We start from the raw sequence: 57,671 nt of genomic DNA on the forward strand, positions 1-57,671 counted from the left end.
ACTATAACCAGGACTTCCCGCATCAGAGTCTAGGTTATCGAACTCCTTGTCAATATTATCAAGAATATGGTAAAAATAAAGAGCAAGTACTAACTTAAAATGTGTCCTCTTAATAGGGAGCATTACAACTTATTAAACTATGAAAACCATCTTTTTGAAGATGGTTTTCATAGTTTAATATCTTTGGATTAAATTCACCGTAGCTTTGCTACGATTGCATTTCATAGAATAAGTAGTCGTATACTAGCAAATACTAAGTTCAAACATAGAGAAAAAATAAGAAAAAAAGAAAAGCAAAAAGTAGCTAAGAAAAAGTTTAATTCCTTATAGAACTTCATAGAACCAACCATTATAAGGCTGCATTGTTTACTTGACAATAAACGTTAAATATTCTATAATTCATTTAAAATTAATTATAATAAATAATTAAGGTAATTAATAGAATATATAAATTAAAGTAACTAAGGTAAGTTTAATTTCATATTATACATTTTCTTATCTTAGTTTTAATTTTATGTAAAAGGTTAAGGTGCATAAAAATGAACGAACGGAAGTTTATGCTTACTGAGGAAGGCTTGGAAAAACTAAAAAAAGAATTATATGAATTAAAGACTGTGAAAAGAAGGGAAATTGCCGAAAAGATTAGTAGTGCTGTTGCTTTTGGTGAAATTGCTGAAAATGCTGAATATCGTTCAGCTAAGAATGAGCAGGCATTTATAGAAGGACGAATTCTAACTCTAGAAAAAATTATTGAAAATAGTGAAATTATAGATAGAAGTAAAAATGATAATAATTATATTTCTCCCGGTTCAGAAATAGTAGTGGAGGATCTCAAGAAAAAGGAAAAAATTAATTTTATCCTCGTTGATTATGTTGAATCTGATCCAAGTTCCGGGAAGATATCTATGACTTCTCCGATTGGAAAGGCAATATTAGGGAAAAAGGTCGGAGATAAAGTTAAAATTAGAGTTCCAGCTGGAAATTTACATTACAAAATTTTAGAGATAAAATAATTATTTATTATCAATTTGTTGATAGATAATATTTAAAAAAATAAATTTTAAGATATTAAAGGAGTATTCTTCCACTTAAAACTCCCTGAATTTGCTCTCAGTGTAATATTTATTAATCCAATTTAGACATCTTTGAATATATCATATTTAATATCCTTCCCATAAATTAAATCATATTTTTATTTTACTTTTAATGTGTTTCTATTATAAAATATATCAGTATAAATATTATTTTGAATTTTATTAAAAAAAGGCAATTTTTAATTTGCTGATTAAGCAAGGAGTGAAAATCATTGACTGAGCAAAATAAAGAGGGAAAAAATGTCTTATCGATAAGAGAAGAAAAAATGAAAGAAATTGAAGAGTTAAGAAGACAGGGGATCGATCCTTTTGGCCAGCGTTTTCCCGGAAAGGAACCAATAATAAAGGTTATTGAAAAATATAACCATATTGCTAATGATGAACCTTCCAATGAAAATATTGTGATTGCCGGGAGAATTAAGGCTCTCAGAAAACATGGTAAAGCAGTTTTCGCTGATTTGGAAGATCAGACTGGAAAGATACAGATTTATGTCAAATCAAATCTTATTGGTATTGATTCATTTGAGGTATTTAAAGATATTTCTGTGGGAGATATAGTTGGTATTACCGGTTCAGTATTTAAAACCAGAACCGGTGAGTTAACAGTAGTGGCAAGTAAATTTACTTTACTCTGTAAAACTTTACGAACTTTACCGGAGAAATGGCATGGATTAACTGATACCGAAATTAGATATCGAAAGCGTTATCTTGATTTAATAAGCAATCCTGAGACTAGAGAACTATTCATCGAAAGAAGTAAAATTATAAAATTTATTAGAAACTTTCTGGATAATAAGGGATATCTGGAAGTAGAAACCCCTGTGCTACAGCCCATTCCTGGGGGAGCTACTGCTACCCCATTTGTTACCCGCCATTTAAGTTTGCATCGGGACCTTTATTTAAAGATAGCCCCAGAACTTTATTTAAAGAGATTGTTAGTTGGGGGATTAGAGAAGGTCTATGAATTGAATCGTAATTTCCGTAATGAAGGAATTTCAACCAAACATAATCCAGAATTTACTATGTTAGAATTATATGAAGCCTATGCTGATTATCGGGTAATGATGGAGATAGCAGAAGAAATGATTTGTGATATTTTGAAAAAAATTAAAGGGACCTTGATCATTCAGTATCAAGGACAAGTGCTTGATTTTACTCCTCCCTGGAAAAGGTTATCCATGTATGAGGCAATTGAAACAGTTACCGGTATCAATCCTGATGAGGTGAAGCATGATGATTTAGGAGATTTGATTGATAAATATCAACTTGAATTGTCTAAGAATGCGTCAAAGGGTGAAGTTGTTAATGAACTATTTGAAAAAAATGTTGAGCATACTTTAATTCAGCCCACCTTTATTACTGATTATCCGGTAGAGGTTTCTCCTCTTTCTAAACAAAAGCCAGGTCATCTCCACCTGGTAGAACGTTTTGAACTTTTTATTAATTGTATGGAAATAGCCAATGCTTTTACCGAATTAAACGATCCTCTGGAACAAAAGGTGCGTTTCCTGCAACAAGCAGGGAATAAGAGCGAGGGAGAGATAAATCAAAATTTTGTAGACTATGACTATATTGAAGCATTAGAGTATGGAATGCCTCCTGCTGGAGGGATGGGTGTTGGCATTGATCGACTAGTAATGCTTTTTACCGATCGTGACTCGATCAGAGAAGTGATACTTTTCCCTCAATTAAAAAAGAAAGAATAAATATTTAGTATTATTGAAATTTTAAAAATGCGATACTCAAGGGGAATAATTCCCTGGAGTATATTTAAGGATTGAAATAAGAAACTGTTGAGAATAGATAAATTCTTAAAAAAAAGTAGAGTTATCAAAAGAAGAACCGAAGCAAAATATGCCTGTGATAATAATTGTGTAAAAATAAATGGCAAGATTGCTAAAGCCGGTGATACTATTAAGGTTTTTGATAAAATTGAGATTCAATTCAGACATAAAATATTAGAGATAGAGGTCTTGAAAATACCGAATGGTAATATTTCAGTTTTATCTGCCTCTCAGCTGTATCGGATTAGGAAAGAAGAAAAGATTAATCTCGAATAACGGTTAGTAATTTTCTATTATAATGTTCAGTAATTAATTTAACCATAAGAAATTACCTTTTGTGAAATGGCGGTGGTGCGCTAAAACTGTTTGACCCCAAGGTTTATGTTATGTAAAGGTATTATTTTTTAATTTAAATCCGAAGTAAGTGCCAATATACTTTGTAGATCAGGTGGAAAGGTAAAAAATAAAGATAAAAAGAGGATAAAGATAATAACTTATATAGAACATACCTTATTTCTCTTTTTTGAGTATTTTAAAAAATACTCCTGCGTGGGAGTATTATTTAATTTTATCTGCGGGTAAACATATGGAAGAAAGAATGATAGTTGAAAAAATCAAGCAACTTTTAAACGAACATAAAGTAGAGGAATTAAAAAACTTAATTGGCGATCTGCACCCCAATGATTTTAGCGAAATAGCTGAAGAGCTTTCCCCCGAACAGATTGTTGAAATATTCAAATTTATCAAAGACCAAGAAAAAGTAGCCGAATATATTTCTGAATTAAATACTGAATTACAGTCTGATTTACTCAACGCTATGGGCAAAAAACAGGCTTCTGAGATATTAAAGGGAATGGATACTGATGATGCAGTCGATTTGTTAGGAGAAATTGCTCCTGAAGAATCTAGAGAATTATTAGATTTATTGCCCAAAGAAGAAGCTGAAGAAATTGAAGAACTAATGAAATATGAGGAGAATACTGCCGGTAGTATCATGAACAATGAGTTTGTGACACTTCCGGAGTATTTGACTGTAGAACAAGCTATTCAGCATATCCGCGAAATGAGCCCCGAAGCAGAAATGATATATTATGTGTATATCCTAGATAACAGAGATAAATTAATCGGTGTTTTATCATTAAGGGATTTAATTGTAGCAGATTCTCATAAAAAGATATCCGAGATTATGGAAGAAGATGTTATTAGCGTCCTAGATACAGAAGATCGCGAAGTAGCTGCCAGAGTTATCTCTGATTATGATTTTCTAGCTATACCGGTTATTAATAAAAAAGGTATGATGGTTGGTATCATTACTGTTGATGATATTATTGATGTCTTAGAAGAAGAGGTAACCGAAGATATCCACAAGATGGTCGGTTCAGCTGAGGTTTATGAAGACAAATTAATCAAGACTGGTTCGGCAAAAAGAGCAAGAGCAAGATTGCCTTGGTTGTTGGTCTGTATGGTCGGGGAGCTTGTTTCCGGAACAGTGATTGAATTTCATTCTAATATTTTAGAGATGGTAGTTGCATTAGCTTTTTTTATTCCTATTATTATGGCTATGGGGGGAAATGTGGGAGCTCAATCTTCTACTATAACGGTAAGAGGACTGGCTACCGGTCAACTTCGGCTGGATGAGTTATGGAGGAATATCTGGGCAGAGACCAAGGTTGGTTTTCTCATTGGTACTACAGTGGGATTGCTTATTTTTTCAGTGGCTTATTTCTGGCAAGGAAGTTATACTATAGGTATTACTATTGGTTTGTCTTTATGTATCACTGTAATTCTTGCTGCTACCATGGGAACGCTATTACCTTTAGTTTTTAATTATTTAAGAATCGATCCAGCAATCGCTAGTGGACCTTTAATAACTACCATTGTTGATGTAGGTAGTTTAATAATATATTTTACCCTGGGAACCTTACTTTTTAAATATTTAGGAAAATAATTATTATTATATAGTAAGTAAATTTGATATTATAGTATTTTAATAGGTTTGTATCCTTATAAGGAGGTAATTGATGAGTAGTATAGTTGACATTTATGCCCGAGAAATTCTTGATTCAAGAGGAAATCCCACTATAGAGGTAGAAGCTCATTTGGAAAGTGGATTTATGGGAATAGCTCAAATTCCTTCAGGTGCCAGCACTGGTACCTATGAAGCTGTTGAGTTACGAGATGAAGAAAAGAGAAGGTATAACGGAAAGGGTGTTTTAAAAGCAGTAAATAATGTCAATGAAATAATTGCTCCTGAGATAATAGGAATAGATGCCTTGGAGCAATGTTATATTGACCAGCTTATGATTGATCTGGATGGATCTCCCAATAAAAGCAAATTAGGTGCTAATGCTATCCTGGGTGTTTCACTATCAGTAGCTAAGGCTGCGGCAGAATATCTGGGATTGTCTCTTTATCGTTATATTGGCGGTATCAATGCCAAGGAATTACCGGTACCATTAATGAATATTCTAAATGGAGGAAAACATGCCGATAGCGGTGTAGATATCCAGGAATTTATGATTGTGCCGGTCGGAGGGCTAAATTTTGCTGAAAATTACCGTATGGCTGCTGAAACATTTCAATCTTTAAAGAAGGTATTGAAAAATAAAGGTTATAATGTTTCAGTAGGTGATGAGGGAGGTTTTGCTCCGCAATTAAAGTCCAGCAAAGAGGCATTAGAAGTGATATTGGAAGCTATAGAATTAGCTGGCTTCCAGCCAGGAAAAGATATATATATTGCCCTCGATGCGGCAGCGTCTGAGTTTTATAAAGATGGAAAGTATGTACTAACTAGAGAGGGTGTGGAAAGAACCCCCGAAGAAATGATTGCTTACTATGAAGAGTTGGTAGAAAGATTTCCTATCATTTCCATTGAAGATGGATTGGCAGAAGACGATTGGGAAAACTGGGTTAAGCTCACAAAAAGGTTGGGAAATAAAATTCAGATTGTGGGAGATGACCTTTATGTAACTAATAAAGTTCGTTTAGAAAAGGGTATTCGGTTAGCCGCTTCTAACTCCATTCTTATTAAGCTTAATCAGATTGGTACTTTGACTGAAACACTGGATACTATTGAAATGGCAAAACGGGCTGGTTTTACCAGTATTATTTCTCACCGTTCCGGTGAAACAGAGGATACTACCATTGCGGATTTGGCAGTAGCAACCAATGTAGGACAGATAAAAACTGGTTCTCTTTGTCGAACTGATAGAATTGCTAAATATAATCAATTATTGAGGATTGAGGAAGAGTTAGTAGAGCAGGCAATTTATAGGGGGAAGGGAGTTTTTCCGAAATAATGTCTTATTTAAAATCTCTTTTGGAATCTAAAATAACCTGGGCTATAATTTTATTATTAATTTTTTATATTTCCTTTGTCTTTTCAGAGAAATATGCTCGTATTCTAGAGATAAAATCTTATATAACTGAATTGGAGCAAGAGGTTCATGAGCTTGAGGAAGATACCAAGTTACTATCTGAGAAGATAGATTTGTTGAATACCAATTCCTATGTTGAAAAAATTGCCCGGGAAGAGTTAGATTTAGTTAAACCAAATGAGATTTTATATAAATCAATAAAAAAATAACCAAGTACGATCTGATAAATTTATGAAATCTTTTAAGAATATTACAGAAGAGCTAAGAAAAAAAATATAAAGATTAATTTAAAGAAGTTCTATTGACGTCTATTATCTTTTATTTTATAATGATTTAAGTTTGCCGGAGTGGCGGAATAGGTAGACGCACAGGACTTAAAATCCTGGAAGCTGCAAAGCTTGTGCCGGTTCGATTCCGGCCTCCGGCACCTATCAAGATTGGAAAGTTGCGAATTTAATAAGCTAATAATTGACTTTGCAATTTAATGATGTTAAAATTAAAAAGCAATTTTTTAAGTATTATAGTAATATAAAAAATAATTATATAGCGGGGTGGAGCAGATAGGTAGCTCGTCAGGCTCATAACCTGAAGGTCGGCGGTTCGAATCCGTCCCCCGCAACCATTTTATATAGAATCAAACCTCTATAACATTATTATTAGAGGTTTTATTAATATTAATTAAGTAAATTGCTATCTTTTTATTAGTAATCTTCGCAAATTATCATATTGGCGGTGTAGCTCAGCTGGCTAGAGCATGCGGTTCATACCCGCAGTGTCCTGAGTTCGAATCTCAGCACCGCCACCATGTCCATGATAAATAAAGATCAAATTTTTAAAGTATTAAAATTCCCGGAATAGATTAAAGATTTTGATAATTTGGATAAATTAGTAACAAAAGTAATTAAAACAATTGAAAAGTATGAAATGATAGAAGAGGGAGATAAGGTTATTCTTGCTGTTTCAGGAGGTCCCGATTCTATATGTCTGCTCGATATCTTGAATCGGATTAAAAATCAATTCAAGATTTCTTTAGTTATCGCTCATGTCCATCATGGTATTAGAAAAAAGGAGGCAAATATTGAAGCACGTTTTGTTCGACTGAAATCTTTCCATTTAAATCTTCCTTTTCAACAGTTATCCGTATCTGTTCCTGAAATCGCCCGAGAAAAAGGTTTATCAATTGAACAAGCCGGTAGAGTTGTGCGCTATCAATTCTTTAAGGAACTACTGCATAACTGTCAAGCTCAAAAAATTGCCCTGGGTCATCATGCAGATGATCAGGTAGAGACTATGCTAATGAGACTTATTCGAGGTTGTGGTTTAAGAGGATTAAGAGGCATTCCTCCTAAGAGAAGTATCTTTATCAGACCTTTAATTGAATGTACTCGCTCAGAAATTGAAGCTTACTGCAAGAGAAGGGATATCGCTTATTGTCTCGATTCCTCCAACAGAGAACCCAGATATTTGCGTAATAAAATAAGACAGCAATTAATCCCTTTATTAAAGAAAGAGTATAATCCTGTAATAGATAAAAATTTGCTACAGTTGCAGAATATAGTTAATGATGAGCTGGATATTTGGGAAGAAATAACTGATCAGTATTATTTAAAAGCATTGAAAAAAGAAGGAGTTTCTATTACTATTCTGGACAATTATAGATTGAGAGAATGGCCTATTGCCATTCAACGCTCAGTTATCCGAAGGGTGTTAAGACATTTTAAGATTTTTTTAGAGGATATTCAATTTAATCATATTGAAGCGATTAGGCAGTTGAGCCTAAAGGATGAGGGTGAAAAATTTCTCGATTTACCTGGCAATATAAGAGTAAGAATAAGTTATCAGGAACTAATATTTGATTTTATTCATGACTTTAAAACTTCTCATAAAGAAAAAGTATTTGAACCATTAGAATATAGAATAGATCTTGGCAGAGAAACTAAAATTACCGATTTAAACTTGAAATTTATTGTTCAACAATATGACTATGACTCGTCAGATTATGAGAGAATAGTCAGTAACGTTAATAAAAATGAGACTTATTTGGATTACGATAAGATTAATCTACCACTAAAGGTTAGGAGTCGTAAACCGGGTGACCGGTTTCAACCGTTAAATAGCATTTTTTTAAAAAAAGTTAAATCTTACTTTATTGATCAGAAAATAGCCCGTTATGAGAGAGACAAAATAATGTTGGTTATTGATAATTCTAACCGTATTGTCTGGATTGCTGGCTTCCAAGTAGATGATCGGTTTAAAGTAACTAGAAAAACCAAAAAAGTATTATATATTAAACAGATTACAATCTAATTATCAATTTAAACTGATTGTGTGATAAAATAAAAATGAGTGGAAATTAAGAAGTATTTTATGATCAAAAATGAGGAATATTAAAAATGATAGAACAGGAAATGATAGAAGAGATTTTAATACCTGAAAATCAAATTCAAAAAAGAATTGAGCAATTAGGAAATCAGATTTCCCATGATTATAAGGGAAAGGAAATATTTTGTATCGGAGTACTCAGAGGTGCTATTATATTTCTGGCTGATTTGGCACGTTATATCAGAGTGCCTATGGTAATTGATTTTATATCTATTTCCAGCTATGGGGTATCTACTGAATCTTCCGGAGTAGTAAGGATTTTGAAAGATTTGGATGAGAATATTGAAAAGAAAGATGTATTGATTGTCGAAGATATTATAGATACCGGCCTTACCTTAGATTATTTGTTGAGAATGCTACAGTCACGAAAACCTGCCAGTTTGAAAGTATGTGCTCTGCTTAATAAAAAAGAGAGAAGAAAGATTGAAGTTCCCATTAATTATTGTGGTTTTGATATACCTGATAGATTTGTTGTGGGCTATGGTCTGGATTTTAATGGTTTATACCGTAATATTCCTTATATTTTGGTTCTTAAATCAGCTCATTAGTATTTATTATAGTATAATTAACAAATTAAAGAATCAATATCCAAGATTTAAATTAGTAGCAGTAGCTTTTTATTCTTTTATACTCGGCCAGGATATGTTTAGTTAGAAATGAGCATTTTCCTGGAAGGGAACAATGTTTTAATTAGAGATTGTATTCTAAATAATAAGATATTAAACTGAATATTTTTTAACTAGGAATCCTGGCAGGCATCAGTGTTACTTGGCAGGATTCGTAAAAAAGGTAGGTAAAAATCAGCGTGAAAAGAGAATAGTAATCTGTTTGTCTTTATTCTTGAAATGTGCTAAAATTACCTTGCATTTAAACTTGAAAAGCATTTTAAATAATTTATATATTAAGAGGAGAAATGAATAATTGGCGAAATTAGATCCTGATAATTTAAAGAACAGAAATTTCAAAAATGCCGGTTTATACTTGTTAATATTAATAGTGGTAATCTCTATTCTCAGTTCTTTATTCCAGCCAGTTTCTTCAATAAGAGAGATATCTTATTCTCAATTTTTAAATGAAGTTGAGAAAAATAATGTTAATAGTGTAACCATTTCTGGAAATACTATTACTGGTGTGCTCAATGACAATCAAAAATTTTCTACCTATTTACCGGATGATCCAGAATTAATGACTATTTTACGCAGTAAAAATATCAATATTGAAGCTAAGGCACCTGTAGAATTATCCTGGTGGATGCGCGTACTTTCTTCCCTTTTGCCTATGGCTTTAATAATTGGAATATGGATATTTATGATGAGACAGATGCAGGGTGGTGGAAATAAAGTAATGTCTTTTGGAAAAAGCCAGGCGAAGCTCTTGGGAAAGGAAAATCCAAAAGTTACCTTTGCTGATGTAGCTGGCGTTGACGAGGCTAAGGAAGAGTTACAGGAAGTGATTGATTTTTTAAGAAATCCGGCCAAGTTTAACCAGCTAGGAGCGAAAATACCTAAAGGAGTACTTCTCTATGGTCCCCCGGGTGCCGGGAAAACCTTATTGGCAAGGGCGGTTGCTGGAGAAGCAGAGGTTTCCTTTTTTAGCATTAGTGGTTCTGATTTTGTGGAGATGTTTGTAGGAGTAGGAGCTTCCAGGGTAAGAGATTTATTTAAGCAAGCCAAAGCAAATAAACCCTGCATAATCTTTATGGATGAAATTGATGCTGTTGGTCGTCACAGGGGTGCCGGTTTAGGTGGCGGACATGACGAAAGAGAACAGACTTTAAACCAGCTATTGGTTGAAATGGATGGTTTTGACCAAAATATAGGAGTCATTCTCATTGCAGCAACCAATAGGCCTGATATTCTTGATCCTGCTCTTCTGAGGCCTGGACGTTTTGATCGTCGGATAGTAGTAGATCGCCCTGATTTAATTGGACGTGAACAGATATTAAATGTTCATGCCAAAGGGAAGCCTCTGGCTAAAGATGTGGATTTGAAAGTTTTAGCTAGAAGAACACCTGGTTTTGTTGGTTCAGATTTAGCTAATTTAGTTAATGAGGCAGCATTATTAGCTTCCCGTAAGGGCAAAAAATATATCGATATGGAAGATTTTGAAGCTTCTATTGATAGAGTAATTGCGGGACCGGAAAAAAAGAGTAGAATTATGAATGAAAAAGAAAAAGAGATCGTAGCCTATCATGAATCTGGTCATGCCCTAGTTGCGAAGCTACTTCCTAATTGCGATCCGGTTCATAAGGTTTCCATTATCCCTCGAGGAAGTGCGGCTCTGGGATATACCTTACAATTACCTACTGAAGATCGCTATCTCATCAGTAAATCTGAATTGATGGAAAGATTAAGTGTCCTTTTAGCTGGTAGGGTTGCCGAAGAGCTTACTTTTAAAGATATTACTACTGGAGCTCAGAATGATTTAGAAAGAGCGACCAAGATTGCCCGACAGATGGTAACTGAATTTGGAATGAGCGAATCCCTTGGTCCTATGACTCTGGGACGAAAAGAACACCAAGTCTTTTTAGGCAGAGATATCTCTGAAGATAGAAACTATAGTGATGAAGTTGCCTTTCAAATTGATAAAGCAGTGGAAAAAATTATTGAAAATGCTTATAATAGAGCAAAAGATATACTAGTTAAAAATAAAAGAAAATTGAAGAAGATAGCGGAAAAACTATTAGAAAAAGAAACCCTGGAAGGAGAAGAGTTAGATAATTTATTAAAGGGTGCCAAACTTGCCTCCGGACAACCGGTTATTGTTTAAAATAATTAATAAAATATTCCTATTTTATTTAATATAATATATAATATTATGGGTGACCAATTAACTAAGCAAGTTAAAAATGATAAGCTAAAGTCTAATTGAATTTAAAATAGGAGAAAGCAAAAAGAGACAGGGAAAACAAAACAATTTAAATAGGGGGAGGTGAAAGATTAGGGGTAGTGCAATAAAATAATAAAGATTATTTATAAAAATATAAAATGGAAGGAGGAAAATGGATTGAATAAACAATTATTATCAATAATTTTAGCTATTTCATTAATAATGGGAATGGGAGCCATGGTTACTGCTCAGATCCCTAATCCCGATAGAATTGTTTATGCCTTGATTGGCGGGCCGGAAACTATGGATCCTCATTGGAGTTATGACACAGCAAGTGGTGAAGTTATTTTCCAGGTTTACGATAACCTGATTGCTTATGATGGAGAGAGTATTGAAAAATTTGTACCAATGCTCGCCTTACAAGTACCTTCAGCCGATAATGGATTAATCAAATATGGTGGTTTAGACTATATCTTCCCCATTAGATACGGTGTTCGTTTCCATAATGGGGAAATTATGACACCAGAGGATGTGGAATACAGTTTTGAAAGAGGTATGATCTTTGATCGTGCTGGGGGTCCCTGTTGGATGTTGTTAGAACCGCTTTTAGGGATCATTAGTATCGAAGAACTTGCTGTTGAACTAGCTGGTGTAGAAAATTATGCTGATATGTTTAATGAAGATGGTGAGCTATTACCTGAATATGAAGAGGCCATGATTAAAGTCTATACTGATTATGTGGATAGGGCAGTGGAGGTTCAAGGCAATAATGTTGTCTTTCATTTAGCCCAACCATATGCGCCGTTTTTGAATATCCTGGCTCATGGTGGTGGATGGTCGTCCATTATCAGTAAAAAATGGTCTATCGAACAGGGTGCTTGGGATCATCAAGCAGATACCTGGTGGAATTATCATGATCCACAAAATGAGGAGGATCCACTATATAGTATAGCAAACGGTACCGGTCCCTTTAAATTGGTAAGATGGGTTCCAGAAGAAACTATCATGCTGGAGAGATTTGATGATCATTGGAGAGGACCTGCTAAGTTAAAAGAGGTTGTCTATCAGTATATTAATGAGTGGACTACCCGGAAGCTAATGCTGCAGAGGGGTGATGCAGATATCTGCTATGTCCCGGTAACCAATATGAACGAAGTGGAAGCTATGGAAGAAACTGAACTGATCACTGGTTTACCTCAATTATCTAATGTTGTAACAAATATGCCCTGGCTGCTAAATGCTGAAGGTAATGCTAATTTAGGAAGTGGTAAATTAGATGGAGAGGGAATTCCGCCTGATTTCTTCTCGGATATTCATGTTCGAAGAGGATTTTCCTACTTGTTCCCCTATGATATTAATATCGAAAAATCAATGCAGGGACAGGCAAAACGTAATCCCGGACCATTTCCTGATCCATTGTATGGTTACACAGAAGATCCAGAATTATACTTTGAATTTGATATAGCAAAGGCAACAGAGGAATTCAAGTTAGCCTGGGGTGGAGAGCTCTGGGAAAAGGGTTGCAAATTCAATATCTTCTACAATGAAGGGAATGATGTCCGTAAAAATGTTTGTGATATGCTTTCTACCTATGCCAGAATGGTGAATCCCAAGTTCGAGCTTACCTCGGTCGGTGTGCAGTGGTCATCCTACCTGAAACAGTTCCTAGCCGAACAACTTCCCATGTACACCATCGGTTGGCTGGCGGATTATCCCCATCCTCACAACTGGGCACCCACTTACCTGGGGAGCAATGGGACATACAGTGCTTATTACGGAAAGACATATGTAGATTGGGCAAAAGAGAATATAGATCCGCTTATCGAGAAGGCACTGAAATCAGTTGATCCGGAAGAGCAGAAGAACATCTATGAAGAATTGACCAGAATGGCTCATGAACAGGCTGTGGCGCTCTATCTATACCAGCCTATCGGAATCCATGTCCAGAGAGACTGGGTTAAGGGGTGGTACTATAATCCGATAATATCTGGTATGCCGCAAGGTGCTGATTTCTACTATATTTACAAAGAGTAAGCAAGATGTTAATATTATTTTCCTGTGATTGCGACTGATGTTATGTAATTAATAAAATAAAAATGGAGTGGAAGTAATTATAATTTCCACTCCATTGTGTTTTTATTAATAATGAATAACCAATTAGATTTTATGATAAAATATAATTAATAAGATTTATGCCTTAAGTAAATTAGGATTTATTATATAAAGGTATTATCTTATAAAACAGGATATTCAAAGTAATATTAAATATTAATCTTGATCTTATTTTCAGGGAATCTTAAGGGCAAGGATTCTCCTTAAAATTTTATTCTTGGTAAATTTGTTATATTTAAATTGAAAAAAGATTTAAGTTTTCTATAAAGAGGAATGAAGAGAAAATGTTATCTTATATTATAAGACGTCTCTTGATGCTGCCTTTAATTCTATTAGGAGTAAGCTTCCTGATATTCTGTCTTTTTTCGCTGTTAAGTCCCATGGAGAGATTGGCAACCTATATTAACGATCCTAGTGTCCTGAAAAATCCACAGGCAGCTCAGCGGTTGATTGATAAGTATCATCTGGATGATCAATTTCCTGCTGGCTATATTTATTGGCTGAAGTCGTTAGTAAAGCTTGATTTTGGCTGGTCTCCCACTGCCAATCAACCGGTCTGGGAGGCTATTATGCAACGTTTTCCGGCAACTTTAGAATTAGTTTTCTATTCCATTATACCGGTTATTCTGGTGGGAATCTGGTTAGGTGTTATCTCTGCGGTCCATCATAATAATTTACTGGATCAGACTATCAGGGTAACGGCTATAATTGGCTGGTCCTTACCAACCTTTATCTTTGGCTTATTAGTATTATTTATCTTTTATGGCATATTGGGATGGTTGCCACCCGGAAGGTTAAGTACCTGGGCACAATATGTTGTATATAGCGGTGATAGTTTTAAGAATTACACCTATTTTATTACTATTGATGCTCTTTTAAATGGACGTCTCGATATTTTCTGGGATGCCATAAAGCATTTAATTGGACCAATTATTACCCTCTCTTATATTAACTGGGCTTATTTACTTAGAATTACCCGTTCTAGTATGCTGGAAACTCTGAGAAAAGATTATATCCGTACTGCTCGAGCTAAGGGAGTAGATGAAAAAAGTGTTATCCATCAGCACGCCCGAAAGAATGCTCTAATACCTGTAGTAACAGTAGCCGGAATGATGATTGTTCAAATGCTGGGGGGTGTGGTTATCACTGAGACAGTATTTACCTATCCTGGACTGGGTTTTTGGGCTGCTTCTTCTGCGCAGCAATTGGATTATGGATCAGTCATTGGATTTGCTCTATTATTTGCCTTTATGATGGTAATAGGCAATTTATTTGTAGATATTTCTTACGCTTTAATTGATCCCCGGGTTAGATTGGAGTGATAACAAAATGTATAGAATAATTAAGAAATTACTGAGTAACACAACTTCGCTGATAGGTTTATTACTTCTTCTAATATTTGTTCTTATCGCTATTTTTGCTCCCTATATTGCTCCTCCTTTATTTCCCGATCCTTATCAAATACCTCGTATGTCCTGGGATGTAGAACCACAGCCACCAGGATTTCCCATCTCTGATGATATGAGATATATCTATGAAAGTTTGGGACAACCTATTACCAGGGATAAAGCGATTTTTGGTACTGCCCAGGGTGGTTATGATATATTTTACGGATTAATCTGGGGAACCAGAACAGCGTTTCGTGTTGGGATTATCACTGTGACTTGTTCTATGTTAATTGGTCTTATTGGGGGTTCAATTGCCGCTTATTTTGGCGGTTGGATAGATGAATTGTTAATGCGTTTAACTGATATCTTTTTATCCATTCCCTTTTTAGTTGCGGCAATGGTTTTGACTACAATTTTAGGAAGAGGCTTGGACAAGGTAATGATAGCACTTATTGCCTTTGGCTGGATGGGATATAGCAGGGTCATAAGAGGAAGTATTTTGTGTACCAAAGAAGAGATATATGTTATGGCAGCCAAAGCTTTAGGAGTAAAAGATTTCCGTATCATTTTCTTTCATTTACTACCCAATACCATTTTCCCAGTGTTAGTTCAGGCAAGCATGAATATCGGTTCAATGGTAGTTACTGCTGCAGCTCTCAGCTTTTTAGGAGTTGGAGCTCCTTTAGGATATGCAGATTGGGGTCAAATGGTTAGTTTTGCTCGTAATTGGATTATTGGTTCACCAGGGAAGGCTGGAGAATATTGGTATGCGGTATTTTTTCCCGGGATATTTATAGTTTTATTTGTCCTTTCCTGGAATTTAGTAGGAGATACCCTGAGAGATATTTTTGATCCGCGTCTGAGGGGTGAATTATGATGAGAGATAATAATAAGCAGACAGTACTGCAGGTAAAAAATCTAAAGACCCACTTTTTTACAGAAAATGGAATTGTAAAAGCTGTTGATGGTGTTGATTTTGAAGTATATCAAGGGGAAACTCTGGGATTGGTTGGTGAATCAGGTTGCGGTAAAAGTGTTACTGCTTTTTCTATTGTTAGATTACTGGATTATCCCGGCAAGACAGTTGAAGGTCAAATTGTCTTTAAAGGGGATGATTTACTTAAAAAAAGCGATAACCAGATGCGAAAAATAAGGGGAAAAGAGATTGCCATGATTTTTCAGGAACCCATGACTTCTTTAAATCCTGTTTTTTCTATCGGTTATCAAATTTCTGAATCTTTAAAAATACATTATAAAATGAGTAATCAAGAAGCTAGAAATAAGGCAATTGATCTTTTAGAAAAGGTAGGAATACCTATTCCACAACAACGGGTAGATGAGTATCCCCATCAATTAAGTGGAGGAATGAGGCAGAGAGCTATGATTGCTATGGCTTTAGCTTGTGATCCGATTTTGCTTATTGCGGATGAGCCAACCACATCTTTAGATGTTACTATTCAAGCTCAGATATTAGATTTGATGAAAAACCTTTTACAGCAGTTTAACAGCTCATTAATTATGATTACACATGATTTAGGAGTAATAGCTGAGATTGCTGATCGTATCGCTGTTATGTATGCTGGTAAGATTGTGGAATATGCTGACACCCGTTCGATATTTTTTTCTCCTCTCCATCCTTATACCTTTGGCTTGCTTACTTCTATACCAAGATTAGATTTAGATTTAGAAAAGTTAGAATCAATACCTGGTATAGTGCCGGACCCGCTACATTTCCCTTTGGGATGCAAGTTTCATCCCCGTTGTATTTTTGCTACTGAGAAATGTAAGAAGGAAGAGCCATTGCTGGAAAGAATTGAAGATAATCATATGATTCGTTGCTGGTATGTGGATAGAGTAAAAGAAGAAGCGGAAAAGATTTCCTTTAGCAAGAGGTTAACAGCAGTTGAATAATCAATTAATATCGGTGAGAAATTTAATTAAATATTTTCCCATTAAAAAAGGTGTCTTTAGAAGAACGGTAGGCTGGATTAAAGCAGTTGATAATATTAACTTTGATATTTATAATGGGGAAACTCTGGGTCTGGTTGGTGAGTCAGGATGCGGTAAATCAACCACTGCTCTAACCATTCTCCGTTTAGAGGAACCTACCGCTGGAGAAATTATATTTCAGGGGAAAAACATTACCAGAGTAAATAAAAAGCAGATGAGAAGCTATAGAAAGGATTTACAGATTATATTTCAGGATCCCTATAGTTCTCTTGATCCCAGGATGAAGATAAAGAATATTATAGCTGAGGGATTAGTTACCCACAACCTGTTAGATAATAGAACAAGAACAAAAAGAGTCAGAGAGTTATTAGAAAGAGTAGGGATACCGCCTGATTATATGGATCGTTTTCCACATGAGTTTAGTGGTGGACAAAGGCAAAGAATAGGAATTGCCCGTGCTTTAGCCTTAAATCCCAAAATAATAATTTGCGATGAAGCTGTATCAGCACTGGATGTATCTATCCGATCGCAAATAATTAATTTATTTAAAGAATTACAAAAGGAATTTAATCTTACCTACCTATTTATTGCTCATGATTTAAGTGTTATCAAGTATATCAGTGATAGGGTTGCAGTGATGTATTTAGGTAAGATTGTAGAAATTGCACCTAAAAATATATTTTTTGATAATACTCTTCACCCTTATGCCCAGGCGCTGGTATCTGCAGTTCCGGTTCCCAATCCTGATTTCAAGAGAAAACGAATTTTATTAAAGGGTGATGTACCCAGTCCGGCTAATCCTCCAACAGGCTGCCGTTTTCATCCCAGATGCCAGAAAGTGATGGAAGTTTGCTCCAATGTGGAACCCCAGTTAAAAGAAATAGAGAAGGGACACTTTGTATCCTGCCACCATTATTAATTATTAAACAAATAATCTACTTAAACTAATGATATTGTAACTAAAATTAATTATTCTGTAATAATGTATTTGTTATCAAATTGTTAATCCATATTTTTTATGTTAAAATAATTGGCAAAAGAATTTTTGAAATTATATTTACTTGGTAAAATTTTTGATAAAATATCAGCAACACATTATTTTTATTATCAAGATGAACTGAAAACCAAAAACGCAATACAAACAACGCACTACTATATACTAATTAATTGAGGGGTTTCAGGGGATACTTCCCCTGACAATATCATGTTCGGTTTCGAGCGCCCGTAGCTCAATGGATAGAGCAGGGGCTTCCTAAGCCCCGTGTTGGAAGTTCGACTCTTCTCGGGCGCTCCATTATTATAGTAATACCCTCATTAAGTAACAAAATAAATTATAAAACAGAGGAGAGGGAGAATTATATTGCTTAATAAAACTAACGATGAAAGCTTAAAACAAATCATTAGAGAATCCGTTTTACAATACCTGAAAAAGAGTGAAATTGAGCTAAAAACCATTCCTGCAATTATTTTAACAACACCAAAAAATCCCACTCACGGACATCTTTCTGCTAATATTGCCTTACAATTATCTGGCATAATATCAGACAATGCCAAGAAAATAGCCCAGTTTATTGTACAGGAAGTTGAAAAGAATAACCGGGAGTTGTTCGATAGAATTGAAATAGCAGGACCAGGTTTTATAAATTTCTATTTTAAAAATGACATATTGTATAATGTGTTACATGAAATTATGACCAAAAAAAGTAGATTTGGCCATTCCAATATAGGACAGGGTGAAAAAGTATTAGTAGAATATGTCAGTGTTAATCCTACCGGTCCTTTACATGTTGGCCATGGAAAGTGTGCTGCAGTTGGAGACTCACTCTCTAGAATATTAAAGGCTGCTGGTTATGAGGTAGCAACAGAGTATTATATAAATGATCATGGCAAGCAAATGGATATTCTTGGGGAATCAGTTTTGGTACGCTATAGACAATTATTAGGGGAAGAGATTGAATTCCCGGAAAATGGATATAAGGGAGATTATATAGTCACTCTGGCTAAAGAAATTAAGGATAAATATAAAGCACAGTTTAAGGGGAAAAATGATCTGAATACAATTCGTTTTTTTAAAGCTTATACTCAACAGAGAATTTTACAAGATATAAAAGAGGATTTAACCATTTTTGGAGTAGAATTTGATAATTGGTTTAGTGAAGAATCTCTTTACACCCAAAATAAGGTACAAGTGGTCATTGAGAAATTAATACAAGAGGGATTTATTTATAGTGATAAAGGTGCCCTATGGTTTAAGTCAACTGATTTTGGAGATGAAAAAGACAGAGTCGTAACCAGAAATAATGGTGAGGCTACTTATTTTGCTTCTGATATTGCTTACCACAATGATAAATATAGCAGAGGTTTTAATACTCTGATTGACATATGGGGCTCTGATCATCATGGTTACATTAAGAGGATGAAGGCTGCTATTCAAGCATTGGGTTATGATAAAGAGTCTTTTCAAGTACTATTGGTGCAATTTGTTACTCTGGTTAGAGGCGGCAACACTATTGGAATGAGTACCCGGGGTGGACAATTTGTTACTTTAAAGGATTTATTAAAAGAGGTTGGCAAAGATGTTGCTAGATATTTTTTTCTGATGTATAGCCATGACAGTCATACCGAGTTTGATCTGGATATCGCCAAATCCCAATCCATGGAAAATCCTGTTTTTTATATCCAGTATGCTTATGCCCGTATATGCAGTATAATAGAAAAAGGGAGAATAAGGAATATTTTTTTAAATGATAAAAAGAAAGAACTAATTGACCTGAAGTTACTGGATAAAAAGGAAGAGCTGGAAATTATTAAGAAATTATCCTCTTTTATAAAGGTGGTGGAAAGAAGCTCACTCCAGTGTAAACCCTATTTGATTGCTGGGTATTTGCATGAGTTAGCCAGCCTATTTCATAAATATTATACTGAATTTAAAGTTATTGGTAGGGAGAGGAAACTTTCTGAAGCTCGGTTATACCTAGTTTGTGCCATTAAAGTTGTTTTAGAAAACGCTCTTTTCTTATTAGGGATACAAGCTCCGGAGAAAATGTAAAAACATTATTGAGGTTAGTATGAAAAGCTTTCGACTTGTTATTATCAGTGGATTATCTGGTGCTGGGAAAAGCGTTGCTATTAAGGTTTTTGAGGATATGAATTTCTTTTGTGTTGATAACATACCTCCTCAGTTAATTCCAAAATTTTCTGAGCTGTGTCTGAAGTCACAGGGGAAATTATCTAAGATAGCTTTTGTTATTGATATCAGGGGAGAGATATTTTTACGTGAACTGGAGCAATCGTTGAGAGAATTAGAAACCATGAATATTTTTCCGGAAATATTATTTCTAGAAGCCAGGGATGAAATTATTGTGAGAAGATTTGGGGAAACAAGAAGAAAGCACCCTCTTCAAATATCTCACAGCATTTTAGATAATATTCAAGAAGAAAGAAAAAAACTAAACGACCTGAAATCCAGAGCAAGTATAATAATAGATACCTCCAATTTAGATCCCAAGCAGCTCAATAGGGAGATTCGAAAATACTTTCAGAAAGAAGCAGTCGGTAAAATACAAATTAATTTAATATCTTTTGGTTATAAATACGGTCTGCCCATTGATGTTGATTTAGTGTTGGATGCCAGGTTTCTGCCTAATCCTTTTTATGATAGCAAACTTAGTGAACTATCTGGAAAAGACGAAAAAGTTAAGGAATATTTGCTACAATTTCCTATATCACTACAATCCATTCAGCAATTCTTTTCCTTAATTGATTTTCTCATACCATATTATATAAAAGAGGGTAAGAACTATCTATCTATTGCTATTGGTTGTACAGGAGGAAGGCATCGTTCAGTTTTCCTGGTGAATGAACTTATTCATCGGTTAAGATCGAAAGGTTATCCTGTTTTTGTAAGACATAGAGATATCAGAAAGGAAGAAAAAATATTTAAAGAGAAGTTTTAAGATATAAAATGATCAAAAGAAATTACCATTTAAAATCACTATTAAAGTGGTTTTATCCCGGAATGAGAGTAAAACGTTTTTTACTCATGGTCTTATCAGGCATAATTCTTATGGCAGTAGGTTTGATTTACCTTATTGATCTCACTAGATTTTTATGGATCAAGAATCAGATAAAAAATCTATTTATTTATTATCAAATAGCTCCACATCTTTCTGGTTTAATCTTAATTATTATCGGGTCTTTACTAATTATTTTGGGTATTTCCAATATAAATCGGTCAATTCTGAAAACTATTATACCCAAGCAGGTTGATCTGGTGCCTGAAATTATTTATGAACAGAGAAAATTAGGGAAAGGACCCCGGATAGTAGTAATTGGAGGTGGAACCGGTCTTTATACCTTATTAAGAGGTTTAAAAAAGTATACCAGTAATATTACTGCTGTGGTAACTGCCTTTGATAGCGGTGGTAGTTCCGGCAAATTAAGAGATGAATTGGGCGTTCTTCCACCTGGTGATATTAGAAATTGCCTGGTAGCTCTTTCTACTGAAGAATTATTAATGAAAAAATTATTCCAATATAGATTTACCAATGGTAGTTTGCAGGGGCACAGTTTTGGCAATCTATTTATTACAGCTATGTCAGAAGTAAGTGGTGATTTTTCTAAAGCTATTGAAAAGTCGAGCGAGATACTGGCAATTAGGGGAAGGGTCCTTCCTTCTTCAATTGAGAATGTCACCCTTTGTGCTCAATTAAAAAATAAACAGCTTATCAGAGGTGAAGATAAAATATCTCAGAGTAAAAATGGCATTGAAAGTATTTTTATACAACCCTCTTCAGTTTTGCCTTTATCGGAAACCATTCAAGCGATTCAAGAAGCTGATGCCATTATTCTTGGTCCGGGTAGTCTTTATACCAGTGTGATATGCAATCTGTTAGTGAAAAACATTCCAGAGACAATTTATCAATCTGAAGCGCTCAAAATTTATATCTGCAATGTTATGACCCAACCTGGAGAAACCGATAACTATACTGTTTCAATGCATGTAAAAGAAATCATAAAATACCTACCTAATAATTGCTTAGATTATGTCTTGCTTAATAGTCAGAAATTAAGTAAGCAGGTAGCAGCAAAATATAAAAAGGAGGGAGCCTTTATGGTTAAGGACGATTTACCTCCTGATTTTGATAAAAGGATAAAAGTATTGAGGCAGGAGTTGTTATCAGAATACAATTTTGCCCGGCATCATTCTGAAAGGTTAGCCAAACTGATAATAGACATTATTCATAAGGAGAAAAAATAATTGTATTTTTCACCACTGGTAAAACAAGAATTAGCTCGCATAATTCCGTCAAAAAATTATGAGCAAAAAAGTGAGCTATTAGCCTTTATAATAATGAATGGCAGAATTGATTCCTCCAGTAAGCTATTAATTATTCTTGATAATCCAGTTATGATTAAGGTAGTTTATTTTTTAGTGAAGAGAGCTTTTCGCTACGAAGCTAAAATAGACATAATAAAGAAAAACCATAAAAAGAAGATTTATAATATATCTGTTGCTAATACACAAAAAATAAAATTAATCTTAAAGCAATTTCAATTAACAAGAAATGTTAGGGGAGATTTAAGAAGAGTAGGAACAGTCAGAAACAAAGAAGAAATAATAAGAAATTTTTCTGAGCAAGACTTTTTGCGAGGAGCCTTTTTAGCAGGTGGTTTTGTTAATGACCCTGAGAGAATGTATCATCTGGAGATTGCCTGTCCTTCTAAGGAGGTGGCACAAATGATTGGGGATGTTTTACACCATTCCTCGTTTTTTACCAAAATAAGCTTCTGGCAAAAGAAGTGGACTGTTTATATTAAAAAGAGTGAACAAATCTTTGAATTTTTACGTTTTATCGGAGTACAGAGAGCATTGTTAAACCTTCAAGATATTATTGCACGAAAAGATATTTTAAATACCGTAAATCGATTAGTTAATTGTGAAACAGCCAATCTAGATAAAACAATATTTTCGGCTTCCCGACAATTATTTTATATCGACTTAGTACTAAAGAACGTTGGTCTGGAAAATTTATCTCCTAATCTTAGAGAGGTAATTAAAATCCGTCTAAACCATCCCTATGCCAGTATCCAGGAGCTTGCTGATACCCTGGGAGGGGGCATCACTAAGTCAGGGATATATCATCGCTTGAAAAAGATTAAACAACTGGCAGAATACAATTTGCCAGCAAACGAAATTTAACTGCCAAAGGAACAGAACCAAGAATTAATATTATTTTTTGAGGTTGTTTGAAAAAAATAAATAATTAGTGATAAAATATGATTGAGCTTATAATATAAATAAATTCTGGCTTAAAGTAAACCCATCTTAATCTATATTTAACTGGATAAGGATTTTTATTAACTTTATAAAAAAGAAGACATTAAAGGAATTAATAAATATTAAGCTCGTGATTGACTTAGGGGTTCTCAAGGGGAATTCTTCCCCTTGAATATCCTGTAGATAAGTTAGTCTCATTGAAATAATAACAAAATGTTTATTTATAATTAGTTAGAGGGTATTTTAATGGAACAAAATCTGTTTATAGAGCAGAAACAGACTTTGCAGCTCTCACCTCAAATGTACCAATCTATCAGAATATTACAGATGAATATAATTGAATTAAACCGGTGGCTGGAAAAGGAATCCCAGGAAAATCCGGTTTTGGAAGTAGATTTTAACCAAGTTTCTTATCCAGAGCAAGATGTAGCAACAAAAATCCATAACAATGATAATAATTGGCCAGATGACAGAGCTTTGTTAGATTACTTTTCCAGCTGGAAAGGTTCAAGAAATAATAACAATATGCCCACTATAGTGCAAGAGCAAGAAATAAAAGAGCAGAATGCGGTTTTAAATAAAATACCTTTAGCAGAGCATCTCTTACTGCATTTTAGAATAATGGCTAGAGATGAACTTGAATTTAAAATTGGTGAGTATCTAATTGGTAATATTAATTATAATGGTTACTTAGTGATTAGTTGTAAGGAAGCAGCGCAAGATTTAAATATACCAGACAAAAGGGTAAGGCAGGTTCTGGCTATAATTCAAAATTGTTCTATACCGGGATTGGGAGCTAGAAATTTGAAGGAATGTTTGCTACTTCAATTAAAGCATCTAAGATTACCCGAAAAAGAGCTTCTCAAGAAATTAATATTGTTTTATCTGGAAGATTTATCAAGGAAAGAATTTAAGGATATCTGTCGCAAAATGGACCTGTCATATTCTGAAATACAACATTTGTTAGATGTTTTAAGGAAGAATTTTGATCCAAAACCAGGTAGGGTTTTTTCTCGAGACAATGAAATATATTTTTTAATACCTGATATTATTATAAGAAAAATTAATAACCAATATGAAATTTTTGAGAATAAAAATATTTTTACAGATATAAGAATTAATTCTATTTATGAGAAGATGTTGTTAGAATATAAACAAGCTGAAAAAATTAAAAGAAAAGAACCATTTTCTCAGGAAAAATTGAGTGAATCTCAAAAAACTCTGGAATACTTAAGAAAGAAAATAAGCTCTGCGCGTTGGATTTTAAGATGTTTAGAACAAAAAAGAAATACTATTGATAATATAACCAGATTTATAATAAACTATCAGCAAGATTTTCTGGAAAAAGGAGTAACTCATCTGAAACCATTATCTTTAGAAAAGACTGCCGCAGCTCTGGGTTTAAATAAATCTACCGTTTCCAGAGCTATTAAGTCTAAAAAGATTCAGCTACCCAGGGGTATTTATGATATGAAATATTTCTTTTCTAAAGGTTTAGTTCAGGATAATGCAGAGAAAATCTCTAACGAAAAAATTAAAAATTTAATTAGAAGATATGTTGAAGAAGAAGATATTTTTCAGCCCTATTCTGATCAAAAACTAACTGAAGTATTACAAGAAAGAGAAAGGATAAAGGTGGCGCGAAGAACGGTAGCCAAGTATCGCAAATTAATGGATATACCTTCGGCAAAAATACGTAGAAGATATAGATAAAAATAGAAAAAAACAAAATATTTCACAAAAAAAGGAGGAAATATGGGTATTAAAGTAGGGATTAATGGATTTGGCAGAATTGGTAGAAATGTATTGCGAGCTGCACTTAAGGATCATGATATTGATTTTGTGGCAGTAAATGATATTACTGATGCCAAAACTCTGGCACATCTATTAAAATATGATTCGGTACATAGAATTTTAAAAGAAGATGTTGAAGTTAGTAATGATGTAATTACAGTTGCTGGAAGAGAAATAAAGGTGTTAAAGATAAAAGATCCATCAGATTTACCCTGGAAGGAATTGGGAGTAGAAGTTGTCATTGAGTCCACAGGATTATTCCGGGATAGGGATAGTGCCAGCAAGCATTTATCAGCAGGTGCCAGAAAAGTCATAATTACTGCTCCAGCCAAAGGAGAGGATATTACCATTGTTATGGGAGTAAATGAAAAAGATTATCTGTATGCAGAACATCATATTATATCCAATGCTTCCTGTACCACTAATTGCCTGGCGCCAGTAGTAAAGGTTCTACATGACACCTTCGGCATTGAAAAAGGGATTATGTCTACCATTCATTCTTATACTTCTGATCAAATGTTATTAGATGCTCCTCATAAAAGTGATTTGCGACGTGCCAGAGCAGCAGCGCTTTCTATGGTTCCAACTACTACAGGAGCAGCAAAAGCGGTTACATTGGTTATCCCTGAATTGAAGGGGAGATTAAACGGAATGGCTTTTAGAGTTCCTACTCCCAATGTATCGGTGGTAGATTTATCAGTATGGCTGAAAAAGGATGTAACTGTAGAACAGATTAACCAGGCACTGAAAGAAGCTGCTCAGGGTCATCTTAAAGGTATTCTGGATTATAATGAACTGCCCCTGGTTTCCAGTGACTACAATGGTAATTCTTATTCCTCTATTGTCGATGGCTTATCTACTATGGTTGTAGATGGAAATTTAGCCAAAGTAGTTTCCTGGTATGATAATGAATGGGGTTACTCCTGCAGAGTCATTGATTTGGCGAAATATATCATAAAATAATATTAAGTCATTAAGATTATATAGATAACCTAATATAACATAAAAATCACATGAAAAATAGAATGTGAATTCATAGCCTCACCTTAGAGGTGGGGCTATGAATAATTTGAGCAGGAGGATTTTAAATGCGCAAACCCTTGATTATTGGCAATTGGAAAATGAATAAGACAGTTACTGAAAGTATTGCCTTAATAAAAGAATTGATAGGTTTTGTAAAGGATTATCAGGAAGCAGAGGTGGTTATATGTCCACCATTTACTTCCTTATGGACTGCCAGAGAATTGATTCAGGATACCAATATTATTTTGGGAGCTCAGAATGTCTATTTTCAGAATGAAGGAGCCTATACCGGGGAGATATCTGCCAGAATGTTACAAAATATTGGCTGTAGCTATGTTATACTTGGTCATTCAGAAAGAAGGGAGTATTTTCAGGAAAGTTCACTGGAAGTTGCTAGAAAGGTTGAGCAAGTTCTTAATTTTGGAATTAAACCGATTATCTGTGTTGGAGAAAAATTGGCAGAGAGGGAAACAGGAAAAGCACAGGATGTAGTTAGAGAAGAAATAGAAGCCATCTTTGCTATATTGAAGTCAGAAGAGGCTATAAATATTGTATTTGCTTATGAACCTATTTGGGCTATTGGCACTGGTAAATCGGCAACTCCGCAGGATGCCAGTGAAATGATTCAATATATTCGTACATTATTGGATAATAAATATAGTAAAATAATTGCTCAACAAATCAGGATTTTATATGGAGGGAGTGTTAATCCGGAGAATATAAAACCACTGATGGCTGAATTCGAAATTGATGGTGCACTGGTTGGTGGAGCAAGCTTGCAGGCTCAAACATTTTCTAGGTTAGTAAAATATCAAGAGTGAAAGTTTAACCCATTCTTTTAAAATTAATTACCTAACCAACTTGATGCAATGGTGTAAATATGTTATTATTCATAAGCATATCAGTGATTTCATTTGTGAATTTATGATTTCAACAGATAAAATTACTTAGTAGTATAAAAAAAGGAGACAATTAACAATGCCTACATGGCTCATGTTGATTCAAATCATTATTAGTATAATACTTATTGGCGTAGTGTTATTCCAAACCAGAAAGGCAAGTTCGGGGGGTGGCATCTTTGGCGGAGGTACCTTTGCTGATCATAGAGGCAGAAAAGGGAAAGAACTACTTTTACTCAAATTAACAACAGCCATAGCAGTTTTGTTTATGATATCTTCTATCATGATTAGTATTTATAAATAAATTAGTTGGAAAAAGGAAATAGATGGTTGCAAATAAGAAAATGTATACCACTGACGAAATAAAGCATTATCAAGTTGAACCTGACCGAAGATTATTTTCTGCTAATCATGAAGAAATTGAAAGAGGATTAACTACTGATATTTATTTTATTAGAGCAATAGAGGTCCTTAATTTCTTGAAACTGGATGCTACAGAGGTTACTGCAGAAATATTTGCCAGGCGAGCAGGAATTTTTGCTGGTGTGCAGGAAGCATATAATTTGCTCAAAGATAAAAAGATCAAACTTTGGTCACTACAAGAAGGGAATTCATTTCAACCCAAAGAAACAGTAATGAGAATCCAGGGTCCCTATAATGAATTTGGAGTTTATGAAACAATAATATTAGGGATATTAGCCAGCAGTTCTGCCTGGGCAACTGCAGCACGGGAATGCTGTGAGGTCGCAAATGGTAAAAAAATTATCTGTTTTGGCTCGCGGCATATTCATCCAGCTGTTGCTCCTGTTATGGAAAGAGCAGCACTTATTGGAGGAGTGGATGGAGCAAGTTGTGTACTGGGAGCAAAATTGATGGGGCAAGAACCCCAAGGTACTATTCCACATACTGTAATAATAATTACCGGGGATACAGTGAAAGCAGCAAAAGCTTATCATGAGTGTTTTTCTCCGGATATACCCAGAGTAATTTTGATAGATACCTTCAAAGATGAGGCTGAAGAATCAATTAGGGTTGCTAATGCTTTGGGCAAGAGCCTTCTGGGTGTCCGTCTTGACACTCCAAGTGAAAGAGGAGGGGTATCCCCTGATTTGGTTAAAGAGGTACGAGCACGATTAGATCAGGCAGGATATGCTCATGTTAAGATTTTTGTTTCAGGAGGAGTAACACCAGAGAGAATTGTTTTATTAAGCAAGGAAGCTGTTGATGCCTTTGGAGTGGGTAGTTACATTAGCGATGCCTCACCCATTGATATGACTCTTGATATTAAGGAAGTTGAAGGGAAGCCTATTGCCAAAAGAGGGCGGATACCTGGTAAAATTGAAAACAAGAATTTAGTTCAATTAATTTAGATATAGTAGTAAGCGTTAGCAGTAATGTTATCAGTTTTTAGTTTTTTGTTTTTGTCTAAAACTTAAATTACCAAAATAGTTTTATATTTATTTTATTATATTTAAGAATAAATTAGTATTATTACAATTAATATTTGTTTTTAGATTAAACAATGAGTAAGTTGTTTAATTAATGCCAAGCCAATTTTTAATTAGAATAAATTCAATAAATATCTATTCAACTATTAACTAAAAACTGTAAACCAAAAAATTCTTTTATTGCCGGGATGGCGGAATAGGTAGACGCGCCAGCTTGAGGGGCTGGTAGGCATATTGCTTGTGGGGGTTCAAATCCCCCTCCCGGCACCATAGATTCTATTTTAAGAGAAATTAAAATTTTATTTATAATGATAGTTAGGAAGGGGACATTGGTGCCCTTTTTATTTTTTGTTTTACTATTTAAAGATTAAGATAGATAAGGTCAAAATTTTTACTGGAAGGAAGTAAGAAGAAAGAGAAAATAATGACTGAAGAGATGCGGTATAAGATAGACAGAAATCAAGAGAAAAAGAGAATAAAAAATTTTGCTAAAGAAATTGCATCATCCAGTAAAAATGTGCTATACTTTTGCCAGTGTTTTGTAAAATAGAAATGAATCTTAAATTTGTAAGAAAGATATATTTTGGTAAGTTCTTTAACAAATCTATTTTGGTAATAAAAAATAGCAAAACAACAATAAATCAAAGATTTTATTGATAAACCTTACCCATTATAGTCAATCAATAAATACAGACCTATAGCGAGGTGATGTAATGATAAGTTTTATTATCACTTTTATTTTGAGTTTTTTCGCTTATCTATTTTTAACTGCCAGTCAAGGAGAAGTTTTAGGATTATGGAGTCAAAATGAAATAATAGCCGCCCTAATTGTTGGTCTCATTGTAACTATTATCTCTGCCAGAGTATTATTTCAGAAAAAACGTTACCACCTTTTAAACCCATTAAAATGGGTTATTTTTTTGTTTTATCTGGTTGGCCCCTTTTTTTATGCTATGGCCAAAGCAAATATTGATGTTGCTTACCGCGTAATTACAGGTAAAATCAACCCGGGAATTGTAAAAATATCACCCAAATTAAAGAGCGATGCTGCCATAACCTTACTGGCAAACTCTATTACCCTTACTCCTGGAACACTAAGTGTGGATATAGATGAAAAGAATAATGATCTTTATATCCATTGGATTAATGTTACTAATTTGAAACCTTCTATTGAAGATATTTGTGGTACTTTTTCCGAATGGGCGAGGAGGATAGCAGAATGACTCAATTATTGAACTATTTTTTAATTACAGGAGTATTATTAACAGTATTTATTCTAATATCTCTGTTTCGTTTGATTTCCGGTCCCACTGTACCTGATCGTGTTGTAGCTATGGATACCATTAATACTTTAATTGTAGCAGGAATGATTCTCTTTGGTGCAGCCTTTGAAGAAATTATTTATATCGATGTGGCAATAGTATATGCCTTATTATCATATATTGCTACTCTGTATATTGCTAAATATCTTGAGAGGAGGGCAAAAGATAAGTGACCATTTTATCGATTATTTTATTTTTATTTTTATTAATAGGAATATTTTTCAATGGATTGGGATCCATTGGTTTAATGAGATTTCCTGATGTTTACACCAGATTGCATGCTGCTACAAAATGCACTACGTTTGGTTCTATATTCACATCATTGTCTGTTATCATTTTTGGTTTTTATTTTTGGAAAGCCAACGGTGATTCTAAATTCGGAGTTCTGGCATTGCATACCATCATAGCTTTGGTTTGTTTGATTATAACCAATCCTACTGGAGCTCATGCTATTGCTCGGGCAGCTTACCGCAGTGGAGTGATGCCTAAACAGGCAGTGATTGATCAATTAAAGGAGGCAAAGCTGAAATGAGCCCATTAGTAAGTATTGCTCATATTGCTGTACTGGTTGTTATGATTATTGCATCAATTTTAGCTGTAGTACTAAGGGATTTATTACCTTCAGTTATTGCCCTGGCTGCAGCCAGTTTACTTTTGTCCTTAGAATTTTATCTTCTGCATGCTCCTGATGTAGCAATAGCAGAAGCAGGAATTGGGGCAGCTTTGACTATGGCAATTTATATTTTTGCCATCAGGGCAACGAAGAAGTAAGAGGTGAGATTATGAAAAAATCAATATTTGGTATTGCTTTTATATTATTTGTAGCTTTTATGATTCTAGCTGCCTTTGGTATGAGACCTTTTGGGGAGCCAGCTTTTAGTGAAATGGATGACTATTATATAGAAAATGCTCAGGCTGAAACAGGAGCTAATAATGTAGTAACTACCATAGTTTTTGATTACCGTGGTTTTGATACCCTGGGAGAAGCAACTGTTTTATTTACTGCAGTGGTAGGTATTGTGGCATTATTTAGGGAGGTGGCAAAATGAGAGAAGAAATGTCTCGTATTGTTAGAACCATAACTAATTTGATTTATGGTTTTATCGCTGTTTATGGATTTTATGTCATAATACATGGTCATCTCACTCCTGGAGGAGGTTTTCAGGGAGGAGCGATTGTAGCTTCAGCCTTTGCTTTATTGTTAGTAACTTATGGCAATAAAAATACTCAAAGCTTTTTAGCAAAAGATATTCTTTCTTTGCTGGAAAGCACCGGATTGGTTCTTTTTATTACATTTGCATTTTTTGGATTAGGTGCAACTTTTTTTTATAATTTTCTTTCCAACAGTGGCGGATTATTCGGTTCACCAGCTACAATCGGTGTCAATCCAGGTGATCTAAATACAGGTGGTACTATAACGCTGATGAATATGGCAGTGGGTTTAGAAGTGCTGGCAGCATTAGGAGTAATTGTTCTTACCATGTCTGTTGCCGCTGAAACTATACAGAAGAAGGAGAAGCCGTGATATGATTGGAAATTTTCCCTTTGTTGCAGTGGTAATTTTGATTGGATTAGGAATCTATACCCTGATTTTTAAGAAAAATCTAATTAAGATTGCCATCGGAATAACACTAATTGAAAATGGTACCAATTTATTTTTAATTACTTTAGGATACCGAAAGGGAGCCGTAGCGCCAATTTATACACAGGCGCCAGAAGGAGTCAAAATGGTTCTTCCTACACCTCAAGCTTTAACCTTGACCAGTATTGTTATAGGAGTTGCTACAACTGCTTTGATTCTTTCTATTGCCATGATTCTTTACCAAAAATATGGTACATTAAATACAGATGAAATAAGGAGGTTAAGAGGATGAGCAGCATTTTGATGCATGCACCTGCTTTAGTAATTGCCTTGCCTCTATTAGCGGCTTTTATTACTCCTGTTATAGGTCGTTTTAATCGTAAAACAATAAGTTGGTTTGTATCCTTTATATTAGGACTAACGTTATTATTGATCATATTCATAGCTAATCAGGTCTTAACTAATGGTGCTTTGATTTATGTTTTTGGAGGAAGTGAGGCAGGTTTAACATTACCATCTGGATATACAGTACCCATCAGAATCATTTTCCATATTGACGGAATGGGAATATTTATGGGATTGATAACAGCCGTTGTCTCTTTTTTAGCTGCTATTTATTCAATTTCTTTTATGGAACAACATAGTGGATTAGAAAAGTATTACACACTGTTACTCTTATTGGCAACCGGGATGTTTGGTATGGAATTAACTGGAGATATTTTCAACTTTTTTGTTTTTTTGGAGATCGCTTCTATTGCTTCAGTAGCGCTGATTTCCTTTCGGAGTACTCTTGCAGGTGAACCTGCTGAGGCAGGATTTAAATATATGGTAGTTAGTTCCATATCTGCCTTAATGGTACTATTTGCTATTGGATTATTTTATGGTCAATATGATGTTTTGAACATGGCGACTATTGCCAGTGTTATGCAATTTACCCAACTTGATAAAATAGCTTTAATACTTTTAGTATCTGTTTTGGCAATGAAGGCAGGTTCAGTGCCAATGCATATGTGGACACCAGATGCTTATTCGGAAGCCCCGGCAGCGATTACTATGGTTCTGGTTGCTGCCAGTCAAGCTAGCCTTTATGCTCTTTTTAGAATTACATTTTCTCTCTATAATGTCACTTTAAATACAGTAACAGTTGGCTGGATTATTATTATTCTGGGTATACTTTCTATGTTTATCGGTGTTACTATGGCTATTATTCAGAAGGATATTAAGCGTTTAATGGCTTATCACGCCATTTCTCAGACTGGTTATATGCTTTTAGGAGTGGGAGTAGGCCTGGCTGTTCTAGCAAATCCGGTAGCTTTAGAAAGTTTTGGAATAAAAGCAATGGAAGGTGGAATCTTTCATATTATGAACCATGCTATGTATAAAGGTTTATTATTTTTAACTGCTGGTGCCTTATTCTATAGGACAGGTACCAGAGATTTAAATAAGATGGGTGGTTTAGCTAATAACATGATGTATACTACTATCTTCTTTATAATCGGTGCAGCAGCTATTGCTGGAATACCACCCTTTAATGGTTTTGCCTCCAAGTTAATTATCTATGAGTCAGTCTATCAATTTAATCCTTTATTATCAATTATTGCTATGCTGGTTAGTATTTTAACCCTGGCTTCTTTTGTGAAAGTATTTCATAGTGCCTTTTTAGGTCCTAAACTGGAAAAATATAAGTCAGTACAGGAAGTTCCTAAAAGTATGGTAGTGGCAATGGCTACCTTAGCCTGCATCATTGTATTTTTTGGATTATTTCCCGATCTCATCGTTAAACATATTGTTCATCCTGCAGTGATGGCTTTGATTAATCAGGCTCACTATACCGCAACAATATTGGGAGGAATATAGTATGAATATTGGTTTATTAGAAACAGGAAGTGGTTACTGGAATGCGATAATATGGGTCTTAGTTACTATTATAGTTGGAATTGGTGTTTTATGGCTAAGGAATAAAGGTGAAGGAAACTATAAAAAAGATACCAATCAAACAAAACCTTTCCTTTCTGGCAATCCAGAAGTAAGTAAAGAAGACTCTCATGTCGGAGCAAGCCATATCTACTGGGGATTCACTGAGGCTTTAAAGAATTATTATGAGCCCCTGATTAAACTACATACCGGGGACATTAATGATTATAGTGGATGGATTGTTTTAGTAATGGCTATTATATTTATTATAGTTGGGGTGAGTTAGCACAATGAAATTAGATAAGTATTTAGATCGTTCTTTATGGGTATTTCATTTAAATACAGGTTCTTGTAATGGTTGTGATATTGAAATTGTGGCTTTATTAACACCAAGATATGATGTGGAAAGATTTGGTATAAAACTGGTGGGAAGCCCAAAGCATGCCGATGTACTATTAGTGACTGGTCCTGTCAATAGAAAGATGCTACCAAGGTTGAAACTGATATATGAACAGACTCCCGATCCCAAAGCTGTTATTGTAGTTGGCACCTGTGGTACAAGTGGCGGTGTATTTTATGATTCTTATAATATAGTGGGACCAGTGGACAAGCACATTCCCGTGGATGTATATGTACCTGGATGTCCAATAAGGCCAGAAGCAATAATTAATGGAGTCTTGAAAGCCTGGTTAAAATTAGAGAGATTAAGAGGCTCCTCTGGTGCAGAGATTGAAAAGAAAATAGAAGAGGTTAGTGCTTAAAATAAAATGAGAAGGTTCAGGTGATAATATGGAATATTATAATGCCCAAGAGTTATTATCATTTTTAGAAGAAAATTTGAAAGAAAACATTTTAGAAATTCGCCTTGAATCCAGAAAGGCAGGAATCAAGCAGGAAGAGTTTCATAATATCTGGTTAGAGGTGAAAAGAGAAAAATTCAGGGGTACTGTGAAGCTATTAATGAGTTTACAATATCCTCACATTGCTATTATTTCCGGTCATGATACCGGCGAAACCATTGAACTGGTTTATCTTTTTTCCCTCTTTTATGGAGAGAAATTTAAAGAAATTTCAATTAATGTCAAGGTGAGATTAGAGAGAAAGAATCCAGCTATCGAGAGTATAACTGATTTAATTCCTGGAGCTCAAACAACAGAAAGGGAAATTAAAGAGATGTTGGGAGTAGAATTCATAGGACTTCCGGATATGCGAAATATCTTTTTACCATACGATTTCCCTAAAAATGTTTTTCCCTTCCGAAAAGATCAAAAAGGCTTGGACGAACTCGTTCCAAAGGAAAGTTGAGGTGATTATAGTTGAGTAAATCTACTTATAAGGTACCCATCGGGCCTATTCATCCGTCATTGGAAGAACCAATGACCTTCAATTTTGAGATATCCGGCGAAAGAATTCAGTCGGTAGATTTAGCACCGGGTGATAATCATCGGGGTATCGAATTTATGGGAAGAAATAGAAATATTATTCAAATAATATATCTGGCAGAAAGAATTTGCGGGATATGTTCAGCTTCTCATCCCTTTGCTTTTTGTCGTGCCGTTGAAAACGCTGCTGGTATAGAGGTGCCGCCCAGAGCAGAATATATTAGAGTTATTATTTCTGAGTTAGAAAGAATTCATTCTCATATTCTCTGGGCAGGAGTAGCCGCACATGAGTTAGGTTTTGATTCAGTCTTATTCCTTTCCTGGAAAGTGAGAGAAGAGGTAATGGATCTATTGGAAATGCTTACTGGTAACCGGGTAAATTATGGGATGTTTATGATTGGTGGAGTTAGAAGGGACATTACGGAGCAACAAATTCCTTGGATTAGAAAAACTTTACAATATTATAAGGATGTTTATCAGAAACTAGAAGATGTTTTTCTCAAAGATCCCAGTATTGCCTTAAGGACTAAGAATGTTGGTATTTTAACCTATGAGGAAGCACTCAATTTAGCCAGTGTTGGTCCTACAACCAGAGCTTCAGGAGTAAAAAAAGATATCAGACAGGATCAGCCATATTCGGCTTATGCTGATTTTGATGTTCAAGCTATCACACCGGATAGTTATTCTGGTGAAGTAAATGGCGATGTTTTTGATCGTATTATTGTTCGAATATTGGAGGTTTTTCAGTCTGTCCAGATTATAGAATATTGTATCAACAACTTACCTGATGGAGAAATATTATCAGAGCCAAAAATTGCCAAGTTATTAGGTGTTTTGAAAAAAGTGAAGGGAGAAGGTGTGGGCAGACATGAAGCTCCACGTGGTGAAGTTATTCACTATGTAAAATTAAATGAATCGGAAAATCCAGAGGTGTGGAAAGCAAGAGCACCGACTTATAATAATCTAATGTCCTGGATGCCAATGTTACAGAGGCAGGAAGTAGCAGATATTCCTATTGTAATAGCTTCCATTGATCCCTGCATTGGTTGTATGGATAGAGTAACACTGGTTGATTCTAATACCTATAAAAAACAGGTGTTAACTAGAGAAGAATTAAGAAAGTTAAGTATCGAAAAAACCAGGAGGATGTTAAGATGAGTGGGAGCAGTATTTTAATCTTTATTCTCAAAATTGTTAGCGCTCTAATAATTGCTGTAATTGGTATATTGGTAGGTTTATTCTATAAAGGCATTGATCGTAAATTAGCTGCTATGATGCAATCCCGGGTAGGACCTCCGGTTAGACAGCCTTTTCTTGATTTTTTTAAGCTAATGATAAAGGAAAATATCGTTCCCGAAAATGCTATTCCCTGGATTTTTAATGGTGCACCAATGCTAGCTCTGGTTTCCACAATTACCATTTTATTTTATATTCCTTATGGTTCGCTACCAGCATTGTTTGGAAATTCTGGTGATTTGATATTAATTGCCTATCTGCTGGCTATACCAGCAATTGCCCTGGTAGCTGGTGGTTTTTCTTCAGGATCTACTTATGCCAGTATTGGAGCACAAAGAGAGATGGTTTTGATGATGAGTTATGAACTCCCTCTGGTTACTACCATTGTTGCTTTAGGGTGGAGATTAAATTTGGCCTACCCCGGATTAAAGGTTTTTTCCTTAGCAGTTTTAAGTGCTAATCCTATCTGGAGTTTAGTTGGCCCGCTGGGTTTTATTGGCGCCATATTGTTGCTCTTTACCTTAGCTATTGTAACTCCAGCAGAGTTATCCATTGTTCCTTTTGATATTCCTGAAGCAGAAACCGAACTGGCAGGAGGCATCTTGGTGGAGTATTCTGGTCGAAATTTAGCCTTATTTGAACTGGCTAATGCAGTAAAAATGATAGTAATGGGAGCCTTGACTGTTGTTTTATTTTTCCCATATAATATTGCCCATTTATTTTCATTAAATGGCTTCTTTGCCTATATTGTCGATACGTTATTCTTTTTCTTTAAATTATTCATTGTCATATTCTTTGAAGCAACCTTTATTAGAGTTGCTATAGCACGTTTAAAAATTGATCAAGCTTCAGTTGCTTATTTAGTATTTCTTTCTATAGTTGGTTTGATGGGTTTATTATTGATAGCTATTGATTATATTATCTAATATCGAAATTTCTTTGAAGTTTTGATATTGCTAAAGATAATTTATTTACATAATCTATATAGAAGAAGTGTTCAGATATTCCTAAGGGGAAGAATTCCCTAGGGATATCCTGATTATAAAATAAAAGAAATTTTTTTAAAATGTATTTACTTTAAGGGATTTTAAGGCCTATCTACCCTGATTAACAGGCAATATAGATGAAATGAGGTGATAAAGAATGCCGACACCAATAGTGTTTGAGTTAATCAAACAACTTTTTCATAGACCTGCAACGAACTGTTTCCCGGTGAAATATTATCCCAGCCAAACAACTGTTACTGATCTTATTAAAAAAGTCCAGGATGGCCAGGTGAAGATAAACTCACCGGTAACGGTACCGGAGAAATTTAGAGGGAAAATAGTCTATGATAGGGAAAAATGTATCGGATGTCGCTTATGTGTTAGGGTATGTCCTTCCCGAGCGATTGAATTTCTTCCGGAAGAAAAAAAGATTAAAATCAGAATTGACCGCTGTATATTTTGTGCACAGTGTAATGATGTTTGTCCGGTCAATTGTCTGAGTATGTCTGAAAACTTTCTTTTAGCAAATGAAGATCGTTTTGATTCAGAGATGATTGTCCAATAATTTAAATTAAACAAGATAAGATGAAGTATAATGATTGTTTTATAAAATACTAAGATGCTACATTTTTATGAAGTATCTTAGTATTTGATTTTTATATAACCATTAGTAATATCTTGAAAGACTGTTTGATGGTTACATGAAACGACTTTACCACAAAGATTGATGTATACTAATTGACTATTTTCTACTCGAGGTTCAAAGTGGTAAGTTGTGTTACTGTTACTTAGATTGTTAAGATTAAATAAAATATTACATAAAAAAGAAAAGGGGAGAATAAAAAGTAATTTTAAAAAAGTTTAGTCTAGCATAAAAGTTCTTAAAGCTATCAGTGGTATAGGTATGTGTTTGCCTATACATTAAGTCAGTTTGAAATTTATAATTCTTTCTAGTCGATAGAAGAGTAAAAGGAGAAAGGATTAGGTGAAAATTGGAATAGCTTTAAGCTGGTTCTTTTCCAATAAGTTTTTAAGCTGATAGCATGCCTTTAGCACTGGTTTACTTAAATTTTCACTCATTTCAGTTGAAAGAGGTTGAATACCGATAAGTATGATTTTATGGCAATCAGGAGTCAAGTATTCTATGAGATAGGACAGAGACAGGTAATGAGTGGAAAGTTGCAGGGAAACAATTTTTTCTACGGGGATTACCCTAATACTACCTGCAATAAGATTCATTTCAACAGCATCGATAATTACCAACAGTTCAGGATGAATATTTTTAATAACTGAAGTGTAGTTTTCTGGAGCCGATTTTCCGTCTATCACCATCCAGTTATGATGCTTGAAATGCTGGGCAATAAAAGAACCAGCACCATCATCAGACCTTAGGGAATTACCTATCCCTAGGAGACAATTTTTGGACATTGAAAAAGTATTCCTTAATCTTTAAAAATTTAAATATTTTATAATTAAGTTCCTAACTTATATTATCATCGAGTCTATGCTAATATAATATCATAAAAATAAGGGTATGTAGATTATGGTTATTGTACTATAGTAGTCCTGTTTGAATAAAGCTGCAAAAAAGTAAATCAGAACTGTAATGAAAGAATGTATTATAGAACATAACTCAAATATGATATTGTAATAACATAATATTGAGGTTTAATTAAACTATAATATTTACTATTGGAGCAATGATTATAAAAAGTTGCAGTAAAGCACAAAGGATTGTAATATTATATTATAATAAAGATATAATTTCCTTTTGTTGTTTGAATCATATACTCTGAATGTTTTTAAAACAGAATTTTCTAATAATATTATCGGGTAAAGTTTGACAAAAAATCAATATGGATTTAAAAAATAGACAGAAGGATGGTAGGGGGGAATATCCCCTGACTATTTTGATTAAAGGAGGGGCATATCTTTGAGAAGAACCAGACGTATTTATAAAAGAAAAACCAGGAGTAATCTGGAAACCCTCATTATCTTAGTTGGAGCGATAGTTATCTTATCCATTGCCTTTTATATGGCAAGGGAAAAGAGTTTCTTGCCTCCAGAGAAATTAGAGTCAGAACAGCAAACTATTTCTAGAGAGGAAATGGTTAAAGTAGGTGAAGAAGAGCAAAGGGAAATTGATCAGTTAATTGCTCAGGATATTCCTAATGGTGAAAGACCGACTGAATCTGAAGCACCTATACCACAAAAGCCAGTAGAAAGAGAAGTTTCAAGCCAAACAACAGAGCAAATGGCTCAGAAGGAAAGTGATTTAGTATCCCGACAGACTGTGACTACACCTACACCGCCAAAGCAGGAAGTTTCTGTTAGTCAGACTGAAACAGTAACTCCATCAGGTACAGTTTATACCATTCAGGTAGGTTACTTTTCTATTGAGAGCAATGCCAGGGATTTAGCCAGAGAAATTGAAAATCGTGGATTTCAGACCTTTGTTATAGAACACAATAAGGCTTTTAAAGTGCAGGTAGGTGCTTACTCCTTGCGAGCACAGGCTGAAGAAGCTTCTCAGCAATTAAAAAGAATGGGTTATGAAACCTGGATTACCCAGAGATAACAAGAAGATTATTCAGACAGTCTTTCAGAGATACAATATTTAGAAAGGATAATTTCTTATTAAGATTAGTAAAAAATACATTCCGCAAGCTACTATCGATCGATTGTCAATTTATCATAGAACCTTAGCATCTTTGATTGAAGCAAAGAGAGTTAATGAATTTTCTACAATTTCCTCGTCCAGACTGTCAGATATAACCGGCATTAATCCCCATCAGATTAGAAAAGACCTTTCTTATTTTGGTGAATTTGGGAAAAGGGGAATTGGCTATCCTGTCCTGGAATTATTCACTAAATTAAAGGAGATATTGAAATCAAATCAAAAATGGAATTTAGTACTCGCTGGTGCTGGTAATTTAGGGACTGCCTTCCTTTGTTATAAAGGATTCCTCAAAAGAGGCTTTATCATAAAAGCAGTATTTGATAATGATATGGCTAAAGTAGGTAAAAAAATTGGCAATATCAGGATCAGACATATCCAGGACATGGAAAAATTTCTAAAAGAGCAGAAAATACGAATTGGTATTATTGCAGTACCTTCCCAATCGGCTCAAGAAGTAGCTGACCAGATGATTGCTGGAGGAGTCAGGTCAATACTTAATTTTGCTCCTATTAGTATAAAACATCCCCGGAAAATATCAATTAAACATATTGATATTGCTATTGAACTTGAAAAGCTGGTCTATTACTTATCTTAAATTTTATAAAATTATTATTTGTTAACAGGAGTGATGTATTTAAAATAAAACTAGATGACGAAATAATTTATGGCCATAAATTTAAGGATGAGTTTGACATATATTAAGGGCATATGATAAAATGACTTGGTGTGCTTTGTGATATTTTTCACAAATTTATCTTTTAGCAGAAAACAATATCACGATTAATTTTTATTTATTTTAGTTATTACCTTTTCTATTTATTTAAACTTTATATTCATGAGAGTATATTATGAAAATAAAAGATATTGTCAATACATTAGATGCCGAGGTCTTGACTGGAGAAGACTTGCTAGATCAGAATATTGAGGAGTTTGCAGCCAGTGATCTATTAAGTGATGTTCTTGCTTTAAGCAAGGACAATTTTTTATTATTAACTGGATTAACCTCTCATCAGGTGGTAAGAACCGCTGAGATTGCCGGAGGGGTAGGTGTGGTTTTTGTGAGGGGGAAAGCTCCTGAACAGGAAGCAATTGGTCTAGCTCGTTCCCACCGTATCCCACTTTTAATGACCTCCAAAACAATGTTTGATGCCTGTCGGGCAATTGTTGAGGCAATTATTAGTGAAGAGAAGAAATGACAATTTTACATTCCAGAGAAAAATTAACTTTAGCCAATGAGCTGATTTATGAGTTAAAAGTGAAAGATGCTATGACCAGTAAGGTAATTTTTTTTGGTGAGCAGGCTACCTTTCGTGAGATTCAATTGTCTTTGAAACAAAATAGAATTTCAGGAGTTCCAATCCTGGATGAGCAGAAAAATATAATTGGCATTGTCAGTATTGATAATGTAATTACTGCTCTGGATGAAGATTATGTGAACGATACGGTAAAAGATTATATGACTAAAGATGTGATAACCATTCCTCAAAATTATTCTTTGGTTTCAGCTATAAAGAAGTTTGAAAGATATAAATTTGGTCGTTTACCGGTAACAGGGAATGCCCATTCCCGTAAAATAGTTGGTATCATAACTATGGGAGATATTTTAAATCGACTGCTGCTAACTATTCAAACCATTGCCGAGAAAGTGGAACAAAAAGAAAACAGAAATTATCAGCTTTCCGATACCTTAATTAAGAATACTCCACAGAAACCACTTCGTTTTGAAGTCAAAAAAGCTGACTTTGATAATGCTGGCAGAGTAGCCAGTATCATAAGAACTTATCTACAAAAAATGACCATAGATAAACAGATTATTCGAAGAGTTGCCATTATTTGTTATGAGGCAGAGATGAATATTAGTATCCATTCCTTGGGGGGATATATTTCAGTAGAATTGGAACAGAATAGTATTATTATTACTGCTGTTGATTATGGGCCAGGTATTCCGGATATAGAAGAAGCAATGAAACCTGGTTTTACAACTGCTTCTGAACAGATCAGAGCTTTAGGATTTGGTGCAGGCATGGGTTTGCCCAATATAAAAAAATGCGCTGATCATCTAGAATTAGAATCTTCTATGGAAACCGGTACTATTTTAAAAGCAGTTATCCATATAGGAGGATAGAGATGAAATTAAGCCAGATTATAGTTAGATGTTCTTTGCAGAAGATTGTATTCTGTTCAGATGAGGAAATCAAAACAGGTTATTGTGGAGATTTAATGTCAGATGTTATTGCCCATGCCAGCAATGATAGTGTATGGATTACTATCCAAGCACATAAAAACAGTATAGCTGTAGCGCTGATCAAGGATATAAGGGCAATTATCTTTACCAATAATGTAGAAATAAACCAGGAATTGATAGAAAAAGCCAGGGAAGAACAGATTAATCTATTGAGAACTGAAAAAAATTCTTTTCAAATATGTGGTCTATTGTACCAGATGCTGGGAGGCAAATCTGATCAAGATTGATTTACATATTCACTCTTCTCTTTCAGCGTGTGGGGAAAATATTATGTCACCACAAAATATATTGAAAAAGGCAGAAAAAAGTGGATTCAACCTAATTGCTATTACTGATCACAATGCGGTTGCCCATTCGATTTTAATTAGTAAAATTAATAAAAAAAGCTCGGTTAATGTTATTCTCGGGATTGAGCTGACTACCCGGGAAGAGATTCACTTATTGGGTTATTTCCCAGATGAATTTAGTATGAGAGAGATGGAGAAGAAGATAAATGATTGTCTGCCAAAAATGAATAATAAACCTTCTTTTTTTGGTGACCAGCTAATCTATGATGAAAAAGGAGAGATAGTTGAAATAGATTATATGCTAAGACAAAATGCTTTACAAATAAGCTTAGATGAGTTGATTGACTTCATTCATTTTCTGGGTGGAATAGCAATACCGGCTCATATTAATAGAGATTACTGTAGTATAAAAAGCCAGATAGGTTTTTTAGATCCTACTAGTAATTTTGATGCAGTAGAAGTATCAAGATTCGAATGGATAAATAAGAAATATGAAATAGGAGATTTACTGGAAGGATTCCCGGTAATTAGCGGTTCAGATAGCCACTTTTTGGAAGATATTGGAACATTTTTTTTGGAAGTAAAAGATGATAATCATGTAATAGATTTTAACTCATTGCAAGATTTTCTAAGGAAGACCGGAAATGAAAAATATAGCGGACCATCTCTTTGATATTATAGAAAATTCAGTTAATGCCGGGGCAAATGAAGTTATTGTGAAAATAACTTACACTAAAAGTATTTTTTTTTGTAGCATTTCCGATAATGGGAAAGGAATTATTGGGCAGGAAGTATTAGATCCTTTTGTAACTTCTAGGAAGACCAGAAGAGTTGGACTGGGTCTTCCCTTATTAAAAAGAACAGCAGAGGATACCGGCGGATATTTAAAGATAAGAAGGATAAATAAAAAAGGAGGGACTGCGCTTCAATTTAAGATAGACATGTCTCATATTGATGCCAAACCTTTTGGTGATTTGGCTTGGACTTTTACAGATATATTCTTTGCCTGGCCGGAAATTAATCTTAAATTATTTATTACAAAAGAAGATAGAGAGGAACTGATTTTAGATTTCCTGGAATTACGCAATGAAATTGCTAAAGGATTAAAAAATTATATAAAAATAAGAAAACATATTTATGAGGTATTACAAAAAGAATTTAAAAAAATAAATATTAGGTAACTTATTTTTAAGGTATTAATATTATTCAATACAAATTAATGTTTGGAGAGGAGGAGCTATGAAAAATTTAGAAGAACTAAAAATGATGCGGGAGAAGGTAAAGAAAGATTTAAAGCTTAGATCGGGAAAGCATCGTGTCAAGATAGTAGTAGGAATGGGTAGTTGTGGAATAGCTGCTGGGGCGAGAGAAACAATGAATGAATTCTTGGAATTGATTGAAAAAAGCAAAAAAACGGATATTATTATTACCGCTTCAGGATGTTTTGGTTTTTGCGCCCAAGAACCTATGATTCATGTGTATGTAGAAGAAGATAGACCGGTAACTTATCGCAATGTTGATGTAGAAGCAGCAAGGACAATCTTTAACGATCATGTTTTAAACAATAGAGTAGTAGAAAAATATTTATTTTCAAAGGGGAAAAAATAATGAGTGAAACAACTATCATTAAAAATGATGAATGCACTGTTGAAGAAAAGTACCAGGAATTAGGGAGTTTTATTAGAGATAATCAAGAGAAAAGGGGCTATTTAATCCCCGTCTTGTATAAAGCGCAATCCTTGTTTGGTTATTTACCTTCAGAAGTCCAAAAATTCGTTGCCGAGGAGATGAATATTTCTGTTAGTGAAGTATTTGGAGTGGTTACATTTTATTCTTATTTCAAAACACAACCTGTAGGTCGGCATACTATTACAATCTGCATGGGAACAGCTTGTTATGTAAGAGGTGCTAAAAAGATTCTGGAGGCATTAGAAAATAAATTGGGTATAAAGATAGGAGAAACAACAGAAGATCTGAGATTTACTTTAGGAGAACAACGTTGTTTTGGGTCATGCGGAATGGCTCCAGTTATTATGATTGACAATGAAGTTCATGGTCGGTTAACTCCCAGTAAATTAGACGCAATTTTAGAGAAATACAAATAGTTTAATAAGGAGTACATAAATTATGAATAATATAAGAGTTCAGCTTCTTCTATGTCATGGTACTTCTTGTATGTCTAATGGTTCAGTAAGAGTTAGAGAAGCGTTGGAAGTGGCATTAAAAGAGGCTAATCTGGAAAAAGAGGTAGAAATTATTACCACTGGATGTATGGGTATATGTGAACTGGGACCCATTATGGTTGTTTATCCTGATGGAGTGTTTTATCAACAATTAAAACCAGAGGATGCCCGGGAAATTGTACAGGAACATATCTTAAAAGGCAGAGTAGTGCAGCGGCTTTTTTATAAAAAGCCAAAAACAGAAGAATTAGTAGCTATGATAGAAGATATTGATTTCTTTAAATTACAGAGAAAAATTGCTCGCCGAAACTGTGGAATTATTGATGTTAACACCATTGATGATTATATCGGCGCTGATGGTTTTATGGCTTTAGGGAAAGCTTTGACAGAGATGACTCCCCAGCAAGTAATTGATGAGATTAAAAAATCAGGGTTGAGAGGTAGAGGTGGTGCCGGTTTTCCAACTGGATTGAAGTGGGAATTTGCAGCAAGAGCCTCTGGAAAACAAAAATATATTTTATGTAATGCAGACGAAGGTGATCCCGGTGCATTTATGGATCGTAGTATGCTAGAAGGAGACTCTTACAGTGTATTAGAAGCTATGATGATTGGCGGTTATGCTATTGGAGCTAACCAGGGATATATTTATGTACGAGCGGAGTATCCCTTGGCTATTGAAAGGCTAAAGATTGCCATCAAAGAGATGAGGAAACATCAGCTACTGGGCAAGAATATCCTGGGGACTGGTTTTGATTTTGATGTTGAAATTAGAATGGGTGCGGGAGCATTTGTTTGTGGTGAGGAAACTGCTTTAATGCGCTCTATTGAAGGCAAGAGGGGAGAACCCAGGCCAAGACCTCCCTTCCCTGCTAATAAAGGATTATTTGAATCCCCTACTGTTTTAAATAATGTAGAAACGCTGGCTAATATACCTTATATAATTTTATATGGAGCTGAAAATTTTGCTTCTGTTGGAACTGAAAAGAGTAAAGGAACTAAGATATTTGCTCTGGCTGGAAATATTAACAATACCGGTTTAATTGAAGTCCCCATAGGTATTACCCTAGGTGAAGTTGTTTATAATATAGGCGGAGGGATTCCGGGAAATAAAAAATTTAAAGCTGTTCAAATTGGCGGTCCGTCTGGTGGTTGCATTCCAGCACAACATCTGAATACAATAGTTGATTATGAAACATTAAAAGAGCTGGGTGCCATTATGGGCTCAGGCGGATTGATAGTAATGGATGAAGATACCTGTATGGTCGATATAGCCCGTTATTTTATGGAGTTTATTCAGGACGAATCTTGTGGTAAATGCACTCCTTGTCGTGAAGGTACCAGGGTGATGCTGGAGATATTAACCAGGATTTGTGAAGGTAAGGGCAAGATGGAAGATCTGGATACCCTGGAAGAATTATCTTATCGAATTAAAGATACAGCTCTTTGTGGATTAGGACAAACTGCCCCCAATCCGGTTCTATCCACATTAAGATACTTTAGACATGAGTATATCGAACATATTAGAGATAAGAAATGTAGAGCAGGAGTATGTGCAGAATTAGTATATGCACCTTGTAATAATTCTTGTCCTGCTTCAGTTAATGTACCGGCATATCTGGCTTACACCAAAGAGGGTCAATATAAAAAAGCAATGCAGGCACACTTAAGAACAAATCCTTTTCCAGCGGTATGCGGAAGGGTATGCCCTGCTTTCTGTGAATCCAGATGTCGAAGAAAGGATATTGATGATGCCATCAATATTCGTGCTGTCAAGAGATTTATGGCTGATCAGGTTGATAATTATCTGGATTGTTTCCCTGAAAAAAATAGTAAAAATGGTAAAAAAGTTGCCATTATTGGTGGTGGTCCTTCTGGACTTTCCAATGCTTATTTTCTAACTATGTTAGGATATGAAACAACAGTATTTGAAGCACAACCAAAAGCTGGAGGAATGTTAACCTATGCTATCCCATCTTATCGTTTACCAAAGAATATTGTGAAAAAAGAGATTCAAGCACTGGTAGATTACGGAGTTAAGATACAAACAAACACAAGGATTGGAGAGGATATGACTTTAGATCAGCTGAGAAAAGAAGGTTACCAAGCATTCTATGTTTCTGCTGGTGCCTGGGACTGCATTATGCCTGAGATGGACAACTTAGATGATTCCAGAATTTTTAGCGGTTTAGAATTCTTATCTAAATTTAATAGAAAGGAAAAGCTTGATATTGGCAAAGAGGTAATAGTGATTGGTGGCGGTAATTCTGCCATTGATGCAGCTAGAACTGCTAAAAGGCTTGGAGCAAAGGTTACCATCGTTTATCGAAGAACCAGAGAAGAAATGCCTGCTGATGAAGCTGAAGTTAATGAAGCTGAAAGAGAAGGTATAAAGATTTCTTTACTACAAAATATAAAGTCAGTGAAATCAAACAAAGATTTCCTGGAAGTAGAGTTAGTGAATATGAAATTAGGCAATTATGATGCTTCTGGTCGGCGTAAGCCCATTGAAATTAAAGAATCTACTTTTATCAAGAAAGTCGATTGTTTAATCTTATCTATTGGGCAAAAACCTGCTATTTCAGATTTATTCCATAATGAAGAAATTGTTCTCAATCGGGATCAGACTATTCCCACTGAAAAAGGAGTAACCAAAATACAAGATGTTTTTGCCGGTGGTGATGTGGCATTAGGTCCTGCTACTGTAGTTGAGGCGATAGGAGAAGCACAGAATGCTGCTGAAGCTATTGATTTTTATTTAACTGGTAAAAAGAGAGTTTATCCCTGGAGGATAAAAGATCCAATTAACGTGGATTTTGATCCTGAATCAGATCCAGTAGATTACGCACGTTCTCAGGTCCATCTCCTTCCGATTCAAGAAAGAGGAGTTCATAACGAGGTAGAAAAAACATGGAATAAAGAGATAACCTGTAGAGAAAGCAGCAGGTGCTTACGTTGTGAATATCGAGAGGACTAATATTGAAAGAAAGGATTGAAATAGAATTAAAATGAAAGATACAGGAATAAAAAAGGAAAAAATGGCGATGCCGTTGGTCCAAGTAACAATAAATGACAAAAAAATTATGGTAGAGCCTGATTCAACAATCCTGGATGCAGCAACTAAGGCAGGCATAAGAATTCCCACGTTATGTGCTATGCCAGAAATCAATCATTATCCAGGCTCTTGTCGTATGTGTGTGGTAGAGGTTAAAGGTCATCCCTGTCTGGTTGCCTCATGTGTATATCCAGTACAGGAAGGTATGGTAGTGTATACCCATAGTGAAAGGGTAATTAACGCTCGCCGAGCCGTATTGGAATTATTATTAACTACGCATCCTCTGGATTGTATGACCTGTGAGAAGAATGGTGAATGTGATTTGCAAGACTTAGCTTATGAATTGGGGATTAAAGAATCCGGTTTTGGCAGAAGTGAAAGAAACCTTCCTATCGACGAAAGTAATCCTTTTATTTTAAGAGATTTGAATAAATGCATTCTTTGTCGAAGATGTGTAGAGATATGTAACGAGATTCAACAATCAAGAGCTATTGGATTCGGATATCGTGGTACAAAAACAGAAGTCATTGCCGGATTGGGCAATAAATTAGGACATGAAACAAAAATTACTATTGGTTCAGAAAAAAATCCCGATTATTCTAATTGTGTTTCTTGTGGACAGTGTGTTGCGGTATGCCCTGTTGGAGCATTAACTGATAAGGCAGCTATAGGAAAAGGAAGAGCCTGGGAATTTGAAAAAGTTCATACTACCTGTAATTACTGTGGATGTGGATGCGGATTTGACCTGAATATTAAAGATGGCAAGGTAGTTAAGGTTACTTCCAATCCTGATAGTGTTGTCAATGGCATTAATCTCTGTGTGAAAGGGCGTTTTGGAAATGATTATATTCATAGGGAAGATCGCTTAAAAACTCCCTTAATCAGGAAAAATGGTAAATTAGAACCAGCTTCCTGGGATGAAGCGCTGCAGTTAATCAGTGATAAATTTCAAGAGATCAAAGAAGAAAGCGGAAAAGATAGCTTAGCGGTTCTTTCTTCAGCCAAATGTACTAATGAAGAAAACTATCTACTAATGAAATTTGCCAGGGCAGTCCTGGGAACGAATAATGTTGACCATTGTGCCCGGCTTTGCCATTCAGCCACTGTTGCTGGCTTGGCTCAAACCTTTGGTAGTGGTGCCATGACTAATTCTATTACGGAAATTGCCCATGCTTCGGTTATTTATTTAACCGGTTCCAACACTACTGAGAACCATCCTATCATTGCCCTGGAAATAAAAAAAGCAGTAACTAAAAATGGAGCAAAATTAATTGTAGCTGATCCTAGAGAAATAGAGTTAGTCAAATATGCTACTCTCTGGTTAAGGCATAGACCAGGAACAGATGTAGCCCTGTTTAATGGTTTGATGAATGTTATAATTACTGAGGGATTGGAAGATAAGGAATTTATTAAAAAACGAACCGAAGATTATGAAAAAATGAAGGAAGTAGTTCTCAAGTATACCCCAGAAATAGTAGCGAAGATTACCGGAGTTCCTGCCGATGATATCAGGAAAGCAGCAAGAATTTATGCTAAAGGTCCTAATACTTCTTTAATTTATTCCATGGGGATTACCCAACATACCAGCGGTACTGATAATGTTCTTTCAACTGCCAATATAGCGATGTTAACTGGTAATGTAGGGAAGGAGAGTTCAGGAGTAAATCCTTTAAGGGGACAAAGTAATGTTCAGGGCGCTTGTGATATGGGAGCTTTGCCCAATGTGTATTCCGGTTATCAGACCGTAGCGGACCCCGCAATTCAAGAGAAGTTTTCTAAAGCCTGGCAGGCTGAATTGTCAAATAAGGTCGGACTCACAGTTGTTGAAATACTTAATGCCGCATATGATGGCAAAGTGAGAGGTATATTCATTATGGCAGAAAATCCAGCTATGTCAGATCCTGATTTAAACCACGCCCGTGAAGCTTTAAAGAAAACTGATTTTTTAGTGGTATCAGATATGTTTATGACTGAAACAGCTGAAATGGCTGATGTAGTGTTGCCTGGTGTTAGTTTTGCTGAGAAAGATGGCACTATTACTAATACTGAGAGAAGAGTGCAAAGATTCTATAAAGCTATTGAACCAATAGGAGAATCAAAACCGGAATGGCAGATAATCTGTGAACTAGCTCAGAAAATGGGATATAATAATATGAGCTACAATAGCCCTGCTGAAATTATGGAAGAAATTGCTCAACTCACTCCAATTTATGGAGGGATACTCTATCCAAGATTGGAAAAAGAAGGGTTGCAATGGCCTTGTCCAGATACCAAACATCCTGGGACAAGGTTCCTGCATAAGGATAAGTTTAGCAGAGGAAAGGGAAAGTTCTTCCCAGTTGAATTTAGAGAGGCTGCCGAACTTCCTGATGAAGAATATCCTTTAATCTTTACTACTGGAAGAGTATTATATCATTTCCATACCGGTACAGTTACCCGAAAATCTAAAGGGCTAAGCGAAGTATATAAAGAAGCATTAGTTGAGATTAGCCCTCAGGATGCCAGCGAATTAAGTATAAAAGATGGTGAAATGGTTGAAGTTACCTCTCGAAGAGGAAAGATTCAGGCAAAGGCTAAGGTAACTGAAAAATCTGATAATGGTGTAGTATTCATGAGTTTCCATTTCCATGAAGCTGCTGCTAATTTATTAACAATTGCAGCCCTCGATCCAGTTTCTAAGATACCAGAGTATAAAGTGTGTGCTGTTAAAATTAAAAAGATATCCTAAAAATAAATATTATTAAAAAAGGAGGATACTAAGTTGAGTACAGAGAAAGATAAAATTCAATTAGCGCAAGATGTAACAACGCCATGTAATCCACCAGGTGCAATTGCTAATGCTTTTTGTACTATTGGCAAGAACAAGGCTGGTCTGTCATGGAGTAAAATGATTATCTTAGGTATTCTGGCGGGTGCTTATATCAGTTTTGGTGCGCAACTGGCTACTATGGTTACTTATGATGCAGTAAAATTTGTAGGTGATGGGATTACTAAATTTTTATTTGGTAGTGTTTTTTCAGTTGGTCTTATGCTGGTTGTTATTGCCGGAGCAGAATTATTTACCGGAAATAATTTAATCGTGGTGGGCACTTTAAACCAGAATGTTACAGTAGGAAAATTGTTAAACAGCTGGGTTTGGGTATATATAGCAAATTTTATTGGTTCTCTTTTGATAGTATGGTTGATGTATAATGCTCAGCTTTGGAAGACCGGAAATTTTGCTGTAGGAGCAAAGGCTTTGGCCATAGCCAATGGTAAGGTTAATCTAACCTGGAGTGCAGCTATAGCACGAGGAATTCTCTGTAACTGGCTGGTATGCCTGGCAGTATGGATGGCAGTAGCAGCTAAGGATGTTCCTGGTAAAATTCTTGGTATCTATTTCCCCATTATGGCTTTTGTAGCCAGTGGTTTTGAGCATAGTATTGCCAATATGTATTTTGTACCCATGGGTATATTGTTAAAAAATAATACTTCAATAGTAGCAGCAGCAGGATTAACGGATCAGCTTAGCCGATTGAATTGGGGTAGTTTTTTATTTAATAATTTATTACCAGTAACTATAGGCAATATAATTGGCGGAGCCTTCTTTGTTGCTACTATATATTGGTATGTTTATTTAAGAGATAATAAATAATATATAGAACAGAAATAATTAAAGGAATTCAGGGCTATACTGGTAAGAATAGGTATAGCCCTTTTTAACTTATTTATAATATGCACTCATGATGATTTTGTTTCTTACTATTGATCTAAATTAGTGAGTATAAAAATGAATATAGAGAAAAAATATACTGCTATTTCAGTTATAGTATTAGCAGGCGGTAGAAGCAGCAGAATAGGTTTAGGTAAAGATAAAGGCTATCTGAAATTTAGGGGCACTATCCTTATAAAACGAGTTATTTTAAATATTCTTTCTATAGAAGGGATTACAGAGCAAGATATTATTATTGTAGGACCCAGAGATAGATTTCCCCAATATAAGTTAACTGTAGAGGATATCTACCCCCAAAAAGGGCCATTAGGAGGGATTTTTTCAGGTTTACAATATTCCAAAACATTTTATAATCTAGTTATAGGATATGATATGCCCTTTATTGAGAAAAGATTAGTTGCATATATGATAGAAAATATGGAAGGTTATGATATAGTAATTCCCACTCATGGCAAGGAATTATTCGAACCTTTATGTGCCATTTATAGTAAAAATTGCCTGAAAATAATTGAACAGAATTTAAAAAAGGGTACCCTGGCGGTAAGAGATATTTTTCCCTTTTTAAAAATTCGCTGGATTACCGAAATGGAAATCAGAAGATGTGATCCAGAATTACATTCTTTTTTTAATATTAATTTTCAAGGTGATTTTATTGAGGCAGAGAAATTGGAAATAGACCGGAGAAAAAAGAATGTTAACAAATAATAAGGGCACTGAAACTGAAATAATCCAGGTTAATAAATATGAGAGAAATAAGGTTATTGATTTAGTAGCCAAAGAGAAAACTTTAAATATTTATGTTAATCAGAAATATATTGTTACCTTAAATTGCAGTCCGGGTAATTTGAAATATTTAGCAACAGGGTTTCTATACAGTGCAGGTATTGTGCAGGATAAGAATGGAATAATTTCAACTAAAACAGGGAAGAAAGGAATATATTTCCAGATTAATAATTCTTTATTTTCGCCGGATAAAATATACAGTGCTAATCTTATTAATCAAATTAAGCAAACAGTACCAGGAAATAGAGGACCCCTGTCTATTGAAAATAGTAGCAAACTCAATATCAGCACTATTTATTTGCTCATCACTCTTATGCAGGAAAAAGCTGAATTTTTTAAGTTAAGTGGCGGTGTACATAATTGTGGTTTAGCTAATCTTAATGGTTGTCTTGTTCTATTTTGCGAGGATATAAGTCGTTATAATACAATAGACAGAATTTTAGGAGAGGCATTCTTAAAGAATATTAATACAGATGATAAGATAATTTTGACTTCCTGTCGTATTACTTCTGGAATTATGCAGAAAATTATAAAGGGAAATATTCCTATTGTTATTTCCCGATCTGCTCCCACTGATTATGCGATTCAACTGGCGGATAAGCAAGGAATCACTCTTATTGGATTTGCACGTGGGGAAAGAATGAATATTTATGCCCATTCTGAACGAATTGATAATTAAGGTCAGTTTGAAGATTTATCTATGCTGTTGCTATAACGATACAATGAATTGATAAAGGGATTAAAAGTGAAAAAATTTATACTATCGATTGATCCAGGTAGAAAAAAGTGCGGTATAGCACTGGTGGATTACAAATTAAGATATATAGCAGGTGAGGTTGTAAACAATGAGAGATTGATGGACCGGGTAAAAAATTATTTAGGAAAATACCAGATTAAAAGCATAGTAGTGGGAAGTGGAACAAATTCAGAAAATATTATTGCAGTTATCAAGAAAAATTTTCCGGAGTTATTTATCACTGTAATAACAGAAGAAGATACTACCAGGTTAGCAAGGAGATATTTCTTTGAACATAATCCGCCAACCGGCTGGTTAAAACTTATTCCTATTTCTCTTCGCATACCTCCTCGACCTTATGACGATTTTGCTGCCTATGTAATTGCCAGAAAATTTTTCTCTGATTATCAACAAGATAAGAAGTTGTAGAGATATTCTTTACCTAACTTCACAACTAGTACATAGTATATTTAGTATTCGTATAGCATATAGTGTGAAGAAGATATAGCGTCATATATTTGATTTTAATGAAATATAACTAAAAGTAATAGATAAATATCAAAAATAGAAAAATAACAGTTACTAAATGTTTTAGCTGAAAACTAAAACCTTCAACCAAAAACCATTGTACTTAAATATATTTCGGGGAAAAGATGAAAATAAGATACAAGCTTACTATATATGGTATTGTTCAGGGAGTAGGTTTTCGTCCCTTTATTCATAAATTGGTAAAAAAATATAATTTATATGGATGGATTTGTAACTCCAACCAGGGAGTAGAAATGGAAATTGAAGGGGAGGACTCCGATGGTAGGGAATTTTTAAAAGAATTAAAAAATCATCTCCCTCCCTTAGCTCTTATTGATGATATCAGAATTAAAAGGTTATCCTGTATTGGATATTCCAAATTTGCCATAAAGAAGAGCAAATCCAACCATAGACATCCTGTTATTCTTATGCCCCCCGATATTTCCATTTGTGAGGATTGTAAAACAGAACTGAATGATCCTTCTAACCGACGTTATCATTACCCTTTTATTAATTGTACCAATTGTGGCCCTCGTTTTACTATTATTGAAGACATGCCTTATGATAGGGATAAGACTACTATGAAAAAATTTGTTATGTGTACTGATTGTTTTAATGAATATCATGATTTAGAAAACCGTCGCTATCATGCTCAACCTAATGCTTGTCCAGTTTGTGGCCCACAAGTTTCTCTTTATACAGGTAACCAGAAAGTTGTTACGCAGGACCCTATCCAGGAGGCGCAAAAGAGATTGAGAGGAGGAGAGGTGGGTGTAATAAAAGGATTAGGAGGGTTTCATCTGAGCTGTGATGCTCAGAATAAGGAAGCCGTATCCAGAATTAGAGAAATAAAGAAAAGAGACCAAAAACCTTTTGCTTTGATGGCTGAAAGTATATCAAAAATAACAAATTTCTGTTATGTATCTGTGCTGGCTCGGAAATATTTAGAGAGCAAGGAGAAGCCCATCGTACTTTTAAAAAAGAAAAGAATTTGCCATTTATCACCAGCTATTGCTCCTGGTAATGCCTATCTTGGCTTTATGTTACCTTATACCCCCTTACATATTTTATTATTACAAAAGAGTAACCTGGTCCTGGTTATGACCAGTGCTAATTTCAGCGATGAACCAATTATCATTCAAAATGAAGAAGCATTTCAGAAATTGGCACAGCAGGTTGACTTTTTACTTCTCCATAATCGACAGATTTACAATCGCTGTGATGATTCTGTTTTAAAGATAACTGCTCATCATTCTATCTTTATTAGAAGGTCAAGAGGTTATGCCCCATTTCCCATTGTGCTCCCGGAGGAGGCTAAATCTATACTGGCCTTAGGTCCAGAAGAAAAGAATACAGTATGTCTTACTCGTGATCGTTATGCCTTTCCCAGTCAGCATCTGGGTGATTTGAAAAACAGGGATAGCTTCCAGGCCTATCAGGAAGCCATCAAACGTCTAATTCGGGTATTTCAATTTAAACCAAAGGTTATTGCCTGTGATTTACATCCTGATTATCTTTCTACTCATTATGCTGAGGAATTATCCCGGCAATTCAGAGTGCCCTTGTTGAAGATTCAACACCATCATGCCCATATTGCCAGCTGTATAGCTGAAAACTATATATCTGAAAAGGTGATTGGAGTTGCCTTTGACGGTACCGGTTTTGGTCTGGACGGTGCTATCTGGGGAGGTGAATTCCTGGTAGTTTCACCGAAGGATTGCTTGAGAGTGGGTCATTTAAAATATGTAGCTATGCCCGGGGGAGAACAAGCTATACATCAACCCTGGAGGATGGCTTTTAGTTATCTTTACTCCCTTTCCGGACAAGAGGCTGATTCTATTCGATCGGTATTAGGGGAAGGAAGAGAGAAAAAAGATTTTCAGTTACTGAAACAGATGATAGATAAAAGGATTAATTCACCTCTTACCTCCAGCTGCGGCAGATTGTTTGATGCAGTTGCTTCTCTAATTGGACTAAGAGATGGGGTGGCTTTTGAAGGACAAGCTGCTATGGAGCTGGAAGCTTTATGTCAGACTAAATATAAGGATAATTATAATTATCAAATTACTAGAGAAATTAACGGCTTGGTGGTAGATACTGGAGAAATGTTTCTACAGATAATTAATGATTTAGAAAGGAAAATTCCTTTACCCAGAATTGCCACTCAGTTCCATAACACAGTTGCTGATATTATTCTTTCCTTATGTGTTAAAATAAAAAAGGAATTTAATATCAATTATGTTGCTTTAAGCGGAGGAGTTTTTCAAAATAGCTTTCTTTTAGCTCAAACTATGAAAAAATTAAAAAAGGAAAACTTTACAGTCTTAATACATAAAAAATTACCGCCTAACGATGGCTGTATTGCCCTGGGACAGGCGGTAGTTACTGATGCGCGTATCAAGTCTGGTAAAATTATATGTGGTTTTTACAAATGTAAATGAGATCTTTGAGAAAGTAAAAGAGGTATTTGTATGTGTCTGGCTATCCCTGGTAAGATAATAAAAAAAATAAATTGTGAAGAGGCAGAGGTTCTGTTGGGGAATATAAAAAAGTCGGTTAGAATTGACCTTTTACCTGAAATTGAAGAAGGAGATTATGTGCTTATTCATGCTGGATATGCCATTACTAAAATCGATTCCCGGGAGGCAAATGAGATAAATCAAGCCTGGGAGGAAATACAGTCTTGAAGTATTTCGATGAATATAGGGATAAAAGGCTTTGCCAATCAATAATAGAAAGAATCAAGGAACTGACAACAGAAGAAATTAATATAATGGAAGTTTGCGGAACTCATACTATGTCCATTTTTCGTTCTGGCATAAAAGACCTTTTGCCGGAAAATATTCATTTAATTTCAGGTCCTGGTTGTCCGGTATGTGTTACTCCCATATCCGATATCAATCATATAATTGCTCTGGCTAGAATGGATCGAGCAATAATAGCAACTTTTGGAGATATGATAAATGTACCTGGTAGTTCTTCTAGCTTGAAGAGGGAAAAAGCAGATGGGGCTGATGTCAGAGTGATTTATTCACCACTCCAAGCACTGGAAATTGCCCAGGAATTTCCACAGAAACAGATTATTCTGGTTGGGATTGGATTTGAGACAACCATACCTTTGCTAGCCAGTGTTGTTCTAGAAGCAAAAAAGAAAGCAATTACTAATTTTTATCTCCTAAGTCTAACCAAGCTCATGCCTCCTATTATAAGGGCACTTTTACAGAGTCAGGAGGTAACAATTGATGGGATGCTCTGTCCCGGTCATGTCAGCACTATTATTGGGACTAAACCCTATCAATTTATTCCGGACTGTTACCATATTGCCTGTGTAATTGCCGGCTTTGAACCAATCGATATTTTAATAGCAATCTATCATCTCATCCTGCAGAAGATTAAAGGTGAGCCGCAGGTAGAAAATAAATACCGGAGAGCGGTGAGGGAAGAAGGCAATCTGGTTGCCCTTAATTTAATAACTCAGATTTTTTCTACTGTCGATAGTGAATGGAGAGGCATAGGAATAGTAGCTGACAGCGGTTTAGATTTAAAATCCGAATATTCTGATCTAAATGCCCGTAATTTTATAGTTAAAGTAGAAACAACCAAGGAAAATAATCAATGTAGATGTGGAGATGTCTTGAGAGGTGTAGTTACACCCTTACAATGCCCACTTTTCCAGAAATTATGTACACCTGAGAATCCGGTGGGTGCCTGTATGGTCTCCAGTGAGGGAGTTTGTGCAGCATACTACAAATATAGTTCAGTATAACATTATAAATATAGGAATAATTAAAAAAGTTTTAGTTAACAGTGGTCAGTTTAAATAAATCAATGCCTGTAATATTCAGTAATGTTTTTCTAATTTATTAAAACAATGTGGGAATAATAAAAAATAGTGAAATATGGCATATTATTTTCTTGCTTATTTATCCGGTTCTTAAACTAAAAACTAAAAATTGCAAACCAATTCAGTAAAATATAGTGATAAACTAAAAGATTTTGCCATGTTCTCCAAAGAAAGGATGAACAATGACCGACCAAATAATAACTATAGATTATGGTAGTGGAGGTAAATTAACTAACCAGTTAATTCGCTCTCTATTTTTAAAATATTTTAATAATCCGATCTTAAATAAACTGCACGATGGAGCAGTTTTACCACCAACCAATCATAGAATTGCCTTTTCTACAGACTCTTACACTGTGAGCCCCATATTTTTTAAAGGTGGGAATATCGGACATCTAGCAATAAATGGGACCATAAATGATATAGCCATGTGTGGAGCTATCCCAAAATACCTCAGTGTATCTTTAATTATTGAAGAAGGTACTTCAATGCAAATACTGGAACAAATAACCTGTAGCATGGCTGAAGCAGCAAATAAAACAGGCATTCAGATAGTTACCGGAGATACCAAGGTTGTCAATAAAGGAGATGTTGATGGTATATTTATAAATACCACAGGAATAGGTTATATTGATTCAGGTGTTCACATTCATCCTGGGAGAGCACAGATTAATGATGCAATTATTATCAATGGACCTATCGGAAATCATGGTATTAGCATTCTATCTTCTCGAGAAAACCTTCAGCTTGAAGAGAGTGTCCTAAGCGACACAGCCCCCCTGGCTGATTTAGTACAAGAGATGCTCTCTATAACCAAAGAAATTCATGTATTACGTGAC

57 protein-coding genes and 5 tRNA genes (1 of these 62 running past the window's edge) are annotated in these 57,671 nt (G+C 34.9%); 61 read left to right on the forward strand and 1 reads right to left on the reverse strand.

Going from position 1 to position 57,671, the window contains the following annotated elements:
* Nucleotides 1–539 precede the first annotated feature (539 nt).
* From greA to PHD84_02185, 42 genes are all read left to right on the forward strand, one after another.
* Complete coding sequence (gene greA, locus PHD84_01980) at nucleotides 540–1,013, forward strand: transcription elongation factor GreA (protein MDD5636577.1); 474 nt, start codon at nucleotides 540–542, stop codon at nucleotides 1,011–1,013.
* A gap of 347 nt (nucleotides 1,014–1,360) precedes the next feature.
* Nucleotides 1,361–2,800: a lysine--tRNA ligase gene (lysS, locus tag PHD84_01985; GenBank protein MDD5636578.1), complete on the forward strand. Its 1,440-nt coding sequence runs from the start codon at nucleotides 1,361–1,363 to the stop codon at nucleotides 2,798–2,800.
* Nucleotides 2,801–2,887: 87 nt separating this feature from the next.
* Nucleotides 2,888–3,154, forward strand: coding sequence for a S4 domain-containing protein (locus PHD84_01990; protein MDD5636579.1), 267 nt, complete (start codon nucleotides 2,888–2,890; stop codon nucleotides 3,152–3,154).
* Nucleotides 3,155–3,476: 322 nt separating this feature from the next.
* A complete protein-coding gene (mgtE, locus tag PHD84_01995; protein ID MDD5636580.1) occupies nucleotides 3,477–4,826 on the forward strand; it encodes a magnesium transporter in 1,350 nt (449 codons plus the stop codon).
* A 73-nt stretch (nucleotides 4,827–4,899) separates the two neighbouring features.
* On the forward strand, nucleotides 4,900–6,177 hold the full coding sequence (gene eno, locus PHD84_02000; GenBank protein MDD5636581.1) for a phosphopyruvate hydratase: 1,278 nt from the start codon (nucleotides 4,900–4,902) through the stop codon (nucleotides 6,175–6,177).
* A complete protein-coding gene (locus PHD84_02005) occupies nucleotides 6,177–6,464 on the forward strand; it encodes a septum formation initiator family protein (GenBank protein ID MDD5636582.1) in 288 nt (95 codons plus the stop codon). The genes eno and PHD84_02005 overlap by 1 nt, the downstream gene beginning before the upstream one ends.
* A 132-nt stretch (nucleotides 6,465–6,596) precedes the next feature.
* Nucleotides 6,597–6,682, forward strand: a tRNA-Leu gene (locus PHD84_02010).
* Between the two features lie 118 nt (nucleotides 6,683–6,800).
* A tRNA-Met gene (locus PHD84_02015) sits at nucleotides 6,801–6,877 on the forward strand.
* Between the two features lie 106 nt (nucleotides 6,878–6,983).
* A tRNA-Met gene (locus PHD84_02020) sits at nucleotides 6,984–7,060 on the forward strand.
* 71 nt (nucleotides 7,061–7,131) lie between these two features.
* Nucleotides 7,132–8,562 (forward strand): tRNA lysidine(34) synthetase TilS, encoded by a 1,431-nt coding sequence (gene tilS, locus PHD84_02025; protein MDD5636583.1) that lies wholly within the window; start codon nucleotides 7,132–7,134, stop codon nucleotides 8,560–8,562.
* Nucleotides 8,563–8,648: 86 nt separating this feature from the next.
* Nucleotides 8,649–9,185: a hypoxanthine phosphoribosyltransferase gene (gene hpt / locus PHD84_02030; GenBank protein ID MDD5636584.1), complete on the forward strand. Its 537-nt coding sequence runs from the start codon at nucleotides 8,649–8,651 to the stop codon at nucleotides 9,183–9,185.
* Nucleotides 9,186–9,558: 373 nt separating this feature from the next.
* On the forward strand, nucleotides 9,559–11,406 hold the full coding sequence (gene ftsH, locus PHD84_02035) for an ATP-dependent zinc metalloprotease FtsH (protein ID MDD5636585.1): 1,848 nt from the start codon (nucleotides 9,559–9,561) through the stop codon (nucleotides 11,404–11,406).
* Nucleotides 11,407–11,643: 237 nt separating this feature from the next.
* A complete protein-coding gene (locus tag PHD84_02040) occupies nucleotides 11,644–13,500 on the forward strand; it encodes an ABC transporter substrate-binding protein (protein ID MDD5636586.1) in 1,857 nt (618 codons plus the stop codon).
* Nucleotides 13,501–13,862: 362 nt separating this feature from the next.
* Nucleotides 13,863–14,900: an ABC transporter permease gene (locus tag PHD84_02045; protein ID MDD5636587.1), complete on the forward strand. Its 1,038-nt coding sequence runs from the start codon at nucleotides 13,863–13,865 to the stop codon at nucleotides 14,898–14,900.
* A 7-nt stretch (nucleotides 14,901–14,907) separates the two neighbouring features.
* Nucleotides 14,908–15,843, forward strand: coding sequence for an ABC transporter permease (locus PHD84_02050; GenBank protein MDD5636588.1), 936 nt, complete (start codon nucleotides 14,908–14,910; stop codon nucleotides 15,841–15,843).
* Nucleotides 15,840–16,877, forward strand: a complete 1,038-nt coding sequence (locus PHD84_02055) for an ABC transporter ATP-binding protein (GenBank protein MDD5636589.1) — start codon at nucleotides 15,840–15,842, stop codon at nucleotides 16,875–16,877. The genes PHD84_02050 and PHD84_02055 overlap by 4 nt, the downstream gene beginning before the upstream one ends.
* Nucleotides 16,870–17,835: an ABC transporter ATP-binding protein gene (locus PHD84_02060; protein ID MDD5636590.1), complete on the forward strand. Its 966-nt coding sequence runs from the start codon at nucleotides 16,870–16,872 to the stop codon at nucleotides 17,833–17,835. Before PHD84_02055 ends, PHD84_02060 begins: the two co-directional genes overlap by 8 nt.
* Before the next feature lie 299 nt (nucleotides 17,836–18,134).
* A tRNA-Arg gene (locus PHD84_02065) sits at nucleotides 18,135–18,210 on the forward strand.
* 66 nt (nucleotides 18,211–18,276) lie between these two features.
* Entirely contained in the window at nucleotides 18,277–19,965 is a 1,689-nt protein-coding gene (argS, locus tag PHD84_02070; GenBank protein MDD5636591.1) for an arginine--tRNA ligase, read from the forward strand.
* Nucleotides 19,966–19,984: 19 nt separating this feature from the next.
* Nucleotides 19,985–20,872, forward strand: coding sequence for an RNase adapter RapZ (rapZ, locus tag PHD84_02075; protein ID MDD5636592.1), 888 nt, complete (start codon nucleotides 19,985–19,987; stop codon nucleotides 20,870–20,872).
* An 8-nt stretch (nucleotides 20,873–20,880) separates the two neighbouring features.
* Nucleotides 20,881–22,176: a YvcK family protein gene (locus tag PHD84_02080; GenBank protein ID MDD5636593.1), complete on the forward strand. Its 1,296-nt coding sequence runs from the start codon at nucleotides 20,881–20,883 to the stop codon at nucleotides 22,174–22,176.
* On the forward strand, nucleotides 22,177–23,118 hold the full coding sequence (gene whiA / locus PHD84_02085; GenBank protein ID MDD5636594.1) for a DNA-binding protein WhiA: 942 nt from the start codon (nucleotides 22,177–22,179) through the stop codon (nucleotides 23,116–23,118).
* 324 nt (nucleotides 23,119–23,442) lie between these two features.
* Nucleotides 23,443–24,909, forward strand: a complete 1,467-nt coding sequence (gene rpoN, locus PHD84_02090) for an RNA polymerase factor sigma-54 (GenBank protein ID MDD5636595.1) — start codon at nucleotides 23,443–23,445, stop codon at nucleotides 24,907–24,909.
* 42 nt (nucleotides 24,910–24,951) lie between these two features.
* Nucleotides 24,952–25,953 carry a type I glyceraldehyde-3-phosphate dehydrogenase gene (gene gap, locus PHD84_02095; GenBank protein ID MDD5636596.1) on the forward strand — a complete coding sequence of 334 codons (1,002 nt, stop codon included), beginning with the start codon at nucleotides 24,952–24,954 and terminating at the stop codon, nucleotides 25,951–25,953.
* A 125-nt stretch (nucleotides 25,954–26,078) separates the two neighbouring features.
* Nucleotides 26,079–26,834: a triose-phosphate isomerase gene (gene tpiA, locus PHD84_02100; protein MDD5636597.1), complete on the forward strand. Its 756-nt coding sequence runs from the start codon at nucleotides 26,079–26,081 to the stop codon at nucleotides 26,832–26,834.
* Between the two features lie 157 nt (nucleotides 26,835–26,991).
* Nucleotides 26,992–27,216 (forward strand): preprotein translocase subunit SecG, encoded by a 225-nt coding sequence (secG, locus tag PHD84_02105; GenBank protein ID MDD5636598.1) that lies wholly within the window; start codon nucleotides 26,992–26,994, stop codon nucleotides 27,214–27,216.
* Between the two features lie 22 nt (nucleotides 27,217–27,238).
* Nucleotides 27,239–28,282: a nicotinate phosphoribosyltransferase gene (locus PHD84_02110; GenBank protein MDD5636599.1), complete on the forward strand. Its 1,044-nt coding sequence runs from the start codon at nucleotides 27,239–27,241 to the stop codon at nucleotides 28,280–28,282.
* A 260-nt stretch (nucleotides 28,283–28,542) separates the two neighbouring features.
* Nucleotides 28,543–28,630, forward strand: a tRNA-Leu gene (locus PHD84_02115).
* Nucleotides 28,631–29,073: 443 nt separating this feature from the next.
* Nucleotides 29,074–29,583 (forward strand): Na+/H+ antiporter subunit E, encoded by a 510-nt coding sequence (locus PHD84_02120; GenBank protein MDD5636600.1) that lies wholly within the window; start codon nucleotides 29,074–29,076, stop codon nucleotides 29,581–29,583.
* On the forward strand, nucleotides 29,580–29,855 hold the full coding sequence (locus PHD84_02125; GenBank protein ID MDD5636601.1) for a cation:proton antiporter: 276 nt from the start codon (nucleotides 29,580–29,582) through the stop codon (nucleotides 29,853–29,855). The genes PHD84_02120 and PHD84_02125 overlap by 4 nt, the downstream gene beginning before the upstream one ends.
* A complete protein-coding gene (gene mnhG, locus PHD84_02130) occupies nucleotides 29,852–30,214 on the forward strand; it encodes a monovalent cation/H(+) antiporter subunit G (GenBank protein MDD5636602.1) in 363 nt (120 codons plus the stop codon). The genes PHD84_02125 and mnhG overlap by 4 nt, the downstream gene beginning before the upstream one ends.
* The gene (locus tag PHD84_02135) at nucleotides 30,211–30,453 is read left to right on the forward strand and encodes a DUF4040 domain-containing protein (GenBank protein ID MDD5636603.1); all 243 of its coding nucleotides are present in this window, start codon (nucleotides 30,211–30,213) and stop codon (nucleotides 30,451–30,453) included. Before mnhG ends, PHD84_02135 begins: the two co-directional genes overlap by 4 nt.
* Before the next feature lie 11 nt (nucleotides 30,454–30,464).
* A complete protein-coding gene (locus PHD84_02140; GenBank protein ID MDD5636604.1) occupies nucleotides 30,465–30,731 on the forward strand; it encodes a hypothetical protein in 267 nt (88 codons plus the stop codon).
* A complete protein-coding gene (locus PHD84_02145; protein ID MDD5636605.1) occupies nucleotides 30,728–31,207 on the forward strand; it encodes an MnhB domain-containing protein in 480 nt (159 codons plus the stop codon). Before PHD84_02140 ends, PHD84_02145 begins: the two co-directional genes overlap by 4 nt.
* A gap of 1 nt (nucleotide 31,208) precedes the next feature.
* Entirely contained in the window at nucleotides 31,209–31,556 is a 348-nt protein-coding gene (locus tag PHD84_02150; GenBank protein ID MDD5636606.1) for an NADH-quinone oxidoreductase subunit K, read from the forward strand.
* Nucleotides 31,553–33,121: a proton-conducting transporter membrane subunit gene (locus PHD84_02155; protein ID MDD5636607.1), complete on the forward strand. Its 1,569-nt coding sequence runs from the start codon at nucleotides 31,553–31,555 to the stop codon at nucleotides 33,119–33,121. The genes PHD84_02150 and PHD84_02155 overlap by 4 nt, the downstream gene beginning before the upstream one ends.
* A 1-nt stretch (nucleotide 33,122) precedes the next feature.
* Nucleotides 33,123–33,464 (forward strand): hydrogenase, encoded by a 342-nt coding sequence (locus PHD84_02160; GenBank protein ID MDD5636608.1) that lies wholly within the window; start codon nucleotides 33,123–33,125, stop codon nucleotides 33,462–33,464.
* A 4-nt stretch (nucleotides 33,465–33,468) separates the two neighbouring features.
* Nucleotides 33,469–33,939 (forward strand): NADH-quinone oxidoreductase subunit B family protein, encoded by a 471-nt coding sequence (locus PHD84_02165; GenBank protein MDD5636609.1) that lies wholly within the window; start codon nucleotides 33,469–33,471, stop codon nucleotides 33,937–33,939.
* 28 nt (nucleotides 33,940–33,967) lie between these two features.
* A complete protein-coding gene (locus tag PHD84_02170; protein MDD5636610.1) occupies nucleotides 33,968–34,483 on the forward strand; it encodes an NADH-quinone oxidoreductase subunit C in 516 nt (171 codons plus the stop codon).
* Between the two features lie 11 nt (nucleotides 34,484–34,494).
* Nucleotides 34,495–35,718 (forward strand): nickel-dependent hydrogenase large subunit, encoded by a 1,224-nt coding sequence (locus PHD84_02175; protein ID MDD5636611.1) that lies wholly within the window; start codon nucleotides 34,495–34,497, stop codon nucleotides 35,716–35,718.
* Nucleotides 35,715–36,722 (forward strand): NADH-quinone oxidoreductase subunit H, encoded by a 1,008-nt coding sequence (locus PHD84_02180; GenBank protein MDD5636612.1) that lies wholly within the window; start codon nucleotides 35,715–35,717, stop codon nucleotides 36,720–36,722. The genes PHD84_02175 and PHD84_02180 overlap by 4 nt, the downstream gene beginning before the upstream one ends.
* A gap of 217 nt (nucleotides 36,723–36,939) precedes the next feature.
* Nucleotides 36,940–37,347 (forward strand): 4Fe-4S binding protein, encoded by a 408-nt coding sequence (locus tag PHD84_02185; GenBank protein MDD5636613.1) that lies wholly within the window; start codon nucleotides 36,940–36,942, stop codon nucleotides 37,345–37,347.
* Between the two features lie 416 nt (nucleotides 37,348–37,763).
* Here PHD84_02185 and hycI read toward each other — a convergent pair whose 3' ends face one another.
* Entirely contained in the window at nucleotides 37,764–38,210 is a 447-nt protein-coding gene (gene hycI / locus PHD84_02190) for a hydrogenase maturation peptidase HycI (GenBank protein MDD5636614.1), read from the reverse strand.
* 505 nt (nucleotides 38,211–38,715) lie between these two features.
* Between hycI and PHD84_02195 the strand changes: the two genes are divergently transcribed.
* The 19 genes from PHD84_02195 to hypE form a co-directional block, all read left to right on the forward strand.
* On the forward strand, nucleotides 38,716–39,360 hold the full coding sequence (locus PHD84_02195) for an SPOR domain-containing protein (protein ID MDD5636615.1): 645 nt from the start codon (nucleotides 38,716–38,718) through the stop codon (nucleotides 39,358–39,360).
* 79 nt (nucleotides 39,361–39,439) lie between these two features.
* On the forward strand, nucleotides 39,440–40,057 hold the full coding sequence (locus PHD84_02200; GenBank protein MDD5636616.1) for a redox-sensing transcriptional repressor Rex: 618 nt from the start codon (nucleotides 39,440–39,442) through the stop codon (nucleotides 40,055–40,057).
* Nucleotides 40,058–40,310: 253 nt separating this feature from the next.
* Nucleotides 40,311–40,658 (forward strand): hypothetical protein, encoded by a 348-nt coding sequence (locus tag PHD84_02205; protein MDD5636617.1) that lies wholly within the window; start codon nucleotides 40,311–40,313, stop codon nucleotides 40,656–40,658.
* Nucleotides 40,655–41,587, forward strand: coding sequence for a CBS domain-containing protein (locus tag PHD84_02210; GenBank protein ID MDD5636618.1), 933 nt, complete (start codon nucleotides 40,655–40,657; stop codon nucleotides 41,585–41,587). The genes PHD84_02205 and PHD84_02210 overlap by 4 nt, the downstream gene beginning before the upstream one ends.
* Before the next feature lie 2 nt (nucleotides 41,588–41,589).
* Entirely contained in the window at nucleotides 41,590–41,934 is a 345-nt protein-coding gene (locus tag PHD84_02215; GenBank protein ID MDD5636619.1) for a DRTGG domain-containing protein, read from the forward strand.
* Entirely contained in the window at nucleotides 41,888–42,667 is a 780-nt protein-coding gene (locus tag PHD84_02220) for a PHP domain-containing protein (protein MDD5636620.1), read from the forward strand. Before PHD84_02215 ends, PHD84_02220 begins: the two co-directional genes overlap by 47 nt.
* Nucleotides 42,639–43,175: an ATP-binding protein gene (locus tag PHD84_02225; GenBank protein MDD5636621.1), complete on the forward strand. Its 537-nt coding sequence runs from the start codon at nucleotides 42,639–42,641 to the stop codon at nucleotides 43,173–43,175. The genes PHD84_02220 and PHD84_02225 overlap by 29 nt, the downstream gene beginning before the upstream one ends.
* Nucleotides 43,176–43,233: 58 nt before the next feature.
* Entirely contained in the window at nucleotides 43,234–43,602 is a 369-nt protein-coding gene (locus tag PHD84_02230; GenBank protein MDD5636622.1) for a (2Fe-2S) ferredoxin domain-containing protein, read from the forward strand.
* A complete protein-coding gene (gene nuoE / locus PHD84_02235) occupies nucleotides 43,602–44,099 on the forward strand; it encodes an NADH-quinone oxidoreductase subunit NuoE (GenBank protein MDD5636623.1) in 498 nt (165 codons plus the stop codon). Before PHD84_02230 ends, nuoE begins: the two co-directional genes overlap by 1 nt.
* 22 nt (nucleotides 44,100–44,121) lie before the next feature.
* Nucleotides 44,122–47,151: an NADH-quinone oxidoreductase subunit NuoF gene (nuoF, locus tag PHD84_02240; protein MDD5636624.1), complete on the forward strand. Its 3,030-nt coding sequence runs from the start codon at nucleotides 44,122–44,124 to the stop codon at nucleotides 47,149–47,151.
* 67 nt (nucleotides 47,152–47,218) lie between these two features.
* Entirely contained in the window at nucleotides 47,219–49,957 is a 2,739-nt protein-coding gene (fdhF, locus tag PHD84_02245) for a formate dehydrogenase subunit alpha (GenBank protein ID MDD5636625.1), read from the forward strand.
* Between the two features lie 33 nt (nucleotides 49,958–49,990).
* Nucleotides 49,991–50,863 carry a formate/nitrite transporter family protein gene (locus PHD84_02250; GenBank protein MDD5636626.1) on the forward strand — a complete coding sequence of 291 codons (873 nt, stop codon included), beginning with the start codon at nucleotides 49,991–49,993 and terminating at the stop codon, nucleotides 50,861–50,863.
* 135 nt (nucleotides 50,864–50,998) lie between these two features.
* Nucleotides 50,999–51,646: a molybdenum cofactor guanylyltransferase gene (locus PHD84_02255; GenBank protein ID MDD5636627.1), complete on the forward strand. Its 648-nt coding sequence runs from the start codon at nucleotides 50,999–51,001 to the stop codon at nucleotides 51,644–51,646.
* Nucleotides 51,633–52,403: a formate dehydrogenase accessory sulfurtransferase FdhD gene (gene fdhD, locus PHD84_02260; GenBank protein MDD5636628.1), complete on the forward strand. Its 771-nt coding sequence runs from the start codon at nucleotides 51,633–51,635 to the stop codon at nucleotides 52,401–52,403. Before PHD84_02255 ends, fdhD begins: the two co-directional genes overlap by 14 nt.
* Before the next feature lie 66 nt (nucleotides 52,404–52,469).
* Nucleotides 52,470–52,889: a pre-16S rRNA-processing nuclease YqgF gene (locus tag PHD84_02265; protein ID MDD5636629.1), complete on the forward strand. Its 420-nt coding sequence runs from the start codon at nucleotides 52,470–52,472 to the stop codon at nucleotides 52,887–52,889.
* Nucleotides 52,890–53,113: 224 nt separating this feature from the next.
* The gene (hypF, locus tag PHD84_02270) at nucleotides 53,114–55,429 is read left to right on the forward strand and encodes a carbamoyltransferase HypF (protein ID MDD5636630.1); all 2,316 of its coding nucleotides are present in this window, start codon (nucleotides 53,114–53,116) and stop codon (nucleotides 55,427–55,429) included.
* 30 nt (nucleotides 55,430–55,459) lie between these two features.
* A complete protein-coding gene (locus tag PHD84_02275; GenBank protein MDD5636631.1) occupies nucleotides 55,460–55,675 on the forward strand; it encodes a HypC/HybG/HupF family hydrogenase formation chaperone in 216 nt (71 codons plus the stop codon).
* Nucleotides 55,672–56,754 carry a hydrogenase formation protein HypD gene (gene hypD / locus PHD84_02280; GenBank protein MDD5636632.1) on the forward strand — a complete coding sequence of 361 codons (1,083 nt, stop codon included), beginning with the start codon at nucleotides 55,672–55,674 and terminating at the stop codon, nucleotides 56,752–56,754. The genes PHD84_02275 and hypD overlap by 4 nt, the downstream gene beginning before the upstream one ends.
* 260 nt (nucleotides 56,755–57,014) lie before the next feature.
* Nucleotides 57,015–57,671, forward strand: partial view of a hydrogenase expression/formation protein HypE gene (gene hypE / locus PHD84_02285; GenBank protein MDD5636633.1) — the 5' portion only. 354 nt of this gene lie beyond the right edge of the window; the window shows 657 of its 1,011 coding nt (coding positions 1–657); its start codon is at nucleotides 57,015–57,017; its stop codon lies beyond the right edge, outside the window.

The organism is Atribacterota bacterium (assembly GCA_028717805.1).
Taxonomy (GTDB): Bacteria; Atribacterota; Phoenicimicrobiia; order Phoenicimicrobiales; family Stramentimicrobiaceae; genus Stramentimicrobium.

What these genes read in the sequence shown, in the direction of transcription:
- greA (MDD5636577.1), top strand. Translation starts at nt 540, where the DNA reads ATGAACGAACGGAAGTTTATGCTTACTGAGGAAGGCTTGGAAAAACTA.
- lysS (MDD5636578.1), top strand. Translation starts at nt 1,361, where the DNA reads ATGAAAGAAATTGAAGAGTTAAGAAGACAGGGGATCGATCCTTTTGGC.
- mgtE (MDD5636580.1), top strand. Translation starts at nt 3,477, where the DNA reads ATGATAGTTGAAAAAATCAAGCAACTTTTAAACGAACATAAAGTAGAG.
- eno (MDD5636581.1), top strand. Translation starts at nt 4,900, where the DNA reads ATGAGTAGTATAGTTGACATTTATGCCCGAGAAATTCTTGATTCAAGA.
- PHD84_02005 (MDD5636582.1), top strand. Translation starts at nt 6,177, where the DNA reads ATGTCTTATTTAAAATCTCTTTTGGAATCTAAAATAACCTGGGCTATA.
- hpt (MDD5636584.1), top strand. Translation starts at nt 8,649, where the DNA reads ATGATAGAACAGGAAATGATAGAAGAGATTTTAATACCTGAAAATCAA.
- PHD84_02045 (MDD5636587.1), top strand. Translation starts at nt 13,863, where the DNA reads ATGTTATCTTATATTATAAGACGTCTCTTGATGCTGCCTTTAATTCTA.
- PHD84_02050 (MDD5636588.1), top strand. Translation starts at nt 14,908, where the DNA reads ATGTATAGAATAATTAAGAAATTACTGAGTAACACAACTTCGCTGATA.
- PHD84_02055 (MDD5636589.1), top strand. Translation starts at nt 15,840, where the DNA reads ATGATGAGAGATAATAATAAGCAGACAGTACTGCAGGTAAAAAATCTA.
- rapZ (MDD5636592.1), top strand. Translation starts at nt 19,985, where the DNA reads ATGAAAAGCTTTCGACTTGTTATTATCAGTGGATTATCTGGTGCTGGG.
- PHD84_02080 (MDD5636593.1), top strand. Translation starts at nt 20,881, where the DNA reads ATGATCAAAAGAAATTACCATTTAAAATCACTATTAAAGTGGTTTTAT.
- rpoN (MDD5636595.1), top strand. Translation starts at nt 23,443, where the DNA reads ATGGAACAAAATCTGTTTATAGAGCAGAAACAGACTTTGCAGCTCTCA.
- gap (MDD5636596.1), top strand. Translation starts at nt 24,952, where the DNA reads ATGGGTATTAAAGTAGGGATTAATGGATTTGGCAGAATTGGTAGAAAT.
- tpiA (MDD5636597.1), top strand. Translation starts at nt 26,079, where the DNA reads ATGCGCAAACCCTTGATTATTGGCAATTGGAAAATGAATAAGACAGTT.
- secG (MDD5636598.1), top strand. Translation starts at nt 26,992, where the DNA reads ATGCCTACATGGCTCATGTTGATTCAAATCATTATTAGTATAATACTT.
- PHD84_02110 (MDD5636599.1), top strand. Translation starts at nt 27,239, where the DNA reads ATGGTTGCAAATAAGAAAATGTATACCACTGACGAAATAAAGCATTAT.
- PHD84_02120 (MDD5636600.1), top strand. Translation starts at nt 29,074, where the DNA reads ATGATAAGTTTTATTATCACTTTTATTTTGAGTTTTTTCGCTTATCTA.
- PHD84_02125 (MDD5636601.1), top strand. Translation starts at nt 29,580, where the DNA reads ATGACTCAATTATTGAACTATTTTTTAATTACAGGAGTATTATTAACA.
- PHD84_02135 (MDD5636603.1), top strand. Translation starts at nt 30,211, where the DNA reads ATGAGCCCATTAGTAAGTATTGCTCATATTGCTGTACTGGTTGTTATG.
- PHD84_02140 (MDD5636604.1), top strand. Translation starts at nt 30,465, where the DNA reads ATGAAAAAATCAATATTTGGTATTGCTTTTATATTATTTGTAGCTTTT.
- PHD84_02145 (MDD5636605.1), top strand. Translation starts at nt 30,728, where the DNA reads ATGAGAGAAGAAATGTCTCGTATTGTTAGAACCATAACTAATTTGATT.
- PHD84_02150 (MDD5636606.1), top strand. Translation starts at nt 31,209, where the DNA reads ATGATTGGAAATTTTCCCTTTGTTGCAGTGGTAATTTTGATTGGATTA.
- PHD84_02155 (MDD5636607.1), top strand. Translation starts at nt 31,553, where the DNA reads ATGAGCAGCATTTTGATGCATGCACCTGCTTTAGTAATTGCCTTGCCT.
- PHD84_02160 (MDD5636608.1), top strand. Translation starts at nt 33,123, where the DNA reads ATGAATATTGGTTTATTAGAAACAGGAAGTGGTTACTGGAATGCGATA.
- PHD84_02165 (MDD5636609.1), top strand. Translation starts at nt 33,469, where the DNA reads ATGAAATTAGATAAGTATTTAGATCGTTCTTTATGGGTATTTCATTTA.
- PHD84_02170 (MDD5636610.1), top strand. Translation starts at nt 33,968, where the DNA reads ATGGAATATTATAATGCCCAAGAGTTATTATCATTTTTAGAAGAAAAT.
- PHD84_02180 (MDD5636612.1), top strand. Translation starts at nt 35,715, where the DNA reads ATGAGTGGGAGCAGTATTTTAATCTTTATTCTCAAAATTGTTAGCGCT.
- PHD84_02185 (MDD5636613.1), top strand. Translation starts at nt 36,940, where the DNA reads ATGCCGACACCAATAGTGTTTGAGTTAATCAAACAACTTTTTCATAGA.
- hycI (MDD5636614.1), bottom strand. Translation starts at nt 38,210, where the DNA reads ATGTCCAAAAATTGTCTCCTAGGGATAGGTAATTCCCTAAGGTCTGAT.
- PHD84_02205 (MDD5636617.1), top strand. Translation starts at nt 40,311, where the DNA reads ATGAAAATAAAAGATATTGTCAATACATTAGATGCCGAGGTCTTGACT.
- PHD84_02210 (MDD5636618.1), top strand. Translation starts at nt 40,655, where the DNA reads ATGACAATTTTACATTCCAGAGAAAAATTAACTTTAGCCAATGAGCTG.
- PHD84_02215 (MDD5636619.1), top strand. Translation starts at nt 41,590, where the DNA reads ATGAAATTAAGCCAGATTATAGTTAGATGTTCTTTGCAGAAGATTGTA.
- PHD84_02225 (MDD5636621.1), top strand. Translation starts at nt 42,639, where the DNA reads ATGAAAAATATAGCGGACCATCTCTTTGATATTATAGAAAATTCAGTT.
- PHD84_02230 (MDD5636622.1), top strand. Translation starts at nt 43,234, where the DNA reads ATGAAAAATTTAGAAGAACTAAAAATGATGCGGGAGAAGGTAAAGAAA.
- nuoE (MDD5636623.1), top strand. Translation starts at nt 43,602, where the DNA reads ATGAGTGAAACAACTATCATTAAAAATGATGAATGCACTGTTGAAGAA.
- nuoF (MDD5636624.1), top strand. Translation starts at nt 44,122, where the DNA reads ATGAATAATATAAGAGTTCAGCTTCTTCTATGTCATGGTACTTCTTGT.
- fdhF (MDD5636625.1), top strand. Translation starts at nt 47,219, where the DNA reads ATGCCGTTGGTCCAAGTAACAATAAATGACAAAAAAATTATGGTAGAG.
- PHD84_02255 (MDD5636627.1), top strand. Translation starts at nt 50,999, where the DNA reads ATGAATATAGAGAAAAAATATACTGCTATTTCAGTTATAGTATTAGCA.
- fdhD (MDD5636628.1), top strand. Translation starts at nt 51,633, where the DNA reads ATGTTAACAAATAATAAGGGCACTGAAACTGAAATAATCCAGGTTAAT.
- hypF (MDD5636630.1), top strand. Translation starts at nt 53,114, where the DNA reads ATGAAAATAAGATACAAGCTTACTATATATGGTATTGTTCAGGGAGTA.
- PHD84_02275 (MDD5636631.1), top strand. Translation starts at nt 55,460, where the DNA reads ATGTGTCTGGCTATCCCTGGTAAGATAATAAAAAAAATAAATTGTGAA.